We start from the raw sequence: 57,035 nt of genomic DNA on the forward strand, positions 1-57,035 counted from the left end.
CGAGGCCCCCGCGACCCGCAGGGTCGAGGGGGCCTCGGCCCGTTCCCGGCCCGGCTCAGGCCAGGGTCAGCGACGCCTGGACGGGCAGGTGGTCGCTCGGGAACTGGCCGTCCACGGAGAACGTGCTGACCGACGCCCGGTGCGTGGTCACCCCCGGCGTGGTCAGTATCCAGTCGATGCGGTCGCCGTCCGGGACCAGCGGCCGGTAGCCGTGGAAGGTGGCGTACTGCTCGCTCCGCTCCGCCGCCGCGTCCCAGGTGTCGACGAGTCCCGCCTCCATCAGCGTGTCGTAGACCGGGTTCCCGTGGGCCGCGACGTTGAAGTCGCCGGTCACGACGAGGGGCAGGGTGCGGTCGAGCCCGGCCGTCCGCCGCACGATCAGCGCCGCCGCACGGGCGCGGGCGTACTGGCTCTCGTTGTCCAGGTGGGTGTTCAGTACGTAGAACTCCCGCCCGCCGTCGCGCAGATCGCGGAAGCGGACCCAGGTCACCATGCGGATGTACCCGGCCCCCCAGGTGTTCGAGCCGATCAGGGCGGGGGTGTCGGACAGCCAGAAGTGGTCGTACTCGACCGGGTCGAGCCTGCGGGTGTCGTAGAAGACCGCCATGAACTCGTCGCGGCTGCCGCCCGCACGGCCCGTTCCTATCCAGTCGTGGTGCGGGAGGTCGGCGGCTATGTCCCGCACCTGCCCGTGGAGCCCTTCCTGGGTGCCGATCACATGGGGGTGCTCGCGGCGCAGCAGTTCGCGCACGACGGGCCGGCGGACGGCCCAGCTGTGCGGCTCCGCGGTGCTCGCGAAGCGAAGGTTGAACGACATGACGTCCAGGCCGCGCCGGCGGTCCGGGGCGGACGTCCTGGGAAGCGCCGTACCGGTCGCGGGGAAGGCCAGCGCGGCGGCGAGCGCCGTCTGCAGTCCGAGGCGGCGCGTGACGGGACCGCGGCGGCGACGGGGCACGGCATGCTCCTTCCGGGGCGGACGCCGGGGCGCGTCGTGGGCATCGCAGTATCGAATCTTGGCGTGCCCATGTCCACAACTCCGGGTGATCCCGGAGGACTTCGAGGGGGAGAAGGGGAACGTATCCCGGGGCGGCGCGGGAAGGGAAGGGGTGTTGACCGGCGGGAAGGTCCGTGGATAACTTCGTTCAACAGATTGTTGATTCCATGAAGCGGAAAACAGGAGGGTCTGCATGGGTCAGGGCCAGCAGGAGACGGTGGCGACGAGCCTGGCGGGCGCCGTCAGCGAGGAGATCAGCGCCTCACTCGCCCCGGTCGACGCCGAGCTGGAGCGCCGCTACCCCGGAGACCCCGGCACCCGCCAGCCCGTCCACACCGTGTACGTCCCCGGAGACGTCTTCGCCGCCGACACCGTCCGCTCCTGGGGCGACCGCGCGCTCGCCGCTCTCGACGAGCACGCACCCGACGCCGAGGCCCTCGCCGCCGTCCTCGGCCTCCCCGACGACCTCGCCGGGCCGGTCCACGACCGCGTACGCGCCAAGCTGGAGCGCGAGCCCGTCGAAGACCTGCGCGTCGACTTCGAGGACGGCTACGGCCCGCGCCCCGACGCCGAGGAGGACGAGGCGGCCGCCCGCGCCGCACGGCTGGTCTCCCGCGCGTACGAGGACGGCACGGCGGCCCCTTACACGGGCATCCGCATGAAGTGCATGGAGGCGCCGGTGCGCGACCGGGGCATCCGCACCCTCGACATCTTCCTCACCGGACTCATGGAGGCGGGCGGCCTGCCCGACGGGCTGGTGCTCACGCTGCCGAAGGTGACGTACGCGGAACAGGTCGGCGCGATGGCGCGGCTCCTCCAGGAGTTCGAGAAGGCGCGCGGCCTGGAGAGGGGGCGCATCGGCTTCGAGATCCAGATCGAGACCAGCCAGTCCATCCTCGCCGCCGACGGCACGGCCACCGTCGCCCGCATGATCCAGGCCTCCGAGGGCCGCGCCACCGGACTCCACTACGGCACCTTCGACTACAGCGCCTGCCTCGGCGTCTCGGCCGCCCACCAGTCGAGCGACCACCCGGCCGCCGACCACGCCAAGGCGGTGATGCAGGTCGCGGCCGCCGGCACCGGTGTACGCGTCTGCGACGGCTCCACCAACGTCCTGCCGGTCGGCCCCACCGAGAACGTGCACGCCGCCTGGCGGCTGCACTACGGCCTCACCCGGCGTGCTCTCGCCCGCGCCTACTACCAGGGCTGGGACATGCACCCCGGTCACCTCCCCACGCGCTACGCGGCCGTGTTCGCCTTCTACCGCGAGGGCTTCGAGCAGGCCGCGGCACGCCTCGCCGCGTACGCGAACCGCGCGGGCGGCGACGTGATGGACGAGCCCGCCACCGCCAAGGCCCTCAGCGGGTATCTGCTGCGCGGCCTGGACTGCGGCGCCCTCGACGTGGCCGAGGTCGCCCGGCTGTCCGGTCTGACCCGCGCCGACCTGGAGGTCTTCGCGGCCCCGCGGCGGGCCGACCTGACGGTCTCGGGCGGATAGCGGCGCCTTGGCGGCCCGGACGGCCACCACCGGCGGCGTCGGCGGCGACGCGGGTGCGGTGCGCGCGGCGAGGGCGGTCAGCGCGAGCGCCCTCGGCGAACCGCGCCCCGGGCGTCGCGTGAGGCGCCTGCTCAGGGGCCGGTCACCGGCCGGCGGGCCGGCCGTCGGCACGTCGGGCAGCGGGTCCGGTGCGTCGGGCCCGTTGCGCCGCCGAACGTCCCGCTCCGGGGGTACGGGCGCCTCCCGAGCGGTGACGTGCCGCCCTCCACCGCTCGCCCCGGCCCGCCTCGGCGTGATCCGCGTCAGGGTGACGGCGACGGCGGGGCGCCGTCGTCCGGAGCCGCGGTCCACCGTCCCTCCGTGTCCTTCTCCAGCCCGGAGACCGTCGTCCAGCCCTCCTGCGCGAGCACCCGCGTGCCCGCCGCGCACAGCCGCAGGTCTCCGCGTGCCCGCTCGCTGAACTCCTCGGGCGTCGTACCGAACAGCTCCCTCAACCTGGCCGACGCGGCGAGGAGTTCGCCGATCACCGCGCGCTCTCCCGGGTGCGGGCGCGGCGTGCCCGTGCCGTCGTGGAGGACGCCGCGCCGGTTCACGTACAGATGCACGCCGTCGACGCGCTCGCCCGAATCCGTCTCCACCCGGAATCCCGCGTCGGGCAGCGGAAGGCGGTCGAACGACCCGGCGGGCGCCGTGACCCCCTCGCTCGCGTCCATCGCGGCGAGCTGCACCCGGTCCAGCCAGGTGACGAACAGCTCCCGGGTGTGCCCGGGCGCCCGGAACGGCGACGCGGACATGTACCCCATGGCACTGACGTGCGCGGAGACCCCGACGTCCAGGCCCGTCACCCGCGTCCTCACCAGCGGGATCGGCGACGACACCTCGTACTCCCGCATCTTGTGCCGGAGTTGCGCCGGGCAGGCGTTGGAGCCGACCGCGAGGACCGGGACGCGGTCCTCGAAGGTGTGCCGGCTCAGCGGCAGCCAGAGGTCGCCGTCCAGCAGGCCCGACTCGGCGGGCCAGATCCCGGGGTAGCTCAGCGGACTGTCGCGCGGCGCCACGGCGAGCCCCAGGGCCTCCAGGGTGCGGCCGGCGTGCGGGCCCGGTGACGTCACGGCTCAGTCCGCGGGCGGCAGTTCGCCCGAGCCGCGGGTGATCAGGCGTGTCGGGAGCTCGATGCGTTCCGGCAGGGCCAGGGCGCCGTCGAGGCGGCGGAACAGGCGCTCCGCGGCGGTGCGGCCGAGTTGCGCCGCGTCCTGCGCGACGACCGTGACACCGGGCTGCAGGAGGTCGGCGAGCTCGATGTCGTCGAAGCCCACGAGGGCCACGGGGCGGGAGTGCTCCGCGAGCACGCGGACGACCGTGACCGTCACACGGTTGTTGCCCGCGAAGATCGCCGTGACGGGGGAGGGTCCCGTCAGCATGGTCTCGGCGGCGCGGCGGACCCGCTCGGGGACGGTGACGCCCAGGGACATCCAGTCGTCCTCGACCGGGATTCCGGCGTCGTCCATGGCGGCACGGTAGCCGCGCAGCCGCTCCGCCGCGGTGTGGATGCGCGGCATGTCCCCGATGAACCCGATCCGGCGGTGGCCGTGCGCGATCAGATGGGCGACACCGTCGCGGGCGCCCCCGAAGCTGTCGGACAGCACGACGTCCGCGTCGATCCGGCCGGCGGGACGGTCCACGAAGACGGTGGCGACGCCCGCCTTTATCTCGGGCTCCAGATAGCGGTGGTCGTCACCGGCCGGGATGATGACCAGCCCGTCGACCCGGCGCGCGCACAGCGCGAGCGCCAGTTCCTGCTCGCGGTCCGGGTCCTCGGCGCTGGAGCCGTTGATGAGCAGCGCGCCGTGGGCGCGCGCCACCTCCTCCACCGCCCGGCTGAGCGGACCGTAGAAGGGGTCCGCGAGGTCCTCCAGGACCAGGCCGACACTCGCCGTACGGCCCTTGCGCAGGACCCGCGCGCTGTCGTTGCGCCGGAAGCCCAGCGCCTCGATGGCCTCCTGTACGCGGCGCTCGGTGTCCGGTGTCACCCCCGACTCGCCGTTGACCACCCGCGACACCGTCTTCAGACCGACCCCCGCACGCGCGGCGACGTCCTTCATCGTGGGACGGTTGCCGTAGCGGCTCTCGGTTCGACGGGCGGTCTCGGCCACGATGCGCTTTCCTGTCCTGTAGTCCATACGGGCTGCGTAGGTCCCGAGAATGCACGGTAAGGGGTCGGATCGGGATGTGGCGTCGAGCATAGAGCCTGGACAACGTTGTCAGATGCGGGAGAGACTGTTCATCGCATTCTCCGGCCTGTCCTCCCTCGCCGCGAGAGCGGACTGCCCACGTCTCATGGTCCAAACGGGAGAACTGACACTGATGCACACCGACCTCGTGGCCGCGCTCGACATCGGCGGCACCAAGATCGCCGGAGCGCTGGTGGACGGCCACGGCCGGATTCTGCTGCGGGCCCAGCGTCCGACCCCCGCGCAGGAGGACGGCGCCACCGTGATGCGCGCCGTGGAGGCCGTGCTCGGCGAGCTGACCGCGTCACCGCTGTGGAGCCGCGCCACGGCCGTCGGCATCGGCAGCGCGGGCCCGGTGGACGCCTCCACGGGCACGGTGAGCCCGGTGAACGTTCCCGGCTGGCGCGACTACCCCCTGGTCGAGGGGGTCCGCGCCGCCACGGGCGGACTGCCCGTCGAGCTGATCGGGGACGGCGTGGCGATCACCGCGGCCGAGCACTGGCAGGGCGCGGCCCGCGGTCACGACAACGCGCTCTGCATGGTCGTGTCCACGGGTGTGGGAGGCGGCCTGGTGCTCGGCGGGCGGCTGCACTCCGGGCCCACCGGCAACGCCGGGCACATCGGCCACATCAGCGTGGACCTCGACGGCGACCTCTGCCCCTGCGGCTCCCGCGGCTGCGTCGAGCGCATCGCGAGCGGACCGAACATCGCGCGCCGCGCCGCCGAGGGCGGGTGGCGGCCGGGTCCCGAGGGCGACGCCTCGGCGGCCGCCGTGGCCGAGGCCGCCCGCGCGGGCGATCCCGTCGCCGTGGCCTCGTTCGAACGCGCGGCCCAGGCGTTGGCGGCCGGCATCGCGGCGACCGCCACGCTCGTCGAGATCGACATCGCCGTGATCGGCGGGGGCGTGGGCAAGGCGGGCGACGTCCTGTTCACGCCGCTGCGCGCCGCCCTGCGCGACTACGCGACCCTGTCGTTCGTCCAGCGGCTCACCGTGACGCCCGCGCAGATGGGCACGGACGCGGGGCTGGTCGGTGCCGCGGCCGCCGCGCTCAGCCGCACGCCGAGCGCGTCGACCGCGGGCGTCGCGGGCTGAGTGCCCGAGCCCCCGGACCGTGCCACGGGCCGGGTGGGGCGGCCGGTGGGCCCCCTCACCGGCCGGGTCGGGCCGGGGTGGCTGGTGGGCCTGGTCACCGGTCGGATCGCAGGGTGGCTCGTGGGCCCGGGCTGTCGGTAGGGCCGGCAGGGTCACTTCTGGGCCCGGGCTGTCGGTCGGCTTCGTGGCTCGTGGGCGTGGCCACCGGTCGGGCCGGCGAGGGCGCTCGTGGGTCCGGACCCACGAGCGGGTCGGCTGAGCGGGTTCCGGGCCGGGGCTGAGCGGGCTGGCCGGGCTGAGCGTGTGATGGCCGGGCCGGGCCCGAGCGGGGGCCGGCGAGCGGCGGGCGGGGGCGTGCGAGGAGCGGCGCGGGTGCCCGCCGGTGCGACTTCCGCTCCCGCCGGGATCCGGCCGTGACTCCCGGGCCCGTCAGTAGTTGAACCGGGCATGAAGAAGCGCAGCATGCTCGCCATCGCGTCCCTCGCCGCCGGTTTCGTGGTGGCGGCCGTCACGCCGTCCCACTCCCTCGACGGCGACGTCCTCGGCGACCTCGACGTGCAGGACACCCTGAGCGCCGTCGACCACACGGTCGGCGACGGCGGCCCGGCGGCCCCGGACGACGCCGCCGCGGGCAGGTAGGCCCGACCCGTACCGCGTACCGACCCGACCACGGACCCGGCCCGTTCAGGGCCGGGTTTCGGCATATGCGGGCCCGTGGAACGCGGCCTCATCAGGGGCTGGTTTCCGTGGCAGGGTGGAGCGGGCAAGCCTCAGGGGGCCAACAGCAGAGGGGGAACCGTGATCGTCTGGATCAACGGTGCGTTCGGTGCGGGGAAGACGACGACCGCACGGGAACTGATCGACCTGATCCCGAACAGCACACTCTTCGACCCCGAGCTCATCGGCGCCGGGCTGACACGGCTGCTGCCCGCCAAGCGTCTCGCCGAGGTCGGCGACTTCCAGGACCTGCCCATCTGGCGACGGCTCGTGGTGGACACCGCGGCGGCGATGCTCGCCGAACTGGGCGGCGTCCTCGTGGTCCCCATGACGCTGCTGCGCCAGGACTACCGCGACGAGATCTTCGGCGGCCTCGCCTCCCGCAGGATCGCCGTCAGCCATGTTCTCCTCGCTCCGGCGGAAACGATCCTGCGCAAGCGAATAGCCGACCGTGAGATTCCGCCGGACGTCCCCGACGGGGAGATACGGGTCCGCCAGTGGGCCTACGACCACATCGAGCCCTACCGTGCCGCCCTCGCCGGCTGGCTCACCGCGGACGCCCACCTCGTCGACACCGGCGCGCTCACCCCGTACCAGACCGCCGTACGCGTCGCCGAGGCCGTCGGCAGCGGAGCCGTTCCCGTCTGCGACATCGTGCAGACCCCCGAGCCCACCTCGGAGACCGTCGCGGCCGGTGTCCTGCTCTTCGACGAGGAGGACCGCGTGCTGCTGGTCGACCCCACGTACAAGGCCGGCTGGGAGTTCCCCGGCGGAGTCGTCGAATCCGGTGAGGCCCCCGCGCGCGCGGGCGTGCGCGAGGTCGCCGAGGAGACCGGCATCGAGCTGGCCGAGGTACCCGGCCTGCTGGTCGTCGACTGGGAACCGCCCGCGCCCCCCGGCTACGGCGGACTGCGCCTCCTCTACGACGGCGGCCGCCTCGACAGCACCGAGGCCCGGCGACTGCTGCTGCCGGGCCCCGAACTGCGCGACTGGCGCTTCGTCACCGAGGCGGAGGCCGCCGGGCTGCTCCCGCCCGTCCGCTACGAACGCCTGCGCTGGGCGCTGCGCGCGCGGGAACGGGGAGCGGCCCTGTACCTGGAGGCGGGCGTACCGCAAGGACACTAGGCGTTCTGCGGCACTGTGCGACGCGCGGTGCCGGTGCCCCGCACGGGGCACCCAGGGACGCCGTCGCGCGGGAGCCCGGAACGCGCCGACCCGCCCGGACGCGCACGCCGGGCGGGTCCGTACGGCCTTGCGGGCCGGCTGCGTGGTCCGGCTGCGTGAGCCGGGTTCCGTACGCCGGGTTCCGACGTCAGGCTCCGTACGGCGGCCGGGGCGGTGCGACATCGTCCCGTCGCGCAGCGCCGCCTCGGCCGAACCTGCTCAGACCGCCGCGTAGTTGCGCAGGAACAGCGCCTCCGCGACGGCCAGCCGCTCCAGCTCCTCGGGCGACACGCTCTCGTTCACGGCGTGGATCTGCGCCTCCGGCTCGCTCAGCCCGATGAGCAGGATCTCCGCCTGCGGGTACAGGGACGCGAGCGTGTTGCACAGCGGGATGGACCCGCCCTGACCCGCGTACTGCATCTCGGCGCCGTCGTACGCCACGGCCATCGCGTCCGCCATCGCCGCGTACGCCGGGCTCGTGGTGTCCGCGCGGAACGCCTGGCCCTGGCCGATCTGCTCCGTGGTCACCCGCGCGCCCCACGGCGTGTGCGCCTCCACATGGGCCTGGAGGAGCTTGGTCGCCTGCGCGGCGTCCACGCCCGGCGGCACCCGCAGGCTGATCAGCGCGCGGGCCCCGGCCTGCACGGAGGGCGTGGCGCCGACCACCGGCGGGCAGTCGATGCCGAGCACGGTCACGGCCGGGCGCGCCCAGATGCGGTCGGCGACCGTGCCCGAGCCGATCAGGCCGACGCCGTCGAGCACCTTCGCGTCCTGGCGGAACCGGTCCTCGTCGTACTGGAGGCCGTCCCAGTGCTCCTCGCCCGTGAGGCCGTCCACGGTCGTGGAACCGTCCTCGGCGCGCAGCGAGTCGAGAACGCGGATCAGGGCGCCGAGCGCGTCGGGCGCGGCACCGCCGAACTGCCCCGAGTGCAGGTTCCCTTCGAGGGTGTCGACCCGGACGCGCAGCAGCGTCATGCCGCGCAGCGCGGTCGTGACCGTGGGCACCCCGACCCGGAAGTTGCCCGCGTCGCCGATGACGATGGTGTCGGCGGTGAGCAGTTCGGGGTGCTCCTCGGCATAGCGTTCGAGGCCGCCGGTGCCCTGCTCCTCCGAACCCTCCGCGATCACCTTGACGTTGACCGGGACCCCGCCGTCGGCCTTGAGCGCGCGCAGCGCCAGCAGATGCATGATCAGGCCGCCCTTGCAGTCGGCCGACCCGCGCCCGTACCAGCGGCCGTCCCGCTCGGTCAGCTCGAACGGCGGCGTGACCCAGCCCGCCTCGTCCAGCGGCGGCTGCACGTCGTAGTGGGCGTACAGCAGGACGGTCTTCGCGCCCGCCGGGCCCGGCAGGAAGCCGTAGACCGACTGCGTCCCGTCGGGGGTGTCGAGCAGCGCGACGTCCTGGAAGCCCTCGGCGCGCAGCGCGTCGGCCACCCAGCGGGCGGCACCCTCGCTCTCGCTCCGGGGGAACTGGTCGAAGTCCGCCACCGATTTGTAGGCCACCAGTTCGGTGAGCTCCTGCTTCGCCCGGGGCATCAGGGAGGCGACGGTCTCGGCGACCGGATTCGACGGCATGGGCACGCTCCTCGTGGGTGCGACGTTGTACGGCTGGTACGGGAGTGATGCGTGGCGCGTACGGGTGCGCGCGGTGCATACGCTGCCGATCCTCCCACAGCGGCCCACGCCGGACGTCGCCGTAGGATGCGTGGAGTACGTGCGGCAGGCGGCTGGATCGGAGCAGCAGACCATCGTGAGCAGCGAGAACCTTTCGGACGACGCACAGCAGGTATGGGACGTCGTCGTGGTCGGAGCGGGGCCCGCGGGAGCCTCGGCCGCCTACGCGGCAGCGGTCGCGGGGCGCACCGTCCTGTTGCTGGAGAAAGCGGAGTTGCCCCGCTACAAGACATGCGGCGGCGGCATCATCGGACCGACCCGGGACGCGCTGCCGCCCGGCTTCGAACTGCCGTTCCAGGATCGGGTGCACGCGGTCACGTTCTCGCTCGAGGGCCGGTTCGCCCGCACCCGCCGTTCCCGCCAGATGCTCTTCGGGCTCATCAACCGGCCCGAGTTCGACCAGCAGCTCGTCGAGCACGCGCAGAAGGCGGGCGCCGATCTGCGTACCGGCGTCACGGTCTCCCGAGTGGAGCAGCACGGCTCGGCCGTCCCGGACCGGCGCACGGTGGCGGTCGTCCTGCAGGACGGCGAGACGGTACTGGCGCGTGCCGTGGTGGGCGCGGACGGTTCGGCCAGCCGCATAGGAGCACACGTCGGGGTGAAGCTCGACCAGGTCGACCTCGGGCTCGAGGTCGAGATCCCCGTCCCCGAGACGGTGGCCGAGGACTGGAAGGGGCGGGTCCTCATCGACTGGGGCCCGCTGCCGGGCAGTTACGGCTGGGTGTTCCCGAAGGGCGACACGCTCACCGTCGGGGTCATCTCGGCGCGGGGCGAAGGAGCCGCCACCAAGCGGTACTTGGAGGACTTCGTCGCCCGCGTCGGGCTCGCGGGCTTCGAGCCGAGCGTCTCCTCGGGGCACCTGACCCGCTGCCGCGCCGACGACTCGCCGCTGTCGCGCGGGCGGGTCCTGGTGTGCGGGGACGCGGCGGGGCTCCTGGAGCCGTGGACGCGTGAGGGCATCTCCTTCGCGCTGCGCTCGGGACGGCTCGCGGGGGAGTGGGCGGTACGGATCGCGGAGTCGCACGACGCGGTGGACGCCCGGCGGCAGGCCCTGAACTACGCGTTCGCCATCAAGGCCGGGCTCGGGGTCGAGATGAGCGTCGGCAAGCGGATGCTGGCCGCGTTCGAACGGCGTCCCGGTGTGTTCCACGCGGCGCTCACCGGCTTCCGTCCCGCCTGGAAGGCGTTCGCCGGCATCACCCGCGGTTCCACCTCGCTGGGCGAGTTCGTCCGTACGCATCCGGTGGCCGGGCGCGCGCTGACGGGCCTCGACCGGTAGCGCGCAGCGGTCCACGGTCCACCGGCGGGGGTTCGCCGGGTCGGGGGCGGTTGTCGCCGGCCCGGTGTCTCGGGGTGCCGGGCCGCGCCGGTGGTCGACACCGGGTGTCGCTGCCGGGTGCCGGGTGCCGGGTGCCGGGTGCCGCGGGCTCGGTGCCGGTGGCTGAGTGCCGAGTGCCGAGTGCCAGGTGTCGGAGGCTCGGTGCCGGGCGCCGGGCGCCGGCGTCCGGAGCTGCGGGGTGACGCGGCGGCCGTGCGGTGACGGACCCGTGGGTCAGCTCTCGACGGTGATCCGGAACACCGGGTGGTCGGGAGCGATGCGCCGGAGTTCCTCGTCCGACGAGTCGGGGCCGACCCCGTTGAAGAACACGCCGACCTCGGCCTTCCAGCGCTTGAGGTAGGCGCGCAGCAGCGGCACCTTGTCGTCGTCGGCGACCTCGGTCGCCGTGAACGCGTCCACCTTCTTGCCGAGCCGCAGCTCGCCACCGCCCGCCGCCCGCATGTTGTGCGTCCACTGGACGTGGCCGCGCGGGGCCACGAGGTACTGCTCGCCGTCGACGGTCAGCAGGTTCACGGGCGTGGTGCGCCACTCGCCGCTCTTGCGTCCGCGCACAGCCAGCACCCGGGAACCCCAGACGCTCAGGCCGCGCCGGGTGGTCCACGCCACGGTGCGGTTGAGGACGTTGACGGTGAACCAGCCGGGCTTGCGGACGTGGGTGGACGCGGTCATGGTGACTTCCTCCTGAGACGGAAAGTGTGAGCACTGCTCTCGCTTGAGAGCAGTGTGTACGAGATCGGTGATCCAAAGCAAGAGCGGTGCTCTCTTTTCTGTGCAGCGCTCTCCTTTTCGGTCGGCGCCCTCTTTCGAGTGCACTGCTCTTGTTTGTGTGCACTGCTCTGAAACCGTGCGAGACTGGCACGCATGAGTACCGTTCGAGGAGCCCGTGCCCGCGCCCGGATCGAGGTCACCGCGGCCATCAAGGACGAGGCGCGCAGACAGCTCGCGGTGGACGGCGCGTCCAAGCTCTCCCTGCGGGCCGTGGCCCGGGAACTCGGCATGGTGTCCTCCGCCCTGTACCGCTACTTCCCCAGCCGTGACGATCTGCTCACCGCACTCATCATCGACGCCTACGACTCGCTCGGCGCGAGCGCCGAGGAGGCGCACGCAAAGGTGTCCGGAGACGGACCTGTCCGGCGCTGGGTCGCGGTCTGCGAGGCGGCACGCGTGTGGGCGCTGGCCCATCCGCACGAGTACGCCCTGATCTACGGCTCGCCCGTGCCCGGGTACACCGCGCCGGACACCACCGTCCCGGCCGCCTCCCGGGTCGCCCTGCTCCTGATCGCGATCGTGCGCGAAGCCCATCGGGGCGCCGGTGTCGCGCTCACCCCGCTCCCCGCCGAACTGCGGCCCGAGGCGCGGCGGATGGCCGACGACCTCGCTCTCGACCTGCCCCCTGAGGTGGTCACGGCGCTCGTCGCTGCCTGGGCGCAGTTGTTCGGGCTGATCGGCTTCGAGGTGTTCGGGCAGTTCCACCGTGTGGTGGAGGACCGTGAGGCGTTCTTCCGGCACGCGGCCGCGAGGCTCGGCCATGAGGTGGGACTCGTGTTCCCCGGCGGGGCCGACGCGGGAGGCACGTCCACGAGCGGGGGCGGGGCCGCGCCCGTCACCACCGCCTCGGACCGTGATGCGCCCCGGCGGGGTGCGCCCCAGAGCCGTGCGCCCCGGCGCGGTGCCGCCGACCGCGACGCGCGTTCCTGACGGGAGTGCGAGGCAGCGCCCCCCCCCCGCGAACCCACGGCAGGCGCGAACCCATGGCACCCCCCCGCGAACCCGCGGGCGCCGAACGGGCGCGGCGGCCCGTGCGTGACCTCGGCGGATACTCCGCCGGGAGTACGGGCGATGCCCGCGCCCGGCTGACGCCGACGGCAGCCCGCGGCGTCTAGCGTGGCGGGCATGGAAGAGCGGCGCGCGGGACGGTGCGGCGGACCGCCGTGGGGACGGGGCCGTCCGCGGCCGTTCTGCGGGGGCGGAACCCCTTGGTGGAACCGCCAGGACGGCGGGGAGGGCGGCGGGGAGGGCGACCGCGGCCCCCGGCTGCCGTGGCGGTCCACGCTGCTGCTCACCGTGTTCGTCGTCGCCGGGAGCGGCTTCGCCGGGCACGAGCAGCCCGACCGCGTCCCGCTGGACTCCCTCGGCAGGTCGCTGCTCGTCGTCGGCTGCCTCCTGCTCCTGTGGCGGCAGCGCCACCCGGTCGTCGTTGCCGCCGGTACGACGGCCGTGACCCTCGCCTACTTCGCGGCCGGGTACCCCTACGGCCCCGTGTTCCTGGTGGTCGCGCTCGCCTGCTTCAGCGCGGTGGTCGCGGGCCGTCGCCGTGTGGCCTGGGCCGCGCTCGGCACGCTGTGGGCGGCGCATCTCCTGGCGGGGCACTGGCTGTACCGGTGGCTGCCGCCCGAGGGGGACTCCGCGTCCTCGTGGGGCGAGGAGATCGCGGTCGGCGCCTGGGTGGTGGCTATCCTCGCGGTCTCCGAGGTCGTCCGGGTGCGCCGCGAGCAGTGGGACCGCGACCGGGCCGAACGCCGGCAGGCCGCCGGGCGCCGCGCGGACGAGGAGCGGCTGCGCATCGCCCGCGAGCTGCACGACGTCCTTGCGCACAGCATCTCGGTCATCAACGTCCAGGCGGGCGTGGGGCTGGCGCTGCTCGACTCGGACCCGGAGCAGGCGCGTACCGCGCTCACCACGATCAAGGCGGCGAGCAAGGAGGCGCTCGGGGAGGTGCGGCAGGTGCTCGACACGCTCCGGGCGCCCGGAGCGGCGCCGCGCGCCCCCGCGCCGGGCCTCGACCGGCTTCCCGAACTCGTCGAGCAGGCCGCTGCCGCCGGACTCACGGTCGCCGTCGAGTCCCGGGGCGGACGGCGGAGCCTGCCGCCCGGCGCCGATCTCGCGGCCTTCCGCATCGTCCAGGAGGCCCTGACCAACGTCGTACGGCACTCCGGGTCGAGGCACGCGCGCGTGCGGGTCGAGCACGCGGCGGACGAACTGCGGCTGCTCGTCGACGACGACGGCCCGGCGACGGGCGCGGCGGCCGGCGGCAGCGGCAACGGGCTGGCCGGGATGCGGGAGCGGGCCGCCGCGCTCGGTGGCACGATCGATGCCGGGCCGCGCGAGGACGGCGGTTTCCGGGTGCGGGCCGTCCTACCGCTCACGAACACGCCCGGGGAGCCGTCGTACGGGGTCCCGGGGCCGAAGGAGGAACGGTGATCCGCGTACTGCTCGCCGACGACCAGTCACTGGTCCGGGCAGGCTTCAGGGCGCTCCTCGACGCGCAGTCCGACATCGAGGTGGTGGGGGAGGCGGCGGACGGCGAGGAGGCGGCGCGGGCGGTGCGCTCCCAGCGGCCCGACGTCGTCCTGATGGACATCCGCATGCCGGTGCTGGACGGTCTCGCGGCGACCCGCCGGATCACCGGCGACCCTGACCTCGGGGAGGTCAGGGTCGTCATGCTGACCACGTTCGAGTTGGACGAGTACGTCTTCGAGGCCATCCGTTCCGGGGCGTCCGGCTTCCTGGTCAAGGACACCGAACCGGAGGAACTCCTGCGTGCCGTGCGGGCGGTGGTGGACGGGGACGCCCTGCTCTCGCCGGGCGTGACCCGTCGGCTGATCGCCGAGTTCGCGGCCCGGTCCAAGGAGCCCGCGGCCGTGGGCGTGCTCGCCGAACTCACCGAGCGGGAACGGGAGGTGATGGCCCTGGTCGGCATGGGACTCTCCAACGACGAGATCGCCCGGCGGCTGGTCGTCAGCCCGCTCACCGCGAAGACCCACGTCAGCCGGACCATGGTGAAGCTGGGTGCCCGGGACCGGGCCCAACTGGTCGTGCTCGCCTACGAGTCGGGGCTCGTACGGCCGGGCTGGCTGGGCTGACCCCGGCGCGCCCGCACCCGCACCCCGCACCCGCACCCCGCACCCCGCACCCCGCACACACGCCAGCGCGCGGACGTTTCCAGGGGGCGGGTGCCGCGGGGTGCGCCCGGCGGGGCAGGGAGCCCGCCGGGCGCGTACGCGGTGGAGCCGGGAGGTCAGTCGCGGACCGCCACCCGCTCCTTCTCCAGCCGCCCGCCGTCCGGAAGCTCGCCCTCCGACCGGCCGTTCGACGCCGCTCCGTTCTCCACCGCAGGGTCCTCGGAGGAGGCGACCAGGACCGTGGACCGCGGGGGCCGTCGGGTGCGCAGCCCGGTGGCCGTGACGACCAGGCCGACGAGGGCGACCGCGGTGACGACGACCAGACCGGGGCGGTAGCTGTCGAGGACCGCCTGCGGGGACGACCCGCCGGAGGAGTTGGCCGCCACGACGGCCGTCACGATCGCGAGGAAGACCGCTCCGCCCACCTGTACCGAGGTGTTGAGCAGGCCGGAGACCATGCCCTGCTCGTGGTCGTCGACGCCGTTGGTGGCCTGGATGTTGAGCGAGGGGAAGACCAGCGCGCAGGCCGCGCCGATCAGCAGCATGGACGGCAGGATCACCGCCGCGTACACCGGGTCGAGGTCGACCCGGAGGAACAGCGCGTAGCCGACGACCATCAGCGCGAAGCCCGTGACGAGGAGCCGCGGTGTGCCGAACCGGTCGACGATGGCCCCCATCCGGGTCGCCGACAGGGCGACGAGCGCGCCGGCGGGCAGGAACGCGAGCGCGGTGTGCAGGGCCGACCAGCCGAGCAGGGACTGCATGTAGAGCGTGACGAGGAACTGGAAGCCCACGTACGAGCCGAAGAACGTCATCGCGCCGAGCTGGGCCCGGATCTGGCTGCCGGAGCGCAGTACGCCCAGCCTGATCAGCGGGCTCGGGCTGCGGCGCTCGACGACCACGAACACGGTGAGCAGGACGGCGACGGCGAGGAACGACAGCAGTGTGCGGGCCGTCGTCCAGCCGACCTCCGGTGCCTCCACGACGGTGAGGACGAGCAGGAGCATCGAGGCCGTGCCGATGATGGCGCCGGGGACGTCGTAGCCGCGGTGCGACCGGTCGCGCTCGCTGCGCGGGATGAGCCTGAGGCCGGCGACCAGGGCGGCGACGGCGATGGGGGCGGGCAGCAGCATGGTCAGCCGCCAGCTCGCCTCGGTGAGCAGACCGGACAGTACGAGCCCCATGGAGAAGCCGGTGGCGGCGCAGGTGGTGTAGATCGACAGGGCGCGGTTGCGCAGGGGGCCCTCGGGGAACGTCGTCGTGATGATCGACAGGCCCGCGGGGGCGGTGAACGCGGCGCTCAGGCCCTTGATGAACCGGCTGGCGATCAGCAGGGGGCCGGAGTCGACGAGGCCGCCCAGCAGTGAGGCGAGCGCGAAGACACCCAGGGCGACGAGGAAGACCTGGCGGCGGCCGAGGAGGTCCGCGGTGCGGCCGCCGAGGAGCAACAGGCCGCCGTAGCGGCAAGTGACTTCGAGGTGCTCGACGTGCTCGCCGCGCTCCCCTTGGACGCGCCGCCCGACGCCACCGTGTACCGCGTCCAGGAGATCGCCGAACGGGTGCACCTGAGCCAGAGCGCGCTGTCCCGCCTGATCGGCCGCCTGGAGAAGGACGGCCTCGTGGAGCGCTGCATGTGCCCGGAGGACCGGCGGGGAGTGCGCGTCTCCCTCACGGCCCTGGGCCGCGAACTGCACGCGGAGGTACTGCCGTTGCAGCGGGCCGTGCTCGGCCGGATGCTGGCGGGCGGCTCCGGGGCCTGACCGCTCCGCGTCCGGCCCGGAACCGCGGCGGCCCGCCGGCGGCTCAGCTCCAGGTGACCGCGGAGTTCTCCCGCCACAGGGCGACGAGCGACGCGTCCCCCGACACGTGCGGGACCGGGCGGCGGTTCCACAGCGCGAAGTAGAGTTCCGCCGCAGTCCCCGCGAACTCGCCGTCCGCCGCGCCCACTTCGCCCCGCTCCACCTCCGGCGGCCGCTCCGACAGGCGTACGGTCCACGTGGTCCCGGTGTCGGAGGCCCGGACCCTCAGCACGCGCGGGACATCGGTGCGCACCCGGCTCCTGGCGCGCCCGTGCAGGTTCAGCAGCAGTTCCTCGATCCCGTCGACGGCGAAGTCCGCGTCGGGCGGGCCCGGTCGGCCGCCGCGCGCCGACTCCGCGTCGGCGCGGTGCACGGTCGTCTCGTGGGCCTGCCGCCGCGCCCAGAAGGCCAGCGGCGACGGGGCGGGCAGAAAGGTCCAGCACCGGACGTCGGACGGGGCTGCGGTGAGGACCTCCACGAGGCGGCCGTGCCCGGCACGGAACCAGGCCGACAGTTCCGCGCCGTCCAGTGCGGGAAGGCCGCCGTCGGGACGGTACGACGTGTGCCCCTCGGCGACGAACGCCGTCGCCCAGCGGTGCACCATGCCCGTGTGCCGCAGCAGGTCCCGCACCTGCCATCCGGGGCAGGTGGGCACCTTCGCGTCGGGTCCCGCCGCGTCCGCGGCCTCCGCCAGCGACCGGCCCTCCCGGTCCAGCACTCGAATCAGCTCGGCAGTCTCCATGGGGCGAGTCTGCCGGACCGGGCGCGATCAGGCGTCGGAGTCCGGGTCGAAGCTCGCGAAGTACGCGGCGGCCATGTCCTCGTCGGCGTGCCCCTGGGCGGCGGCGCGGGCGAACCGTTCCGCGCTCGCCGCGGCCACGTCGAGCCGGACGCCGTGCTGTTCGCCCGCCTCGACGATCAGCCGGGCGTCCTTCTCGGCGGTGGACACGGAGAACGAGGCGGGAGACAGCCCGCCGTCCAGCACGAGCCCCGCCTTCGCGTGCAGATAGCCCATGTCGAGGGGGCCGCCGGCGATGGCGTCGAAGAAGCTCCGCGGCTCCACACCGAGGGCCTTGGCCAGGGCCAGTACCTCACCGGTCGCGGTCGTGGCGGCGAGGACCCAGCTGTTGGCCACGAGCTTGAGCCGGGTGGCGCTGCCCGCGGCCGCGTCCTCCCCCGTCCACACCGTACGGGCGCCGACCGCGTCGAACACCGGGGTCACGGCGTCCCGTCCCTCGCTCGGACCGGCGGCGAGGACGAGCAACTGCCCCGCCTCGGCGGGCTGTCGGGTTCCCAGGACGGGTGCGTCGAAGAGGACGAGCCCCTTCTCCCTTGCGAACGAGGCCAGTTCGACGAGCGCCGCGACTCCGGCGGTCGTCGACTGCACCCACGCGGCGCCGGGGCGCAGCGCGGGGGCCGCCTCGGCCATCACGTCCCGTACGGTCCCGCCGTCGTACAGGACGGTCAGGACGACATCGGCGCCCTCGACCGCCTCGGCGGGGGTGTCCGCGACACGCGCGCCGTCCGCGGCGAGCGGCTCGGCCTTGGCGCGGGTGCGGTTCCAGACCCGGACGGTGTGCCCGGCGCGCGCGATGTTGCGGGCCATCGCGGCGCCCATGATCCCGGTGCCCAGGACACCCACGGTGAGCTTGTCGGTCATGACGTCAACTTTCCTGTCCATGCGCTGATCCGTACGGTGCGCTGGGTACCACTGTGCCCGTACGCCCGGAGCCGCGTGGTGCTCCGGGCGCCGTGTCGTCGTGACGCCCGGGATCGGCGGCGTGCCCCGGGAACCGTGCCCTGACGGCGCGGCGGCGGAATCCCGCCGCCGCGCACCCGCGCCGCCCACCGGGGCGCGAACTCGCCCTCCCGCGCTAGCTCTTCGCGTACGGCGGCGCTGCCGCTGGCTCCGGCGCGGCAGGGGCGGGCGCGCTCTCGCTGAGGCCGTACCGCCCGTGGAACGCACGCAGGAGGCGGGGCGCGTACCAGGCCGAGCGGCCGAGCAGGCGCATCGCGGCCGGTACGAGGACGCCGCGCACGGCGACGGCGTCGATCAGGATGGCCAGTCCGCTGCCCAGGCCGAACATCTGCATGAAGCTCAACTCGGCGGTTCCGAAGGCGAAGAAGCTGACCGCGAGCAGGCAGGCTGCCGCGCTGACGATGCGTCCGGTGTGGCCGAGACCGTCGACCACGGCGGACTCGTTGTCCGCGCCCGAGTCGTGGAGCTCCTTGATCCGGCTGGTGACGAACACCTCGTAGTCCATCGAGAGACCGAACGCGATGCAGAACATCAGCACGGTCATCGACACCTCCATGGGCTGCGCGGTGAAGCCCAGCACGGAGGACAGATGACCGTCCTGGAAGATCCAGGTCATGACACCGAGGGTCGCTCCCAGGCTGATCATGTTGAGGACCAGCGCGCGCAGCGGCTGCACGACACTGCCCGTGAACAGGAACAGCAGCAGGAACGTCGTGAGGGCGACCAGCGCGACCGCGAGCGGCAGCCGTTCGGCGATCGAGTCCTTGGAGTCGACCAGCACCGCGCCGGTTCCGCCCACGAGCGGGTCCGACCCCTCGGGCGCGCCGACGGCCCTCACCTCGTCGACCAGGCGCTGGGCCGCGTCCGACTTCGGCGCCAGGGAGCTGACCACGTTGATCCGCTGCGCGTCGGGCCTGGCGAGCGCGGCGGTGCCCGGACCGGTCGGCGCGGAGCGTCCGTCGGCGTATGTCCCGGCACCCGTCTCGACACGGACGACGCCTTCGAGGCCGGACAGTTCGACCGCGTACGACTCCAGCGGGTCCTCGCCCACGGGGCGGTCCAGGACGACATGGAGGGCCGCGTCGTCGGTGCCGGTGAAGTCCTCCCGGAGGACCGCCGCCACCTGGCGGCTCGTGGCCTGCTCGGGCAGTACGCGTTCGTCCGGCGTGCCGAAGGTGATCCCCAGCAGCGGGCTCGCCGCCAGCAGCAGCACGGCGAGCACCGGCAGCGCGGTGAGCGCGGGCCGCCGCATGACCGTGCGGGCCAGCCGTCCCCACAGCGGCTGCCGCGCGCCGGGAACCGCGGGCCCCACCCACGGCAGCCGCCCGCTGTTGACGCGATGGCCCAGTACGACGAAGAGCGCGGGCATCACGAACAGGGTGCCCACGGCCGCGATGGCGACGACACCGATCCCGGCATAGCCGAACGAGCGCAGGAAGTACTGCGGGAACACCAGCAGCGCCCCGAGCGCGGCGGCCACGGTCGCGGCGGAGAACGCGATCGTGCGGCCGGCCGTGCCGACGGTCCGCCGCACGGCGTCCTCCACGCCCGCCCCCGCCGCGAGTTGTTCCCTGAACCGGCTGACCATCAGCAGGGCGTAGTCGATGCCCAGGCCCAGGCCCAGCGCCGTCGTGAGGTTGATCGCGAAGACCGAGACGTCGGTGACGCTGCCGAGGACGAACAGCTCCGCGAAGGTGCCGACGATGGCGATGACCCCGACCACGAGCGGCAGCAGCGCCGCGACCACGCTGCCGAAGACGACCAGCAGCAGGACGAGGGTGAGCGGTACGGCGATGGTCTCGGCCAGGAGGAGGTCCTCGCCCGACTGCTTCCCCATCTCGCTCGTCACGGCCGCGCCGCCGCCCGCCCTGACTGTGAGCGCGCCCTCGTACGGTCCCGCGTAGGTGTCGATGACGGCCTTCGCGTTCTCGTCCCGCTCGGTGTCGTCACCCGTCACATGGGCGAGCACCAGCGCGGAGCGGCCGTCCTCGGCGCGCAGGGAGGAACTGTCCGTGTCCCAGTACGAGACCACGTTCTCCAGGTTCCGCTCCTTCCTGAGGTCGGCCGCCAGCGCGCGGCCCGCCTCCCGGGCCGCCGGGGCGTCGACGCGGCCCTCGGAGGCGCGTACCAGCAGGACCAGGTTCGTCTCCCCACCGAACTTCTCCTCGATGACCTTCGCGGCACGGCTGGATGAGGACGCCGGGTCGTCGTAGCCGCCGCCCAGCAGGGTGCCGAAGGCGCCGGCGCCCGCGACACCCATGAGGACCACGGCCGCGACGGCGACGGCGAGTACGAGCCGGGATCGGCGAATCGCCAGTTCGGCTATGCGTTCAAACACGAACGGTCTCCTTTGCGGCCCTGTGGACCTTGTACGGAAGGGGAGTTGGCCGGCCGGTGCCATGACGGGGGCGGTCCGGCGCCCCGCGGACGCGGTCCGTTCGGGACGGGCGCCCGGGGCGCATGCCCGGCCGCCACGACGGACGTTAGTGAGGCGCCGGAGTATTTGGCAGTGTCAGATTTTTCTGACAGTCCGCAACTTCCCTGAACACGGGACGAGTCGACGGCGTACCGTCGTCCCATGTCCGCCGACGAGCAGCCCGCCGCCCCGCCCACCCTGCGAGAGCGGCGCCGGGCCGCGGCGACGCGGGAGATCCTCGACGCAGCCGAACTCCACATCGCCGAACACGGTCCCGCCGCCCTGTCCATGCGTGCCGTCGCCCGCGGCCTGGGAATGACCGTGCAGGCGCTCTACCACTACTTTCCGAGCCGGGACGACCTCGTCACGGTGCTCATCGCCGAGGCGTACGACGCCCTGGCCCGGGCCGTACAGGTCGCCGTCGACTCCGCCGCGCCGGGCGACCCGGCCGTCGAGCGCGTGGTCCTCGCGACGGAGGGGTACCGCCGGTGGGCCATCACCCATCCCGAACGGTTCCAACTCCTGTACGGGACACCGCTGCGGTACTACGCGGCCCCCGTCGAGGGTCCGACGACCCTGGCGATGCGCCGGATGGGCGAGATCTTCGAGCGGGAGATCTTCGACGGGTTCACCGCGGAGCAACTCGCCGCGGCGCGGACACCCGGCCTGTCCGCGGCGCTGCTCGCACACTTCGGCGGACTGCCGCAGACCGGCGCGACGGCGCTGCCGCCGCCCGCGACCGCCCTCGTGATGAGCGCGTGGGGACACATGCACGGACTCGTCGTGCTGGAGGTGTTCGGCCACACCGCCTTCCTCGGGGACCACCAGGCCGAGATCTTCCGCATGGCGATGCGGAACCTCGTCGAGGACATCCGCGGCCGAATCCCCGCCCTCGCGCCGGGCGAGGACGGGGCGGGAGGACCGTCGTAGCGATACACCGATACACCGATACAGCGATACGGCGATACGGGCTGCCGGGCCGCGAGGATGCGCGGGCCGTGGTGCGGGGCCGCGGCGGCACGGGCCCATGGGGCACGGGCCTGCGGGTTGCGGGCCCACGGGCTCGTGGGGCTGCCGGGGCGTACGGGTGCGGCCCCGGCCCTCCCCGGAGTCAGGAGGGCGTCGGACCGGCCGGCACCCTCTCGTCCGCGGCCGGGGCGACATGGCGCCGAGGGCCCCGGGCGGCGACGTACGCGAACAGGACGGCCATGACGGCGACGCCCGCCCACATGGCCCGCTGCCAGCCGTCGACGAAGGACTCCTGGGCCGCGTGGACCAGTGTCCGCGCGTGCGCGCCCGCGCCGTCCGCCGCGTCGACCGCGTTGGCGACTCCTCCACGGGCCTCAACGGCCGCCTCGCGCGGGACGCCGTCCAGGCGGGAGCCGATCGCGTCGCGGTAACCGGCGGACACCAGCGCGCCGAGCAGGGCCACGCCGAGCGCGGTGCCGAACTCGCGTGTGACGTCGTTGAGCGCGGACGCGACGCCCTGGCGCTCCCGGGGCAGCGAGCCCGTGATGGCCTCGGTGGACGGGGTCATCGACAGGCCCATGCCGAGCCCCATGGCGAGCATGCCGGGCAGTACCGACGGATAGCCGCCGCCGACGGACACGAGCGCCGCCATGAGGGCAAGACCCGCGCCGGCCACCAGGATTCCCGCGGCCATGGTCGCCCTGGGGCCCACGCGCGCGACGAGCAGGGGAGCGAGCGCGGAAGCAGCCATCATCAGGACCGCCATGGGCATCAGCGCCAGCGTCGAGAGCAGCCCCGACCAGCCCAGTACGGCCTGGAGGAACGGGAAGAGGACCACGAAGATGCCCGCCTGGACGCCGAAGACCACCAGAAGGGTGATCGAACCTCCGGCCAGGCCGCGTTCGCGGAACAGGCGCATGTCCAGCAGCGCGGCATCGCGCTCGCGCAACTCCCGGGCCACGAAGCCGACGCCCGCGAGGACTCCGCCGGCGAGGCAGAGCAGGGTCACGGGGTCCGTCCATCCCCGCACCGGTCCTTCCTGGAGGACGAGGACCAGCCCCACCACCGCGACGACGGACGTCAGCGCCCCCACGGTGTCGAACGGGTGCCCGGACGTCTCGCGGGAGTCGGGCACGTGGCGCACGGTCAGGGCGAGGGCGACGGCGACCAGTGCGACGGGCAGGACGAACAGCAGGCGCCAGCTCGCCACGTCGACGAGGGCCGCGGAGAGGAACATGCCGAGGACACCGCCGCCCCCGGCCACGGCGGTCCACACGCCGATCGCCCGGCCGCGCTCCGCCTCGGGGAACGTCGACGTGATGACGGCCAGGGTGATGGGCATGATCATGGCCGCGCCCACTCCGCCGAGCAGGCGCGCCGCGAGCATGACCTCGGCTGACGGGGCGAGTCCGGCCGCCGCCGCGGCCAGCCCGAAGACGGTCAGGCCGGTGAGCAGCACGGGCCTGCGGCCGACCCGGTCGCCGATCGCGCCGAGCGGCAGCAGGAGCGCGGCCAGGGCGAGTGTGTAGATGTTGATGATCCACAGGATCGTGCTCTGTGACGCGTCGAACGCGACGGCCAGGTCGGGCTGGGCCACGTTCAGTCCTGATACGGAGGCGATGACGGCCATGAGCGCGACGCAGACGGTGATCAGAATCCAGCGCCGACGGCGCGCGTCCGGTGGGCCCCCGCCGTCGGCGTCGCGCGGGTCGGTGGTCGCCTCGACGGGATCGGTCACCTGGAAGGGCTGGTTCGTACTCATGGTTCCTCTCGGGCGAACGGGAGAAGGCGCGTGCGGACGCCGGCGCGGGCCGGCGGACGGGGCGCGCCCGGACGGGGACGGGCTCGGGCCGCACCGGGGTGGACGGACCGCGGGGGTGGGAGGTGCGAAGCCCGTGAGGGCGCGGGCGGCCGGGCCCGGACGGAGTGGACGGGCCCTTCCGTCGAGCGCCGGGAGCCGGACGCCGGGCTCTGTGCCGACGGTAGGCCCGCCTTGCATCACGGGCATAGGATGTTGCGTATGACGCAAGACGAAGGCGAGCTGGACAGCCTGGTGCGCAAGCGGATCCGCGCGCTGAGGGTGGCGCAGGGCTGGTCGCTCGAAGAGCTGGCCGCCCGCGCCAAGGTCAGCCAGTCCACCCTCAGCCGTATCGAGAACGGCCGGCGGCGGCTGGCCCTGGACCAGCTGGTCATCCTCGCCCGCGCGCTCGACACGTCCCTCGACCAGCTCGTGGAGACCGCCACGGACGATGTCGTGTCCAGCCCGATGATCGACGCGGCCCATTCGCTGATGCGCTGGCCCGTCAAGGCCGATCCCGGGATGACCGTGGTGCGCCAGCGGATGACGGACCCGCCGCCGGACAACCTCGCGCGGATGCGCGCCCACCCGGGCCGCGAATGGCTCGTCGTGCTGTCCGGCACCGCGATCCTGTTGCTGGGCAACCGGCGCTTCAGGGTCGAGACGAACCAGGCCGCCGAGTTCCCCACGATGCTGCCGCACGCCATCGGCGCCGACGGCGGGCCGTGCGAGATCCTCGGCATCTTCGACCGCGACGCCCGCCGCGGTCACCAGCGGGGCGAGGACTCCGGACCGCCGGGCCGCCCTGCCGGGTGACCTGCGTATCTGCCGCGACCGGAGGCGTTCCTTGCGCTTTCGGCAGCGGAACGCGCGATCGTCTTGCGCATCGCGGGAGCGGAAGGGCCGCGCGTGCCCGGCCGACCTAGCGTGGGCGCATGACCCACCCCATCCCGCACACCGCACACCACGACCCGCACTCCGGCCACGGCACCGGTCACCTCCACGAGCACGGCCGAGGCGCCGGTCACGGCCGAGGCACCGGTCACGAGCACGGCCCTGGTCACGAGCACGGCCACGACCAGGCGGAGATCCTCGACCTGGACGCGGAGGTGCTCGCCGAGCACATCGCGTCCATCGTCCGGTGGCTGCCCGTCGAAGGCACCCCGCGGCACATCGTCGACCTGGGCTGCGGGACCGGCACCGGCACGCTCGCGCTCCTCGCCCGCTTCCCCGGGGCGCACGTCACCGCCGTCGACTCCTCGGCGGCGCACCTGGACCGTCTGACGGAGAAGGCGTCCGCGCGGGGAGTGGCCGATCGCGTGCGGACGGTCCAGGCCGACCTCGACACCGCGTGGCCCGACCTCGGCACACCGGAGCTCGTGTGGGCGTCCGCCTCCCTGCACCACATGACCGACCCCGGCCGCACCATGCGCCAGGTCCACGACGCGCTCGCGCCCGGCGGCCTGTTCGCCGTCGTCGAGTCGGCCGGACTCCCCCGCTTCCTGCCCGAGGACGCCCCGGAGGACGCCCCCGGCCTCCTGGAGCGCTGCCGCGTCGCCGGGGACGCCCGCCACGCCACCCGACTGCCGCATCGCGGCGACGACTGGGGCCCCGGGCTCGCCGCCGCCGGATTCACCGTCGAGGGCGAACGCGCGATCCACGTCGAGATCGGGAAGTCCGGCTCGCCCGCGGTCGGCCGCTACGCCCTGGAGACCTTGCGGCGTGTACGCGGCGGTGTCGCCGACGTGCTCCCACCCGCCGACCTCGCCGCACTGGACCGGCTCCTCGACCCCGGCAGCCCGCACTCCATCCTGCGCCGCGACGACCTCGCGGTGCGTACGGAACGCACCGTGTGGGCCGCCCGGCGCGGTGTCCGCGCGGCGGGCCCCGGTGGTGCGACCGGGTGACGCGGGGCGGCGGCCGGACCGCGTGGAGCGGCGTCCGATCGCTCCAACCACCGCGGAGGCGCAGGGCGTTGGAGCGACCGCCCGCTCCCGACGGCGCACTCCTGACAGCCCGGGGCGGCCTCGGAGGTGCGGGCGCTCGCGGCGGGGCCGCCTCCCGCCTGCCGGGACGCCCGGCCGCGGGCAGGAGTCCGCGCCCCGCGCCCGTGCCGCAGACCCCGGTCATATGCCCCGCCATGGGGCGTCCGTCCGGTCCCGGGACCGGACGGCTTCACATTTTGATGATCGTTGCTCTCTGGTGGCGGCCGGATCCGCGGTGTAGCGTTACTGCCAGATGTCGTGGTTCGCAGTACCTGCCCGCGCCCCGGTGTGGGCTTTTTTGCTGTGCAGTGCCTGGACCAGGGCGATCACCTCCGGGTCCGCGCGGTGCGGATCCGATATCGGACTGAGAGGCACCATCATGGCCAGCGGAACTGTCAAGTGGTTCAACGCCGAAAAGGGCTTCGGCTTCATCGAGCAGGACGGCGGCGGCCCCGACGTCTTCGCCCACTACTCCAACATCAACTCCAGCGGCTTCCGTGAGCTCCAGGAGGGCCAGAAGGTGACCTTCGACGTCACCCAGGGCCAGAAGGGCCCGCAGGCGGAGAACATCACCGCCGCCTGATCGGCCGACAAGGCAGGACCGCGCCCCCGGAGCTCCGCTCCGGGGGCGCGGCGCGTTCGGGGCCGGGAGCGTGGTGTGCTTCCGGCGCCTCCACGCGTTGCGGCTCCCGGCCGGCCTCGCGCGGTCAGCCCGAGCGGAGGTCCTCCAGAGTCGACCGCGTGTCGGTCTTCACCCACCGGGAGACGTCCTCGATGTCGGGCGGCGAGGTCGTCCCGTACGAGGTCGTGTAGACGCTCCAGCTCATCTGGTACGTCATCCAGCCGTCGCGCACGGCGAGGATCACGGCCCGGCTGCCGCTGGTCCCGGAGCCGGACGTGGTGTCCTCGGTCACGAGATAGGCCTCGTCGCCGAAGCCGGACACCTTCTCCACCTCGTAGTCGTCGTAGCGCTGGTTGTACTCGGACCACAGCGCGGTGAACTCCGCCGAGGGATCGGTCTCCTTGTGGAGATCCATCTGCACCGACAGATACGCGTCGGAGTACGCGGAACTGGTCGTCCTCTTCAGGGAGATGCTGCAGTAGCTCTGGTCGAGGGCCTTGTGCTTCAGGGAGTTGTGCGTGGGGGCGCTGTCCTTCTCGGCGTACTCGGTCCGCAGGGCCGTGTAGTCGACCGAGGAGCAGAGGTTGGCCCTGGCCCGGTACCCGCCGAGGTCCGGGTCGCCGCCGAGCGGGCCGAGCAGGTGGATTCCGCCGGCCCACAGCACGGACGCGGCCACCGCGCCGACCGCCGCCCACAGCACCGCGCGCCCCGCGCCGCCGCCTCCGGGCGGCGGGCTGAATCCCGGCGGCGGCGCGTACGGGTAGTGCTGCGCCGGAGGGTAGCCGGGAGGGGGCCCGTAGGCGTTCGCCTGCTGGGGGACCTGGTAAGGGTTGCCCGGCGCGGAATCGGGTCTCGGCGACTGCGCGGGGTACGCCTGGGACCCGCCCTCCGGTGTCGGCGTGTGCGCGGGTTCCGCCGCGGAGCCCGGCGGAGGGGACGGCTGTGCGTGGGCCTGCGCCGGGACGTCCTCGGGCCGATCCTGCATCCTGTGCTCCTTCTGCGAAGTCGTCGGGCGTGCGGTCGGGTTGCGGAGCGGACACCGGGTTCGGCGCTGTCCGCCCGCTGCCGGGCACCCTCGTGATCGGGGCGTTCCGGGGCGGAGGCGCCGGCGGGTGGCTCGGGTGGCACAGGTGCAACGGGCGGCCCGGGTCGCCGCGAGCCGTCGTCCGGTGGACGGAGGGCGGTGGGACCGGAGGCCGATCGGACGGCCGGGCGTCGTGAGCCGCCTCGGGGGCAGGGCGGCGGCCGGGACGGCGCGACTCGGTGAACGGGTCAACAGGTCGATTCTAGAACGGAGTTCGACGCACGTGACCTTGCCGCAGCGGCTGTTGCACAGTCGTCGAATCCGTCGGCCGACCGTCGTCCGCCGGGCCCTCGCGCCACGTCACACCGTGACGACCGTGACCCCTGCCTCCTCGAACCGCCGCACCACGTCCTCGCCCGCCGCCGAGTCGGTGACCAGCGTGTCGACGGAGGCCGTCGGGCAGATGCGGGCGAACGCGCGCTGGCCCAGCTTGCTGGAGTCGGCGGCGACGACCACGCGCTCGGAGCGCTCGCAGAGCAGCCTGTTGATGGCCGCCTCCGCCTCGTCCGTCGCGGCCGTGCCGTGCACCGCGTCGAACGCGACCACGCCGAGCACCGCGACGTCGAGGGTGATCTGGCCGAGCACGCCGTCCGCGAGGGGCCCGACGAGTTCGTACGACTGGGGGCGGGCCACCCCGCCGGTCAGCACGATCTTGAACTGGGGCCGCACCGCCAGCTCGTTGGCGATGTTCAGCGCGTTCGTGACGACGGTGAGGGCGGGCGAGCCGTCGGACAGGTCACCGCGCACGGCCAGGGCGCGGGCGACCTCCGTGGTCGTCGTGCCGCCCGTCAGGCCGACCGCCTGGCCGGGGGCGACGAGGTCGGCCACCGCCTTCGCGATCCGCTGCTTCTCCGAGGCGCGGCGGGCGGTCTTGTAGCGCAGCGGAAGCTCGTACGAGACGCTGTGCACCACCGCCCCGCCCCGGGTGCGGACCAGCATCTGCTGCTCTGCGAGCTGGTCGAAGTCGCGCCGGATCGTCGCTGCCGACACCGCCAGCTCTGCCGCAGCGTCCTCGACGTCGAGCCGGCCCCGCTCCACGAGCAGTTCCAGCAGCGCCTGCCAGCGCGCGTCGCGCGACATCCGCGGTCTCCGTCCGTCGTTCCTGGGAGGGCCGCCATGCGTGCCCGTACTCGTACTCATGGCCGTCACCGTGGCCGGTGCCCGGCCGTGCCGCGCGCCGGTCGTCGGCGGCCCGCGAGCGGCCGATCGCCGACCTCCGGTGACCCTAGCGCACGCCGCTCCCCGTCGAATGCTTGATTGTGCTCGAAAGTGCGCTATATCTTGCAGGAACAATCATCCCATCGGGGAGGCCGTGGCATGAGCCATGTCGAGAACGAGCTGAACAGTCAGCCCGAGTGCTGGACCAGGGCCGCCGAACAGGCCGTGGAGGAGGCGTCCGTCCTGCCCGCGCCCGGGGAGCGGGTCGCGATCGTGGGGTGCGGTACCTCGTGGTTCATGGCGCAGGCGGCCGCCGTGCTGCGGGAGCACGCGGGGCAGGGCGAGACGGACGCCTTCGCGGCCTCGGAGTTCCCGCACGGCCGCGCGTACGACCGGGTGGTGGCGCTCACCCGGTCGGGCACCACCACCGAGGTCCTCGATCTGCTGGGCGCGTTGAAGGGGCGTACGCGCACGGTCGCGGTCACCGCCGACCCCCGAACTCCCGTGATGGAGGCGGCCGACGACGTCGTCGTCCTCGACCACGCCGACGAACGGTCCGTCGTGCAGACCCGGTTCGCGACCACGGCGCTCACCCTGCTGCGGGCCCATCTGGGGCTGCACGGCGACCGGGTGGTGGACGACGCCCGAACCGCCCTCGCCCTGCCGCTGCCCGATGGGCTGGCCGACTGCGGGCAGTTCACCTTCCTGGGGCGGGGCTGGAGCGTGGGACTCGCGAACGAGGCCGCGCTCAAGATGCGGGAGGCCTCTCTCGCCTGGACCGAGGCCTACCCGGCCATGGAGTACCGGCACGGCCCGATCAGCGTCACCACCGCGGGCACCGCGACCTGGATGTTCGGCGAAGCGCCGCGAGGCCTCGCCGAACAGGTGCGTGCCACCGGGGGGTTGTGGGTGGAGGGCGCACTCGACCCGCTCGCCGAACTCGTGCGCGCCCAGCGGCTCGCCGTCGCCGTCGCCGCCGCCCGCGGTCTCGACCCCGACCGGCCGAGGCACCTCACCCGCTCCGTCGTCCTCACCGCGTCCTGACGCCGCCCCGCCCCCCAAGGGAGAGCCCGTGCCCCTCGTAGCAGCAGGCGGCCTGGTGGCCGGGGCCGCCGCGGCCCGCACCGCCGTCGCCGCGTTCAACGTCATCACGCTGGAACACGTCGAGGCCGTCGTCGCCGGAGCGGAGAGCGCGGGCGCGCCCGTGATCCTCCAGGTCAGCGAGAACGCGGTCAGGTTCCGCTGCGGGCGGCTGCTGCCGCTGGCCCGTGCCGCGTCCGCCGCCGCGGAACAGGCCTCCGTGCCGGTCGCCCTGCATCTGGACCATGTCCAGAGCGACGAACTCCTGAGGCAGGCCCCCGGAGCGGGATTCAGCTCCGTCATGTACGACGCCGCCCACCTCCCGTACGCCGAGAACCTCGCCGCCACCCGGGCCGCCGCGGACTGGGCGCACGCTCAAGGGCTCTGGATCGAGGCCGAGTTGGGCGAGGTGGGTGGCAAGGCGGGCCGGCCGCCGCTGGACGCGCACGCCGCGGGGGCCCGTACCGATCCGGGCCGGGCGCGGGCCTTCGTGGCCGACTCGGGGGTGGACGCGCTGGCCGTGGCCGTCGGCAGCAGCCACGCGATGACCACCCGCACCGCCACCCTCGACCACGACCTGCTCAAACGCCTCGCCGCGGCCGTCGACGTGCCCCTGGTGCTGCACGGCTCGTCCGGTGTCCCGGACGCCGGGCTGAGGTCCGCCGTGGCGGGCGGCATCACCAAGGTGAACGTCGGCACCGCGCTGAACATCGCGATGACCGGCGCGATCAGGGAGCACCTCACCGCCCGTCCGGAGGCGGTCGACTCGCGCTCGTACCTGTCCGTGGGGCGGGCGGCGATGGTGGAGACCGTGGCACGGCTCATCGAGGTGCTCGGCACGGCCGGCTGACCCGCCCCGGGCCGGGCCTCGACGGCCGCCCGGCAGCCGCCGGGAAACGGGGCCACGGGTCCGCCGGACCGGGCCGGACCGACTACGTCCTGACCGCCTTCAGGACGACGAACTTCGCGTCGCTCGCGACGAGTTCACTGTTGCCGAACAGGCGCCGCAGCTTCACGTGGTAGCCGAGGTGGCGGTTGCCGACCACCCACAGCTCGCCGCCGGGGCGCAGCGCCCGGCGGGCCCCGGTGAACATCCGCCAGGCCGTCGCGTCGGTCGTCGCCTGGTGCGAGTGGAACGGCGGATTGTTGAGGACCAGGTCGACGCTCCCGTCGGGCACGCCGTCGAGGCCGTCCCCGACCCGGAACTCCGCCTTGCCGTACTCGACCGGGCCGTCCGTGGCCGCCCGGTAGGTCGCCTCCGCCGAGGCCACCGCCTGGTACGACTCGTCCACGAACAGCAGCTCGGCCTCGGGGCGCGCCAGCGCCACGGCCGTGCCGACCACGCCGTTGCCGCAGCCCAGGTCCACGACCCGGCCGCCCCCGCCCTCGTACGGCAGGTGCTGGAGGAAGAAGCGCGTGCCGATGTCGAGACGTTCGGCGCAGAACACGCCCGCGTGGTTGACCACGGGACGACCCGATACGGGGCCGACTCCGTCGGGCAGGGTGTAGCGGTGCGGCCAGGGGTTCGCCGGCGGGACCACCCGCGCGTCCGGGGTGCAGAAGACGAGCCGCGCCTTCTTCTCGGCGAGCGAGGTCCGGGTCGGGCCGAGGATCCGCTCGAACAGCTTCAGCGTCGAGGTGTGGATCTCCTTGGCCATGCCGGTGCCGACGACGAGCGTCCCCTCGTGCACGGCGGGGGCCAGCCGCAGCAGCTGGTCCTCCAGGAGCGCGAGGCTCTTCGGCACCCGCACGAGGAGCACGTCGACGCGGGCCGGCGGCGGGTCCTGGGTGGTGAGCAGCCGTGCGGAGTCGGGCTCGGCGCCGTTGCGCGCCAGGTTCGCGCGGGTCGCCTCGCGCGCCAGGAACGAGTCGGTGATCTGCACCGGCCGGTGGTCCCGCAGGGCGGTGGTCAGCGCACCCCAGCGGTCGCCGACCACGACGACCGTGCCGTCGAGCGCGTCGCCCCGGTCCGCGAGATGCCTCAGCAGGTACTCGTCGGAGGCGTCCCACGCGCGGAGCTGGTCACGGGAGCCCTCGGGGAAGCGGGCCAGCGCCAGCTCGGCCGAAGGGGTCGTCATACGGTCGGTCATCGTGGGTCCAGGCTAGCCGAGGCGCAGCTCAGGGGGTTGCCGCGGACCGCCGGGTGCGTGCGCGAGGATGGGTGAATGGACGCAGAGCTGTTCCCGCGCGCCCGTACGGAGGTGGCGCCGGGCGCCGTGCACCTGCCGGACTGGCTGTCTCCCGGGCGGCAGCGGGACCTCCTCGACGCCTGCCGCGACTGGGCCCGCCCGCCCGCGGGCCTGCGCACGGTCCGCACCCCCGGCGGCGGCACGATGACGGCACGGCAGGTGTGCCTCGGTCTGCACTGGTACCCGTACGGATACGCGCGCACCGCCGTCGACGGCGACGGGGCACCCGTGAAGGAGTTCCCCGCGTGGCTGGACGAGCTCGCGCGTGCCGCGGTCGCCGACGCACTAGAAGAGGGCCGCCCCGGAGGCGGGCGCGGGGGAGGACCGGAGGACGCGTACGACATCGCGCTGATCAACTTCTACGACGTGGACGCCCGTATGGGCATGCACCGCGACAGCGACGAGCGCTCCGACGCGCCCGTGGTGTCGCTCAGCCTCGGCGACACCTGCGTCTTCCGGTTCGGCAACACCGCGTCGCGGGGCCGCCCTTGGACGGACGTCGAACTGCGCAGCGGCGACCTGTTCGTCTTCGGCGGTCCGGCCCGCCTCGCGTACCACGGTGTGCCGCGCGTCCTCGCGGGCACGGCTCCGCCGGAGCTGGGACTCTCCGGCCGGCTGAACATCACCTTGCGGGTGAGTGGACTGCGGACGGACGGGCGCGGCCCGTCCGGGGAACCGGGCCGGTCGCCGCGCGACCGGATCATGGGAGACTCGCCCTCATGAGCGGCGAAGCGGCCCCCGGAGCGGCGGGAGAAGGAACGACCAGGACACGGCTGGACCGGGGGCGGGGTGCGCTCGGCCCCGCGCTGGAACTGGTGCACACCGGTCGCGCGCCGACGCGTGCCGTCCTCACCGCGGAACTCGGGGTCACCCGCGCCACGGCGGGAGCGGTCGCCGCGGAGCTCGAAGCACTCGGGCTGATCCGTGTCGACGCCCGGCCCGGTGCGGCCGCCGGCTCCCAGGGGCGGCCCTCGCACCGCCTCGAACTCGCGGAGGACGGGCCCGTCGCCCTCGCCGCCCAGGTGCACGCCGACGGTTTCCGCGCGGCCCTGGTCGGGCTCGGCGGCCGGATCGTCGCGACGGCACCGGGGCGCGAGACGGTGGACGCCGACCCGGCCAAGGTGCTCGGCTCGGTCGTCGACGCTGGCGCCGAACTGCTGCGGGAGACCGGCCGCCGTTGCGTGGGCGCCGGACTCGCCGTGCCGTCCGCCGTCGCCGAACCCGAGGGCACGGCCCTGAACCCGCTGCACCTGGCCTGGCCCGCGGGGGCGCCCGTACGGAAGATCTTCGCGGAGCGCGTCCGCGCGGCGGGCATCACGGGACCGGCGTTCGCCGCCAACGACGTCAACCTGGCGGCGCTCGCGGAACACCGGCACGGCGCGGGGCGCGGCGCCCGGGACCTGCTGTGCGTGGCCACCGGGCACCGGGGCGTCGGTGGCGCGCTGGTGCTCGACGGGCGGTTGCACACGGGCAGTTCGGGCCTCGCGCTCGAGGTGGGGCACCTGACGGTGAACCCGGAGGGGCGCCCCTGCCACTGCGGCAGCCGGGGCTGCCTCGACGTCGAGGCCGACCCCCTGGCGTTCCTGACCGCCGCCGGCCGCGATCCGGGGCCGGTGGTCTCGCTGCTCCAGCAGGCCAACGACCTGATCCGCAACCAGTTCGCCGACCCGATAGTCCGTACGGCGACCCGGGCGCTGATCGACCGACTGGGGCAGGGGCTCGCCGGGCTGGTCAACATCCTCAACCCCGACCGCATCATCCTGGGCGGGCTGCACCGCACACTGCTCGACGCCGACCCGGAGCGGCTGCGCGCCGTCGTCGCCGACCGCAGCCTGTGGGGGCAGAGCGGCGGCGTTCCGATCCTCGCCTGCACGCTGGACCACAACAGCCTGGTCGGGGCGGCCGAGTTGGCCTGGCAGCCGGTGCTTGACGACCCGATCGCGGCGCTCGCCCGCACCTGAGCCGTCGGGGTCCGGGCCGCCCGGACCCGAGCCGTCGCGTGCTTCCCGGGGGCCGTCCCGGACGGCTCACCACTGCCGTCCCCTCGGCAGGCGGTCCCTTTCCGGAGAGTTCAGGTGCAGCACCTGGAAGACGTCCCCAGCCGCCTGCGGGCCGTCCCGGTCCCACAGGGAGAAGTGCACGACCTCCCAGCGCAGGGGATCGACGACGGCCGCCGCGCAGACCACGCCGTCCAGGCGGGACAGGCGCCCGGTCTCCGCCGCCGCTGCCACCGCCACGCCGGACAGCGGGACACCCTCGGGGACGGCCCGCCGTTCGCGCACCGCTGCCCGGGCATCGCGGCCGTCGGCGCCCCCGTCCTCGTACGCCAGAACCGTCCAGTGCCGTACCCGGGGCCGGCCGAAGTCGTCGACGAGCCCCTGGAATCCGGCGCCCCAAAGGAAGGAGTTCATGCCACGGGGCGTGTTCCACAGGTAGAACGGCGCGTACTGGTTGACCGGTGAGCCGGAGACACCGCGCTCACGCACCAGGTACGCCTTCAGGCCGAGGCCGCCGAAGTCGTCGAGCAGCGGGCCCCTGCCGCTGACCCGGGACCGGATGACGTCCATGTCGTAGTCGGCGGGCAGGGTGATCTCGTACTGCATGGCGTGCATCGGTGCCCCTCCAGGGACGTCAGTCGGCCGTGCGGGCGGGCACTGCGGTCGCGGAGCGCGCGGTCTCCTCGGAGGCCGCCCGGCCGCCGGGGGCCGAAGGGCGCCCGGGAGCCGGGGAGTTCGCTGGAGCCGCGGCGTGCGCCGAGGCGCGAAGCAGGGACAGCAGGCCGCGTACTCCCGTGTCGAAGGCCGCGGTCGATCCGGACGCGCGCGCCAGCACGTAGCCGCCCTGGACGGTCGCGACGATCGTCGCCGCGATCTCCTCCCCGTCGAGCCCGGGCGCGAACGAGCCGCCCTCCCGGCCCTCTTCGACGAGTCCGGCGAGCCTCTCCCGCAGCCAGTCCAGTGTCTCGTCGACCGGTGCGCGCAGCTCGTCGCTCGCGACGATCTCCGGGTCCATGGTGAGCCGCCCGATCGGACAGCCCCGCAGTACGTCGCGCTCACGGCGGAGATACGCCTCGACACGCTCGTACGGGGTGCCGGGTCCGTCGAGGACGGCCCCGGCCGAGTCGCGCATCTCCTGCGCGGTGCGGCGGACGGCGGCGAGCGCCAGCTCGGGCTTGCCCGCGAAGTGGTGGTACATGCTGCCCTGGCCCGCGCCCGACAACTGCTGGATCGCCCGCGGGCTCGTGCCCACGTAACCGCGCTCCCACAGCAGCCCGCGCGTGGCCTCGATCAGTCGCTCCCGCGTGCTCATCCCGTCACTGTACATACCAGTAGGTACAGAATCGAGGGCGCCTGTGCATATCAGTAGGTACAGCAGCGGATCTCCTCTCGCACCGGCTCGTCCTGCACCCGGGAGCAGGCTGCCGGGGCCCGCGTACTCCCCAGGAGGTACGCCCGGTGCCGCTGGCCGTACGACGACCCGGGCACCCTCCCGGCGCGAGCCTCGAAGCATCACCGGAACACTCCGGAACAGCCATCCGAGGAGATGACTTCAGATGCAGACCCTGGCGCACTGGGACGGCGGGCCCGGCCCGTGGATCCTCTTCCTCCCGCTGATCTGGGCGGCCGTCGTGATCGGCGTCCTGACGGTTCTGCGCCGGACCGTGTGGCGCGGCGGCCGCGCCGCCCGGCCGTCCGCCGACCGAGTCCGCCCGGGCGGCGACTCGCCGATCGCGATCCTCGGCAGGCGCTTCGCCGCCGGCGAGATCGACGAGGACGAGTACTGGCGCCGCCTCTCCGTCCTGGACGAGCAGTTCGGCACCACGGGCCCGGCGGGCGGCGGCTTCGGCGGCACGGGCAGGGGCGGTGCGGCATGAGCACGACGACCGTCACCACGAGCACCGGCACCGCGGCGCGGGTCGCCGACGCGGTCAAGGTGTACGGCTCGGGCGACACCGCCGTCCGGGCCCTGGACGGGGTGAGCGTCACCTTCCCGGCCGGGCGCTTCACCGCGATCATGGGGCCGTCGGGCTCCGGCAAGTCCACCCTGATGCACTGCGCGGCCGGCCTGGACACGCTCACGTCCGGCGCCGCCTTCATCGGCGACACCGAACTGGGCCGCCTCGACGACCGCCGCCTCACGCTGCTGCGCCGCGACCGCGTCGGATTCGTCTTCCAGGCGTTCAACCTGGTCCCGACGCTCACGGTCGCCGAGAACATCACCCTTCCCATGGATCTCGCGGGCCGCAGGGCCGACGCCGCCTCGGCCGAGTGGACCGACGCGCTCGTCGACATCGTCGGGCTGCGCGACCGCCTCCACCACCTGCCCGCCGAACTCTCCGGCGGGCAGCAGCAGCGCGTGGCGGTGGCCCGGGCCTTCGCAGGCCGCCCCGACGTCGTCTTCGCCGACGAACCGACCGGCAACCTCGACTCGCGCTCCGGCGAGGAGGTCCTCGGCCTCCTCGGCCGGGCCGTGCGCCGGATGGACCGCACCGTCGTCATGGTCACCCACGACCCGGTCGCCGCCGCGCACGCCGACGAGGTCGTCTTCCTCGCCGACGGGCGCCTCGTCGACCGCATGGAATCCCCCACGGCGGAGCGGGTCCTGGACCGGATGAAGGCCTTCGACGGCAAGGGGGCGCCGTCGTGAACGCCGCCGTGCGGATCAGCGTCTCCTCGCTGCGCGCCCACAAACGCCGCTTCGCCGGTACGTTCCTCGCGGTGCTGCTCGGCGTCGCCTTCCTGGCCGGCACGCTCGTCATGGGCGACACACTGCGCGCGAGCTTCGACACCATGTTCGGGAACGCGGCCGGCGGCACCGACGCCGTCGTACGCAGCGCCGCGACCATCACCGCCCCGGGCGAGGGCCAGGGCGTGCGGCGGCCCGTCGACACCGCGCTCGTGGCCGCAGTCGAAAGGACGCCCGGTGTCGCGGCCGCGGTGCCCGACATCCAGGGCGCCGGGCAACTCGTCGGCGCGAACGGCGAGCCCGTCGGCGGCCAGGGCCCGCCCACCCTCGCGGGCAACTGGATCGACGACCCGGAACTCAACGCGTACCGGCTCGCCGAGGGCCGCGCCCCCGCCAGGTCCGGCGAGGTCGTCGTCAACCGCGGCGCCGCCGAGCGCGGCGGTCTGGAGATCGGCGACACCACGGTCCTGCGGACCCCCGACCCGGTCGACGTGACGATCGTCGGCCTCGCGACCTTCGGGGGAGAGGACGGCATGGCCCAGGTGACCTTCACCGGGATGACCCGGCAGGACGCCGAGAGGTACCTGACCGCGAGGCCCGGCGAGGCCGCCGGCATCCTCGTACGGGCCGGTCCCGGCACCGGCGCGCGGGAACTCGTGGACGCCCTGGAACCCGTACTGCCCAAGGGAGTCGAGGCCATCACCGGGCAGGAGCTGGCCGAGGAGAACACCGACATGGTCTCCGGTCGCTTCCTGACCCTGTTCACCACCTTCCTGCTGGTGTTCTCCGGCGTGGCGCTGCTGGTCGCCACCTTCTCCATCCACAACACCTTCGCGATCGTCGTCGCCCAGCGCACCCGCGAGAACGCCCTGCTGAGGGTGCTCGGCGCCGGACGCGGGCAGGTGACAGCCTCGACCCTCGCCGAAGCGGCCGTCGTCGCCGTGACCGCGTCCGCCGCCGGACTCGCCGGCGGCATCGGCATCGCCGCCGGGCTCCAGGCGCTCTTCCCCGCCATCGGATTCCCCTTCCCGGACGGCGGACTCGTGGTCGGCCGGCAGTCCCTGCTGCTGCCCCTCGCGGTCGGCGTCGTGGTCTGCCTCGGCTCCGCCCTGCTGCCCGCCGTACGGGCGGGGCGCACCGCACCTCTCGCGGCGCTGCGCGAGACGGCCGTGGACCGGTCGGGAGCGTCCAGGTCCCGGGCCGTCGCCGGGGCCGTGCTCGGCGCGACGGCCCTCGCGGTCACCCTGACCGGAGTCCTCGCGAGCCCGTCCCTGTGGCTCGCCGGCGGCGGGGCCCTGCTGGCGCTCGCGGCCTTCGTGGTCCTCGGCCCGGTCGCGTCGACGACCGCGGTGCGGCTGCTCGGAAGCCCGCTCGCGCGGCTGCGGGGCGTGACCGGGGGACTCGCCCGGCGCAACGCCCTGCGCAGCCCCCGGCGGACCGCCGCGACCGCGAGCGCGCTGATGATCGGGGTCGCCGTCGTGTCGCTGTTCACGGTCTTCGGCGCCTCCCTGAAGGCCACGATGGACCAGACGGTGTCGCGCTCCTTCGCGGGCGACGTCGCCGTGAGCACGCCCTCGTTCGGAGCCGGCGGCAGCGGGCTCAGCCCCCGGCTCGCCCCGGCGCTCGACGCGCTGCCCGAGGTGGACACCGCGGTCGGGCTCGGCAGGGGGGTCGCCGAGGTCGAGGGGGAGGGCCGCGCCCTCACGGTCACCGATCCGGTCGCCCTGGCACGGACCTTCGACCTCGGAGCGGTACGCGGCTCACTGGACGACCTGGGCGCCGACGGCATCGCCGTCACCGAGAAGGAGGCCGGGAAGCGGGGCCTCCGGACCGGCGACACCGCCCGGCTCGCCTTCACCGACGGGGACAGGGAGACCTTCACGGTCCGCGCGGTCTACGGGCGTTCCGAACTGGCGGGCGACTACGTCATCACCCGGGAGGCCTGGGCGCCGCACCGCACGCAGGACTCCGACACGCTCGTCGCCGTCACCTTCGCCGACGGGGTGGACCCGGCCGACGGCAAGGCGGCGGTCGAGCGTGCCGCGGCGGCGTACGGCGGCCCCGACGTGCAGACCCGCGACGAGTACGCCCGCTCCTCGGCGGGCGGCATAGACATGATGCTCACACTGGTCTACGCACTGCTCGCGCTCGCGGTGCTCATCGCGCTGCTCGGCATCGCCAACACGTTGACACTGGCCGTGCACGAACGCACGCGTGAACTCGGCCTGTTGCGGGCCGTGGGACAGACACGGGCGCAACTGCGCGCCATGGTCCGCTGGGAGTCGGTGCTCGTCGCCGCGTTCGGCACGGCGGGCGGGCTCGCACTCGGCGGCTTCCTCGGCTGGGTGCTCGTCGAGGCGTCGGACGGGGCGTCCGACAGCGCCTTCGCGTTCGCGCTGCCGCCGGTCCGGCTCGCGGTGGTGGCGCTGGTGGGTCTGGCGGCCGGCGCCCTCGCCGGGCTGCGCCCGGCCCGCCGGGCCGCACGCCTCGACGTGCTGCGGGCCATCGCCACCGAGTAGCGGCGCGGGCCGACCCGGGTGGGCGGGCGCGGGTGTGCCTGAACGGGTGGCGGTACGCCGCTTCCCTGCCGTGCCCGGCCGACGGCACGGCTTCCTCGCCGCGGGGCGCGGGCGCGGGCGGGGTGCGGCATGTGGTGCCGTCCGGCTCGGCGCAGGGCGCGGCGCCTTGCCGCCGGACGCGGGCGACGGGGAGTGTCGCCGGGTGCCGGGTGCCGGGTGCCGGGTGCCGGGTGCCGGGTGCCGGGTGCCGGGTGCCGTCGGGGCCCGGTTGCCGGTGGTTCGTTCGCTGTGTCACCCAACTGGGCGGGAAGCAGCGCTTCTTGGCCTCGCGCGCGGCCGATCGGGATGCGCCGCCCGGTCGGGTGCGGGTGCGGGTGCCGGTCCCGGTGGCCGGGTGGTTGTGGTGGCGGGGTCACGCAACTGGTCCGACGCCAAGGAGCCCTGGCTGCCGGACACGATCGGTGGAGCGGGGTCGCAAGTACGGGTCCCGGTGCCGGTGTGGTTGCCGGTTCACGCAACTGGCCCCAGGGCATCGCGACTTCGCGTCCGGGCGCGGCCGTCCGCGCGGTCTTCCCGGCGCCCGCGCCGCGTGCCGGTGCCGGCGTGGCCGTCGTCCGCCCGACCCGGCCGGGCGGCACGGCGTCCGTGCCGCGCGCGCCCCGGGGACCGGGCCGTCCCTCGGCCCGTGGAAGCGGGCGAAGGCGGCCTCTGTCACCGCCCGGTCAGCCGGCAACGGCCGACCGGGCGGGAGCGTGCGCGGCCCGGAGCGCGTCGGCCGCGTGCTCCACCTCCGCGAAGTCGAGGGCGGGGCCGGGCGACTCCACCGCCACCCCGAACGAGGGGCGGGCGAGCAGGGTCGCCGTGGGGGAGGGCGCCGGCAGTGTGAACCACACGACCTTCCCGGACTCGCCGTCCGGGCGCACACCCCAGCTCTCGCTCACGGCGGCGACCATCGCTAGACCGCGTCCGCAGGTCGCGGAGGGGTCGGCATCCCGGACTTCGGGAAGGCGGGGGTCGTGGTCGTGCACCGAGACCATCAGGCGGTCGAGCATCAGCTCGATCTCCACGATGCACTGCTTGTCGGGACTGGCGTGCCGGTGGACGTTGGACAGAAGCTCTGTCACGCCGAGGGCGGCCCGGTCTATCAGGGGATCCAGATGCCAGTAGCGCAATTGCGCAGATACGATTCTGCGGACCTGGCCGATCCGCGACGGCAGGGCTTGGAGCTCCACCGTGCAATGCCTGTTCGGCTGGCTGATCACGGCTGCGACTCCCCGAATTGAGGTCCGGAAGAAGACGGAGTACGGATCCAGCGGGCGGCTGCGTGGGGCGACCGCCTGCTGCGTGGTGCCGGCGGGCTGGTTCGCAGCGTTATCGCCGGTAAACCCAGAGTGACGTGACAACAGCGTGACTCAGGGTCCGCGGTCACGCAACTCGCGGCACTCTCAGCGCTCGCGTCCCGCCGCCCTGCGGACGGCCTCGATGAACCTCCGGGCCGCGGGTGGACCCGGTTGCCCCGGGGCCGGGTCGTGATCGCCCAGGGTGAGCAGGTACCGGGTGCCGTTGACGTCCGCCTGGGCCCGGTCGTCCTGGCCGAACCAGGGCTTCGACGCCCGGACGGCCCGGACCGGCGCGCTGTCGATCTCGCTGCCGTAGCTGGTGAGCAGCTCCAGCCTGCCTCCGCTGATCCGGACCTGTCCGGCCCGGGTGAGCGAGCGCAGTCCCTTGCCGATCCGCACGCCCGTGGCCTCGAACTCCGGCTCCGCCATGTGTCCAGCCCCCTTGTGCGCTCCGCCGATGCCTTCACGTGCTCCCGCGGGGCCCCGATCCCGACGGGTGCTCTGCCCGGACCCGTGCCCCGTTCGGTGCAGTCTGCCCGCACCCGACGTCGAGCACCAGTACGCACGGCGGCCTCGTGGAGACTGTCCGGCGCACTCGCGCGAACGCGCCCCCCGCTTCCCGCCAGACGGTGTGCCAGGGGTTCCTTTGAGGTGCTCAAAGGAGTGTTTATGCAGGTGAGAAGCGTGCGGAAGGTGTTTATGATCGGGGCGTCCGACCGTGTGAGCCGTCGGCCGCAACCCGAAGGAGCCCCGCCGTGACCACCCCACAGCAGGCCCGCCCCCACGAGCCGATGGCCACACTCGACGTCGACCACAGCGACGCGGAGTACCGCACCTGGCTCAAAGAGGCCGTGCGCAAGGTCCAGGCCGACGCGAACCGGTCCGCCGACACCCACCTCCTGCGCTTCCCGCTGCCCGAGCAGTGGGGGATCGACCTGTACCTGAAGGACGAGTCCACCCATCCCACCGGCAGCCTCAAGCACCGGCTGGCCCGCTCGCTGTTCCTGTACGGCCTGTGCAACGGCTGGATCCGCCGCGGCCGCCCGGTCATCGAGGCGTCCAGCGGCTCCACGGCCGTCTCCGAGGCGTACTTCGCGAAGCTGATCGGTGTGCCGTTCATCGCCGTGATGCCCCGCACGACCAGCGCCGAGAAGTGCCGCCTCATCGAATTCCACGGCGGACAGTGCCACTTCGTCGACGACCCGCGCCGGATGTACGAGGAGGCGGCTGCTCTCGCGGCCGGGACCGGCGGGCACTACATGGACCAGTTCACGTACGCGGAGCGTGCGACCGACTGGCGGGGCAACAACAACATCGCCGAATCGATCTATCGGCAACTGGAGTTGGAGCGCTACCCCGAACCCGCCTGGATCGTCGCGACGGCGGGCACCGGCGGCACGTCGGCCACCATCGCGCGCTATGTGCACTACATGCAGTTCAACACCCGTATCTGCGTGGCGGATCCGGAGAACTCGTGCTTCTTCGAAGGCTGGACCACCGGCGACGCGGAGGTGACGACCGACTGCGGCTCGCGCATCGAGGGCATCGGCAGACCGCGCATGGAGCCGAGCTTCGTGCCGGGTGCCGTCGACCGGATGATGAAGGTGCCCGACGCGGCGAGTGTGGCCGCAGTGCGGGCCCTGGAGCGGGCCATCGGGCGCAAGGCGGGCGGTTCGACCGGTACCGGTCTGTGGAGCGCCCTGAAGATCGTCGCCGAGATGGTGACGGTCGGCCGGACGGGCAGTGTCGTCACCCTGCTGTGCGACCACGGCGACCGCTACCTGGACAAGTACTACTCGGACGCGTGGCTGGCCGACCAGGGGCTGGACATCGAGCCGTACGCGGCGGCTGTCGACACCTTGCTGGCCACGGGGGTCTGGCCGGACTGAGCGGCTCGCCCCGCCCCGCCGCCCGCGACGCGAGCCCGAGGCCAGGACCCGCAGCCCGGACCCGCAGCCCGGGCCGCAGCCCGAGGCTCAAGTCGGATGCCCGGCCCGGGAGTCAGGAGTACCGGGCCGCAGTCCCGCAGGGTTCGCGGCTTCCGGCTTCCCGGCTTCCCGGCTTCACGCGCGCGTCGACGCCAGGCGTCGGTCCAGCGCCGTGACCGCCCCGCGGAACGCCCGGCCGAGCCCGCGTCGGCCCAGCCGCGCGAGGAGCCGGAACGCCGCCGTCCCGTCGGCGGCCATGGTCCAGCGCACGCGGGTGCCCGTGCCGTCGGGCGTCAGCCGCCACTCCTCGACGAGGGCGCGTACGCCGGGGGTGTTCATGGTGTCCACGCGGTAGGTGTAGACGCGGGAGGGCTCGGCGGCGAGGACCGTCTCCCGGATCCGCACCCCGCCCCTGAGCCCGACCTGACGGCCGGCCCCGGCGTCGGTCGACCGTGCGGAGGTCACCGCGGGGAACCACTCGGGCCACTCGGACACGTCCACGGCCAGTGCGCGGTAGACGGCCTCGGGGGAGGCGGACAGGCTTCTCTCGAAGACCAGGCGAACCGGTGAGGCCTCGACGAAGTCCGGCCCCTCCGGGCGCAGTCGGCGACTCATGCGGCAACCCCCTCGCGGGGAGGACGCGGACGCCGCCCGGCGGCGCACCGGCCGACGGGGCGCCGTCACCCCGCGCGGGCACCCCGCCGGATGTCTGCCCCGCGTCCACCCCCGTCACTCACCCGCGCGAGGAACCCCTGCCGGATCCGTACGGCATCCGGCATCCGGCCGCCGCGTCGCGTCAGGCGTCCGCGTCGTACTCGGGGTCGCCCGCCACGACCAGGCGCCGCAGGTGCTCCGAGACCTCGGAGCGCGCCACGCCGGGCAGCCCGGCGTCCGTGACCAGGGTGTCGACCTGCTCCAGGGCCGCGAACGAACTCAGGCCCACCGTGCCCCACTTGGTGTGGTCGGCGACCACGACGACCCGTCGCGCGGACTGTACGAGGCGCCGGTTGGTCTCGGCCTCCGCCAGGTTCGGCGTCGACAGGCCGGCCTCCACCGATATGCCGTGCACACCCAGGAACAGCAGGTCGAAGTGGAGTGCCTCGATCGCCTGGTCCGCGACCGGACCCACCAACGAGTCGGAGGGGGTGCGCACTCCGCCGGTCAGGACGACCGTGGCCGCGCCCTGGCGCTGCCCCGAGGTGCGCTGGGCCGCGTGGAACACGTCGGCGACGCGCACCGAGTTGGTGACCACCGTCAGGTCCGGCACGTCGAGCAGGCGGTGGGCGAGCGCGTAGGTCGTCGTGCCGCCGGACAGCGCGATCGCCGTGCCCGGCGCGACGAGCGCCGCGGCGGCGCGTGCGATGTCCTCCTTGGCGGACAGCTCCAGACCGGACTTGGCCTCGAACCCGGGCTCGTGGGTGCTCGCCTCGACCACCGGGACGGCCCCGCCGTGCACCTTCTCCACCACGCCCTGCCGGGCGAGCGCGTCGAGGTCGCGGCGGACCGTCATGTCGGACACGCCGAGTTTCCGGGTGAGTTCATTGACGCGGACGCCGCCGCGCCGTCGGACCTCGTCGAGGATGAGGGCGCGGCGCTGCTCCGCGAGGAGGTTCTGATTCTCACTCACGTCCGCTCCGCTTCCTTTCGGCCCGCCCTGCCCGACATGTTCCCGAACCCCCTCCGACAAGGACATTCTCCTCACCTCCGGTGCCAAGGGTGTCTCATCCTCGCACGACCCACCGCAGGTCGCGCCACTGCCTGTACCGGTGCGCACACGTCACGCTGTCAACTCCGTCAGCCTCCGTGACACGGATCGGGGAGATTCCGTGACCAGGCGTGCGCACAGGGGCGGAATGGGGCGATCCTTGTACCTGAACATGACATGTGCCGCACGGGCATCACGGGGGACACGGAACAGTGGAGCGTCCACGGGGGCTTGCCCCCAGCAACGAACAGAGCGGCCCGGGGCTCGGGCCCGCACCGGCCGACAACGCACTCGAACTCCTGGTCCACGGCGTCGGAGGGACGACGCCCGAGGACATGCTCGACGATCCGCGCACCGTGCGGATCACCGGGGACGACACCGCCGCCGTCTTCCGGCGGGCCGACGACGTGGAGGCCGAGCGGGAGGCCGCGGAGGAAGCCGCGCAGGGACGGACCGGGCGACGCGGGGGCCGGCCGGTCCCCGAGGCGTACGTCTGGTGCAACCTCACCTCCGGCAACGGCTCACGGGCCCTGTGGCTGCTGCTCCTCCCGTTCATGGTGGTCAACCTCGCCCACTGGATGCGGCCCACGGTGCGCGACAACCGCATCCGCACGGTCCGTCTCTACGGCCTGCTCGTGCGCCTCGTCGGACTCAGCCTCACGGTGCTGCTCGTCGCCGCCGCCTGCGAGGTGGCCCTCGACCTGGTGGCCTGGCAGTGCGCGGGCACGCGCGCGTGCGCCGAGGACCACAGCTGGCTCGGCTTCCTGTCCCCGGACGGCTCCGGCGGCGCGTGGTGGAGCCAGCCCGGCCGCCGCCTCGCGCTGGCCTCGCTGCTGCCCGCCGCGCTCACCTTCCTCCTCTGGTACCTCTCGCACCGCACCTGGAGCGCGTACGAGTCGCAGCGGCCGCCCTCGGGCCAGGACGGCGCCGAGGAGGAGAACGACCGCTCCGGGCTCGGCCGTCCCGGATTCTGGTACGGGCGCAGGCTGGTGGCGCGGCTGCGCGCCGCGCACACCGCCGCCGGACTGCTGACCGTCGCCGCCGCTGCCGGCGGCGCGGCCGCCCGCCACGACGCCGGGGCCGGCGGCCCCGGAGCGCTGGACGCGATCGGACGGCTGGTCACGGCGGCGCTCGTGGTGGGAGCGGCCGTCGTCCTGTGGGTGGTCTGCCGCAGGGGCCGCACCGAGAACCGCCTGGACCGGCACCTGGACACGGCCCTGGTGCGATGGCTGCCGGCCGGTTCGCTCGTCGTGCTCGGCCTCACCCTCGTGTACGCCGCGTGGTCGCGCCCCGAGTGGCGCTCGGAGCACCGGCTGCCGGGCGACACGACGTTCGGCGGGCTCGTGCTGGTCCAGGGGCTGCTCGTGGTCGCCCTCTGCGTGGTGGCCCGGCTGCTGCACCGCGCCCACCCCGACCCGCGCGCCGCCATGCGGGGCCTGGCAGGGCCGGCGGTCGCCATGCTGGGCTGCTCCCTCGGCGGAGTGATGTCCGCAGGCGTGGGGCAGCGCATGGCGGACTGGCTGGACGGCACCGGCGGGTCGATCCCGGGCCCGCCCGTCCTGCTGACCTGGCAGGCCTCCGTCATCCCACCGCTGCTCCTCGTGCTGCTCGCGCTGGTCGGCCGCCTCGCGTGGCGCACGGTGCGGCTGCGCCGGGCCGAGATCGGCGCGGTGGAACTGGCCTACCGGGGCGAGGCCGAGGACGCCGGCCGCACCCGCCGCATCGCGAACACGCGGGCCATGGCCTCCCTGACCGACCGTGCGCCCCTGATCATCGGTGTGATCTCCGCGGTGACGCTCCTCCTGGGCGCCCTGGCCCTGGTGGGCGCCACGGCCACCGGCAGGACACCGGACCGGGCCGCGCACGGGACGTACGCCGTCGTGCAGGGGGTCGCCGCGAGTTCGCAGGCGCTCGGGTCCTGGCTGATCGGCGTCGGCTTCATACTGTTCGTCACCTGGGGGCGCCGCGCCTACAAGGACCCGGCCGCCCGGCGCACCATCGGCATCCTGTGGGACGTCGGCACGTTCTGGCCGCGCGCGGCCCACCCGTTCGCGCCCCCCTGCTACGCGGAGCGCGCCGTGCCCGACCTGACGTGGCGCATCGCCACCTGGGTCCGGGCCACCGGGGGCCGCCTCGTCATCTCCGGCCATTCCCAGGGCAGCGTGCTCGCCGCCGCGGCGGCCTGGCAGCTCAAGCCGTCGGTACGCAAGCGGGTCGCGCTGCTGACCTACGGTTCCCCGCTGGAGCGGCTCTACGGGCGCTGGTTCCCGGCCCACTTCGGCCCTGCGGCGCTCAGCGGACTGCACAGGGACGTCGACTGCTGGCGCAACCTGTACCGGGCGACCGACCCCATCGGCGGACCCGTACGGCTGCGCGGCGACTGCGGCCCGGAGGTCGACCGCGAGGCGCTGCTGGACCCGCTCGCCCACGGGCGCACCGCGGAGCACCCGTTGCCCGCCCCGATCCTCGGACACTCCGACTACCGGGCGGACCCCGTGTTCGCGGAGGAACGCGAACGGCTGCTCGCGCGGCTCAGCCCCGAACTGCCGGGCCCGCGACCGGAGTGCGGTCCCGGCGAGCCCCGCGGGTCGTTGCCGGAGCAGTCCACGGCGTGACCCTCCGGACAGCCGCGCAAGGTCCTCGGCGCGGTCGGGCAGGTGCTGCCCGAGGCGGCTTCCGCAGGGCCTTCAGGGCAGTTCGGGGAGGTCCTCGGGGAACAGCAGGGTGAGGTCGTCCTTGCTCGGCTCGGCGAGTTGGGCGACCCGACCCGCGTGCCGCTCCACCATGGCCTCGAAGGTCTGGCGCGCCGTGCGGCCGTTGCCGAACGCGGGACCCCTCGGGATCGCCGTGAAGTACGTCAGCAGGGCGTCGGCGCTGCCCTTCCCGAGCCGGTACTCGTGCTCCTCGGCCTGCTGCTCCACGATCCGCAGCAGTTCCTCGGAGCCGTAGTCGCCGAAGGTGATGGTCCGTGAGAAACGCGACGCCACACCGGGGTTGACCGACAGGAAGCGGTCCATCTCGGCGGTGTACCCCGCGACGATCACCACCACGGCCTCGCGGTGGTCCTCCATCAGCTTGACGAGCGTGTCGATGGCCTCCCGGCCGAAGTCCCGCCCGGAGTCCTCGGGCGAGAGCGCGTACGCCTCGTCGATGAACAGGACCCCGCCGCGCGCCCGGTCGAAGGCCTCCTGGGTGCGGATGGCCGTCGAGCCGATGTGCTCGCCGACCAGGTCGACGCGGGACACCTCGACGAGATGGCCCTTCTCCAGGACGCCGAGCGAGGCCAGGATCTCGCCGTACAGCCGGGCGACCGTCGTCTTGCCCGTGCCGGGGGAGCCGGTGAAGACGAGGTGACGGCGCGCGGAGGCGGCCTTGAGGCCGGCCTGCTGGCGGCGGCGGCCCACCTCGATCATGTCGGTGAGCGCCCGCACCTCGCGCTTGACGCTGTCGAGGCCCACCAGCGCGTCCAGTTCGCCGAGGACCGCCTGCGAGGAGCGCGAGGGCTCCTCGGGCTCCGGGACCGCCACGGGCCGGGCCGGCTCGGTGGAGCGCTGGCCGGGGATCGATCCCAGCAGGCCGTTGGTCCCGCCCGCGGTCTGCACGACGGGCTCCGGCACGGGGGCCCGCACTCCGGCGCTCTCGTCGCTCGTGCAGTCCTCGACCACCGGTCCGGTGCCCGAGCCGGGGTCGCCCGCGTCCGCGAACTCGAACCCACCGCGCGAACAGCGTTCCGTACGGCACTTCTTGAGGGTCGTACGGCAGCCGTCGAGCACGTGGAAGCCGTACCCGCCGCTGTCCGTCACACGGCAGCCGTGGAAGCTGCCCCGGCCGCCGGCGGACACGTAGAAGCCGGCCTCGGCCGGCGAGGCGACCGTGCACCGCTCGATGGTGGGGTCGGCGCCCTTGGTGACGATCACGCCCGTCTGGGTGCCGTCGACCGTGCAGTTGGAGAGGGTTCCGCCGCTGCCGTGGTCGCGGAACCAGGCGCCCGTCGCGGCGTCCCGGATCCGGCAGTCGTCGAGCTGGGCGGTGGCTCCGTCGCTCACCGACACGGCCGTGTTGCGGACTTGGGAGATGTCGCTGTCGACGACGTCGGCGCGGGAGCCGCGGTCGAGGACGAACAGGGCGTCCGGCACGTCGTGCACCCGGCACGAGTCGAGCACCACGGTCGCGCCGTCGCTGACCCACACCGCGGGGTAGTCGCCCGTGCTGTCGTGGATCTCGCACTGGTTGGCGTCCACGCGCGTGCCCGGGTCCCACACGGACAGGCCGTTGCGCCCGAACTGCCGCACGGTGGAACGGGTCATGGTGAGGACGGAGCGGGAACGCAGGTCCACCGCGTTCTCCGGGATGTCGTGGATACGGCAGTCGGCGAGCGTGAGCACGGCGTCCGTGTCGAGCGTGACACCGTCGGCGGTCGTGCGGTGCACGTCGCAGTCGGTGAGATGGGCCGTGGCCCGCGCGGTGACCTGCACGCCGCTGCCCCGGACCTCGTACACCTCGCAGCCCACGGCCTCCAGTGCGGACTGCTCACCGGTCACCGACAGGCCGGCGCCCGAGGTGTGGTGCACCCGGCAGCGCTCGAGGCGCGGATGCGCGCCCCCGCGGACCGAGACGCCCGACTGCCCGGCCGCGACGACCTCGCACTCCTCGAACACCCCGCCCCCGCCGTCCAGTACGAGGATGCCGACGCCGGCCGGGTTGTCCACGGTGCAGCGCCGAACCGTCGGGCGCGCGCCCCCGCGCACCTCGATGCCTGCCGCGGAGCGCGTGACGATCCGGACGTCCAGCAGCTCCGGAGTGCCCTCCTCGACGAGCAGCGCGGGGGCGGCCGAGTCCTGGCCCTCCACGAGCAGGTCCTGGACGACCGCCGAGGCGCGCACGGTGAGCGGCACTCCGTCGACGGGCGCGATGCGCACGGAACCCGGGGAGCCCTCCGGGCCGCGCAGCGTCACCGCCCGCTGGACCACGAGGTTCTCCCGGTAGGTGCCGGCGGCGACGGTGAGGACGTCGCCGTCCGCCGCGGCCTCCAGGGCGGCGGCGAGCGATGCGTACTCACCCGTGCGGCGCCGCCACCGCGAGGTACCGGTGTGCGTCACCTGGACCGTGCCCTGTGCCATGGCGCTGTCGTGCCCCCACCTCGTCGTACACGGGTCATGAGAGGCCGTGTTCCCGGCTTCCGGGCGCGTAGGCCCGGCTCACGAGCAACGGGAACAGCCTCTCACGACGGCGCCGAACACTTCGGCCGGTCCACCGTAGCGTGCGCGGGGCCGGCCGGTTGACCGGAGCGAGCAGGCCGTCAGCTGCCGGTGCCCGTCCTGCCCCAGTCCGGCCCGGCCTGGGACCAGGCGCGGTCCCAACCGTCGTACCTGCGGCGCACCATGCGCCACACGACCAGGCGCCGGGAGCCCTCGATGAGCCCCGCGCACAGGGCGGCCGTGCCGAACCCCGCGAGGGCGGCGTGCGCCGAAGCGGCGGCCGGGTCCAGGGGTTCGCCGACCACACGGCCGTGCCCGTCGGTCCACAGCGTGAAACGGTCGCCGCGCTGCGGGGAGTTGAGGGCCGCCATGACCGTGCCGCGGCGCGCGGTGCCGTCCGGCGCCGTCCAGAGGGCGAGCACCCGGCTGTGGGAGTCGCGTCCCGACGCCGTCTCGGGGTCGGGGTCGAGCGGGGTGCGGTCGGCCTTCCTGACGACGGTCGCGTACAGGGGGTGGCGGTCCTCGCGCTGCTCGCGGGCGGACCGCTGGAGGGCGTCATGGGCGCGGCCCCCGACCAGGGTCCCGGCGAGGGGCGCCGCGACGAGGATCAGCAGGAGGGCCGCCAGCGCCAGCCACGCCTCGGCGAGGTCGGTCGCCCGCCGCAGCGGGTTGTCGCGCCAGTGCCGGAGTCCCCAGATGGCCCGCACGGTCCCGCACCCCCTTCCGCACCCTTCCGGTTCTGTGATGGCCCAGCCGGGGGCCGTTCACTCGCCGAGCCGCGGAAGAGAGAGCGACATCACCCCTCGTACCCGTGTCCCACACACGGCCACGGCCTGTCCCGTACGGCTTCGCCGGACGGGTGCGGCGCCGGTGTCAGCGGGCGCGGACCTGTTCGAGGACCGTGACGGGATCGCCCACGCGGATCGTGCCGCCGGACTCAGGGACGAGATTCTGCCCGAAGATCAGCTTGTCGCCGAAACGGCGGTGGCGGGCGAGGGTGCGCAGCGGCTCCCGGCCCCGTTCCGCGGTGCGCTGGTCGGTGGTCGTCACGACGCAGCGGCCGCACATCTTGGCGACCCGGAAGGTGACGTCCCCGACGGCGATCCGCGACCAGTCGTCCTCGGCCCACGCGGTGCCGCCGTCGACCACCACGTTCGGTCGGAAGCGGTTCATGGGGAGCGGTCCCTCATCCGGGCGGTCGCCGTCGGCGATCAGGTCGTTGAGGGCGTCGAGCGACGCGAGCGTGGTGATCAGCAGGGGGTAGCCGTCGGCGAAGCTCACGGTCTCGCCCGGGCGGGCGAACGCCGGGTCGACGGGGCGCTGGCCGGCGGGGTCGGCGAGATGCACGAGGCGCACCCCGACGTTGAGGTAGTCGCTGAACCAGGTGTGCGCGGCGGGGTCGGCGGGGACCGCCTCCACCTTGTCGTTCCAGATCTCGACCGTCGTCGTCGCGGTCGGCGCGGGCACGGGTACGGTCAGCGGCTCGCGGCCGGGCGCGGACAGCAGAAGGCCGCCACCGGGCAACGGCTCGGCGGCGGCCAGCGCCATCCGCGGCTGCGGGCGCTGGGTGACGGCCTTGTCGGTTCCGTCGATCAGCACCCAGCGCCGGTCACCCGCGAGACCCCATGGCTCCACGACGGCCTCGCCCGGGGCGTACCCCGCGGCCGCCTTCAGCGGGTAGACGTGGATCGAGTGCAGCGACTGCTTCGGCATGAGGCCATCCTGCCAGCGGGCACGGACGACCTCGGCCGGGTTCCGTCAGTAGCCGCGGTACTGCTGGTTGTTGTACGGGTCCTGGTACGGCGCGGGCGCGGGGCGGGGCGCCGCGGGGCGCATGGCCTCGTAACCGGTGCCGCCGTTCATCGGGCGCTGCGGCTGCGGGGCCTGGGGCCCGGGGTAGCCGCGCGGCGCGCCGGCCTGCTGCGGGATGTACGGAGCGGCCTGCTGGAGCGGTGCGGGCTGCTGGGCCTGCGGGTAGCCGTACGAGGTGTTCTGGTACGAGGGACCGGCAGGCAGTGCGGGAAGTGCCGACGGGAGGGCGGGGAGGTTGCTGCTGCCCGTGTCGTACGCCGCGGGGACCCGGATCGGGGCGATCTGCGGGGTACCCCGCTCGGCCACGAGGGAGTCGTAGATCGGGGTGTCCGGGAAGGAGGCGGAGTAGTAACCGCCGCCATAGGTGGAGCGGGGGGAGGTCATGGCACATAAGTTAAGCCCACGATGTGCTGGTTGGGGAGACCGATAAGAGGGTTGTTTTCCGTGTCGGCGGTGTCCCGAGATCACTAATCCGAGCGAAATTGGCGAAAAAGGGCGACGGGCGGGCTTGCGATCGTGTAAAGGCCGAGTTCCGAGTGGGTTACCGCCGGTTGGACGGTGATCTCCGGGGCCCGGTCATGGGCCTGCGGCGCCCGGGCCATTAGGTTGGCGCGCAAAGAACCGAAACATCCGACGATGCGCGGTCCTGCGCGGAGACACTCGATGGGGGCGGACATGTCCATGCCTAAAGGATCGAACGTGCCGGTGCCTACGGCCGGGCTGCGGGTCGAGCTGGGGTGGGGGACCGGGCCGGGCGTGCCGGACACGGACGCCTCGGCCCTGCTGCTGGCGTCCGGGAAGGTCCGCTCCGACGCGGACTTCGTCTTCTACAACCAGCCCTCGCACTCCTCGGGCGCGGTGCGCCACGAGGGCAAGCAGAACGCCGGCGGCCGGGTGACCGACACGCTCTCGGTCGACCTCGCGCGCGTGGAGCCCGAGATCGAGACCGTGGTGCTCGCCGCGTCCTCGGACGGCGGCGCGTTCGGGCAGGTGCCCGGGCTGTACATCAGGGTCCTGGACGGCCAGGGCGCGGAGATCGCGCGCTTCGACAGCACCGGCGCGAGCGTCGAGACGGCCTTCGTGCTCGGCGAGTTCTACCGCCGCCAGGGCGCCTGGAAGTTCCGCGCCGTCGGACAGGGCTACAGCAGCGGCCTCGCGGGGCTGGCCACGGACTTCGGGATCACGGTCGACGAACCGCAGCAGGCCGCGCCGCCCGCCCCCGCGGCGCCCGTGGCACCGCCGGTCACCGTCGCCCCGCCGGTGGCCCCGCCCGCCCCGCCGGCTCCCCCCGCCCCGCCCTCGACCCCCGTACGCCTCACCAAGGTCACGCTCACCAAGGAAGCGCCGTCCGTCTCGCTGACCAAGCAGGGCGGCACGTCCGGCGTGATGCGCGTGAACCTGAACTGGCAGGTGCGCAAGCAGTTCTCCGGGTGGCAGAGCAAGCTGGGCCGGGCCATCGCGATGCACTCGGACCTAGACCTCGACCTGTGCGCCCTGTACGAGCTGGTCGACGGGAGCAAGGGCGTCGTCCAGGCGCTGGGCAACGCCTTCGGCGCACTGCACCAGCCGCCGTTCATCCACCTCGACGGCGACGACCGCACCGGCGCCGTGTCGAGCGGCGAGAACCTCAGCATCAACCTCGACCACACCCAGTACTTCCGCCGCATCCTCATCTTCGTGACGATCTACGAGGGCGCGCGGTCGTTCGCGGACCTGGACGCCACGGTCACCCTCCAGCCCCTCAACGGCGCTCCCGTCGACTTCTCCCTCGGCGAGTGCACCGTCCCGTCCACGGTGTGCGCCCTCGCCCTCATCACCAACACCGGCAACGACCTGGTCGTGCAGCGCGAGGCCCGCTTCCTCGTCCCCGAGCGCGGGGTCAGTCCTCAGCGCACGGTCGACTACACCTACGGCTGGGGCATGAACTGGACTCCCGGCAGGAAGTGACGGCGGCTCCCACCCGTCCGTCCCGGGGCGCCCCGACCGGAATCGGGTCGCGGCGCCCCGGGCGCCTTCGGGGCGGGGAGCGTGTCGCGCCCGGCCGTCAGGACGTCTCCGCCGGACCCGGCTCGGGCGCCGCGTCCGGCCGGGCGTAGGTCCGGCCCTTCCATGCCGCGCCGCGCCCCCTGTAGTGCTGCACCGCGGAATCCACCGTCATCAGGAGATAGAGGAACGCGGTGAGGGGGAGCAGCGGCGCGAGCAGTGGCGGCTGCCGGTAGTGGCGCAGCATCGGCAGGTACGTCGCCGTCATCAGCAGCCACGCGAGGCCGCCCGCCGTCGCCGCGGCGGCGTCGCCCCCCAGCAGGCCGGCGCAGAACGCGACGGGCGGCACCAGGTAGACCACGGTGAGTCCGGCCACCGTTCCCGCCAGCAGGGCGGGGCTGTGCCGGAGCTGGGCGTAGGCGCTGCGCGAGACCATCCGCCACAGGTCGCGCAGCCGCGGGTACGGGCGCACGCTGTCGACGCGTTCGGCCAGGCCCAGCCAGATGTGCCCGCCCGAGCCCTTGACCGCCCTCGCGAGGGCCACGTCGTCGATGACGGCCTGCCGGATCGAGTCCGGGATGCGGGCCCGCTCCGCCGCGTCGGCGCGCAGCAGGACGCATCCGCCGGCCGCCGCCGCGGTCGCCGACCCCCGCACGGCGATCCGCCGGAACGGGTAGAGCTGGGCGAAGAAGTAGACGAAGGCCGGCACCACGAGCCGCTCCCACACGCTCTCCACCCGCAGCCGGGCCATCTGGGAGACGAGGTCGTAGTCCCCGGTACGGGCCGCGGCCACCAGCTCCCGCAGACTGTCCGGCGCGTGCGCGATGTCGGCGTCGGTGAGCAGCAGGAACTCGGGCGCACGCGCGCGTGCCAGGCCGATCCCGTGGCGTACCGCCCAGAGCTTGCCCGTCCAGCCCGCGGGCGGCTCCCCGGGCGAGTCCACGGTGAGCGGCAGCCCGCCGTGGCGGCGCGCCAGCTCGCGGGCCAGGTCACCGGTGCCGTCGGAACTGCCGTCGTCGACGAGGAAGACCTCGGCCCGGCCCGGGTAGTCCTGCGCGAGGAGGGAGGGGAGGCTCTCGGCCAGGACGGCCGCCTCGTCGCGCGCGGGGACCACCACGCAGACGGACGGCCAGACGTCCGGATCCCGGCGCGGTGGCAGCCGCACGTCCGTGCGCCAGAAGAAGCCCTGGCCTAGGAGCAGCCACAGCCAGGCGGCCAGTGATCCGACAGCGGTCCACGCGAGGGCGCTCACCCGTCGAAGTCTGCCCCACCGCCGGGGCCCGGTGAGGCGGATCGTCTATGGTGACCGGGTGAAGATCGCGCTCATGGACTCCGGCATCGGACTGCTCGCGGCGGCCGCCGCGGTACGTCGTCTACGGCCCGACGCGGAGCTCGTTCTCTCCTCGGACCCCGGCAGCATGCCGTGGGGACCCCGTACTCCGCAGGACGTCACCGCGCGCGCCCTCGCCGTCGCGGAGGCCGCCGCGGCCCACCGGCCGGACGCCCTGATCGTCGCCTGCAACACCGCCTCCGTGCACGCGCTGCCGGCCCTGCGTGACCGCCTGGAGCCCGGTGTGCCCGTCATCGGTACCGTCCCGGCGATCAAGCCGGCGGCGGCCGGCGGCGGGCCCGTCGCCATCTGGGCCACTCCGGCCACCACCGGCAGCCCGTACCAGCGCGGTCTCATCCGTGAGTTCGCCGGCGGCGTGGACGTCACCGAGGTGCCCTGCCCCGGCCTCGCCGACGCCGTCGAGCACGCGGACCGGGCCGCGGTCGACGCGGCGATCGCGGCCGCCGCGGAGCGCACCCCCGACGGCGTGAGGGCCGTCGTCCTCGGATGCACGCACTACGAGCTGGTCGCCGAGCGCATCCGCGCCGCCGTCCAGCGGCCCGGTGCCGTGCCGCCCCTGGTGCTGCACGGATCGGCAGGCGCCGTGGCCGCGCAGGCGCTGCGCCGCATCGGACAGGGACCCGCCCCGGACGCCCCCGCGCACGGCGGCCTCACCGTGCTGCTCTCCGGCCGCGAGGGCGCGCTGCCCGCGACCGCGCTCACCTATGACGAGGGCACCCTGCTCCAGGCGGTCGGCTCCGCGCGCTGAGCCCGATCGGCGGGGCGCTGCCACGCCGTCCACCGCGTCGCGCCCCCCGCGTCCGCCCGCAGCGGGTCGCCGGCCTCCGCGCGTCGCCCGGCGGACGCGTCTCGTCCACCCGGAGCAGTCACGGTGCGCGACCCGGTGCCGACGGAGTGGAACCTGAGTACGCTCTAGCCATGAGGGAGCACCCCCAAGGCCCAGAGGGCGCCGTCGAGGCCCCGCATGCCGAGGTCTGGCACGGTCGTGCCTCAAGTCGTGTGCAGTGGCTGCTGGCGTGCACCGGCGCCGCGTGCCTTGCCCTGGGCATCGAGCTGGCCGTCGACTCGGCGTGGACGTCGGGCGAGGCCGCGCTCGTCATGGCCGTGGTCGGCTGCATCGCCGCCGGTCTCCTGGTCCTGTTCGGGACGCTCGCCTTCGTCCATGTCGCCGTCAGGGTGGACGACGACTGCCTGGAGGTGCGCTGCGGCCACATGGGCCTTCCGCGCCGCCGCATCCCCCTGTCGAACATCACGGGCGCCGACTTCGCCCCGTGGGTCACCCCGCGCCAATGGGGCGGCTGGGGCTACCGCTGGCTCCCCGACAAGGGCACGGCCGTGGTGGTCCGGCGCGGCGAGGGGCTGATCCTGCGCCTCGGCGACGGCCACACGTTCACGGTCACGGTGGACAACGCCGAGGCGGCCGTGCTGGTCATCCGCCGCAGGCTGAAGGCCGCCACCCCGGGCCCGGCCCACTGATTCCGTCCTCCTGCCGGGGGCGGGACGCCGGCCGAGCACCGGCACCGCACGCCGAATGAGGGTCGGGCACACCGGGCTCGGGCCTCCCGCGCACCGCCGCCGGGGCACCCACGCTGGGCGGGTCCGGCACCCGGGCCGCAGGCTCACCGGACGGGGGCCCGCGCACCCGCCGTCGTGCTCCGCGCCGGTTCGTCCGGCAGCGGGCGGGCCGTGGCCAGACCCGCCAGCAGACCCGCGCCCGCCGTCACCGTCGTGAAGCTGAGCGCGTTCCCCACCGCCGCGATCGCGGCGAGCGCCGTCAGCGCGGCTCCCGCGGTGAGCACCACGGGAGTGGGCCGCGGCGAGCGCCACAGCGCGTAGAGGATCCAGCAGAACACCCCGGCGAGCAGGATGACGCCGACCAGTCCCTGCTCGACCGCCTGCTGGAAGGGCGCCGAGTGGGGTTTGCCGTCCAGCAGCGGCGACCGGGTGACGGTCGGGCTCAGCTCGGCGAAGCGTCCCGGGCCCACCCCGAGCCCCGGTTCCCGGCGGGCCAGGTCGAGCGCGTCGTGCCACAACTGCACACGTTGCTGGGTGAGCTGCCCCTCGAGGGACGTGGTCAGACCGTCCGGCAGCGCGTTCTCGGCCACCGCCCAGGTCCCCCCGGTCACCAGGGCCGCGGCCAGGGCGAGGCCGCCGAGTGCCGGGGTGCGGCGCCGCACGCGGTGGGCGGCCAGGGAGCACAGCAGCACCGCGAGGCAGGCCGCGAACCCCGCCGTCGATCCCAGTACCGCAGCGGCCACGGCGACACCGACCGCCGCCGCACGCAGTGCGAGCCGCAGCGCCCTCGGACGCGCGGCCCAGGCGGCGCAGCACGCGGCCCCCGCCGAGAGGGTCAGCAGAGCGGCGGTGGCGCCCGTCTGCCCGAGGGGCGAGGCCACCTGGGACGCGGCGCCGGTGTGCGGGGCCGCCACCGCCAGGCCGAGGGCCGCGAGCGCGCCCGCGCACGGGGCGGCGACCGGAAGCAGGACTCCGCAGATGCGTCCCGAGGCGTAGCCGGCGGCCACGGCGAGGACCGCGAGAAGCACGCCCTCGGGCCGTCCGCCCTGTGCGCCGGCGGTGATCAGGGACCAGGCGGCGCAGGCTCCGAGCACGGCGGCTCCGGCCCCGTCCGCCAGGCCGCGTCTGTCGTGTCCCGACGCCTGACCGGCTGCTGACGCCATCCCCGTGGACCCCACCCCGCCGCCCCCCGACCTGTGACGGGCCCCGACCGCCCGACCGGACAGGCCCGTTCGTCAGAGGCTCGGGCACACCGTAACGGGTGATGCGCCGGTTTGTGCACGAGTTGCGCAGAAACGATGCGGCGGGGGAGCGGGACGGGCGGCCCGGGCGGCGAGGGCCTCGCTGTCGGTGCCGCCGTCACGCGCCGTACACTCCGGGAGTGACCGCCACAGCAACCTCCGTAGACGAGCCGGATCAGCTCGAACCGCAGGCCCGGCCCCTGTCGCGCGGGGCGCGGCTGGCACGCGGGCTCGTCCCGGCCGCCGCCGCGGCACTCTCCGGTGTGCTGCTCTACGTGAGCTTCCC

47 protein-coding genes and 4 pseudogenes (1 of these 51 running past the window's edge) are annotated in these 57,035 nt (G+C 74.0%); 26 read left to right on the forward strand and 25 right to left on the reverse strand.

Annotation, left to right across the window (positions count from 1 at the left end):
• Positions 1–55 precede the first annotated feature (55 nt).
• Positions 56–955 (reverse strand): endonuclease/exonuclease/phosphatase family protein, encoded by a 900-nt coding sequence (locus tag IE265_RS13310; protein ID WP_229916168.1) that lies wholly within the window; start codon positions 953–955, stop codon positions 56–58.
• Positions 956–1,187: 232 nt separating this feature from the next.
• Here IE265_RS13310 and IE265_RS13315 point away from each other — a divergent pair, with 232 nt between their 5' ends.
• Entirely contained in the window at positions 1,188–2,492 is a 1,305-nt protein-coding gene (locus IE265_RS13315; RefSeq protein WP_190035724.1) for a DUF6986 family protein, read from the forward strand.
• Positions 2,493–2,794: 302 nt separating this feature from the next.
• Here the strand turns inward: IE265_RS13315 and IE265_RS13320 are convergent, their stop codons facing one another.
• Together IE265_RS13320 and IE265_RS13325 are read right to left on the reverse strand one after the other, a co-directional pair.
• Positions 2,795–3,604 carry a hypothetical protein gene (locus IE265_RS13320; protein WP_190035725.1) on the reverse strand — a complete coding sequence of 270 codons (810 nt, stop codon included), beginning with the start codon at positions 3,602–3,604 and terminating at the stop codon, positions 2,795–2,797.
• Between the two features lie 3 nt (positions 3,605–3,607).
• Positions 3,608–4,672 carry a LacI family DNA-binding transcriptional regulator gene (locus IE265_RS13325; protein ID WP_190035726.1) on the reverse strand — a complete coding sequence of 355 codons (1,065 nt, stop codon included), beginning with the start codon at positions 4,670–4,672 and terminating at the stop codon, positions 3,608–3,610.
• A 184-nt stretch (positions 4,673–4,856) separates the two neighbouring features.
• Between IE265_RS13325 and IE265_RS13330 the strand changes: the two genes are divergently transcribed.
• The 3 genes from IE265_RS13330 (at position 4,857) to IE265_RS13340 (ending at position 7,658) form a co-directional block, all read left to right on the forward strand.
• Positions 4,857–5,816, forward strand: coding sequence for an ROK family protein (locus IE265_RS13330; protein WP_190035960.1), 960 nt, complete (start codon positions 4,857–4,859; stop codon positions 5,814–5,816).
• Positions 5,817–6,263: 447 nt separating this feature from the next.
• Entirely contained in the window at positions 6,264–6,455 is a 192-nt protein-coding gene (locus IE265_RS13335; RefSeq protein ID WP_190035727.1) for a hypothetical protein, read from the forward strand.
• 159 nt (positions 6,456–6,614) lie between these two features.
• Complete coding sequence (locus IE265_RS13340) at positions 6,615–7,658, forward strand: NUDIX hydrolase (protein ID WP_190035728.1); 1,044 nt, start codon at positions 6,615–6,617, stop codon at positions 7,656–7,658.
• Positions 7,659–7,916: 258 nt separating this feature from the next.
• On the opposite strand, the gene IE265_RS13345 is transcribed toward IE265_RS13340, so the two are convergent.
• Positions 7,917–9,272 (reverse strand): dipeptidase, encoded by a 1,356-nt coding sequence (locus IE265_RS13345; protein WP_190035729.1) that lies wholly within the window; start codon positions 9,270–9,272, stop codon positions 7,917–7,919.
• Between the two features lie 175 nt (positions 9,273–9,447).
• Between IE265_RS13345 and IE265_RS13350 the strand changes: the two genes are divergently transcribed.
• A complete protein-coding gene (locus IE265_RS13350) occupies positions 9,448–10,650 on the forward strand; it encodes a geranylgeranyl reductase family protein (protein ID WP_190035961.1) in 1,203 nt (400 codons plus the stop codon).
• A gap of 273 nt (positions 10,651–10,923) precedes the next feature.
• Here the strand turns inward: IE265_RS13350 and IE265_RS13355 are convergent, their stop codons facing one another.
• Positions 10,924–11,379 (reverse strand): nitroreductase family deazaflavin-dependent oxidoreductase, encoded by a 456-nt coding sequence (locus tag IE265_RS13355; protein ID WP_190035730.1) that lies wholly within the window; start codon positions 11,377–11,379, stop codon positions 10,924–10,926.
• A gap of 192 nt (positions 11,380–11,571) precedes the next feature.
• Between IE265_RS13355 and IE265_RS13360 the strand changes: the two are divergent.
• The 3 genes and pseudogenes from IE265_RS13360 to IE265_RS13370 form a co-directional block, all read left to right on the forward strand.
• A pseudogene (locus IE265_RS13360) lies at positions 11,572–12,261 on the forward strand (TetR/AcrR family transcriptional regulator); the annotation flags it as partial.
• A gap of 342 nt (positions 12,262–12,603) precedes the next feature.
• Positions 12,604–13,911, forward strand: a complete 1,308-nt coding sequence (locus tag IE265_RS13365) for a sensor histidine kinase (RefSeq protein WP_190035732.1) — start codon at positions 12,604–12,606, stop codon at positions 13,909–13,911.
• The gene (locus IE265_RS13370; RefSeq protein WP_190035733.1) at positions 13,908–14,573 is read left to right on the forward strand and encodes a response regulator transcription factor; all 666 of its coding nucleotides are present in this window, start codon (positions 13,908–13,910) and stop codon (positions 14,571–14,573) included. Before IE265_RS13365 ends, IE265_RS13370 begins: the two co-directional genes overlap by 4 nt.
• 155 nt (positions 14,574–14,728) lie before the next feature.
• Here the strand turns inward: IE265_RS13370 and IE265_RS13375 are convergent.
• A pseudogene (locus tag IE265_RS13375) lies at positions 14,729–16,072 on the reverse strand (MFS transporter); the annotation flags it as partial.
• Between IE265_RS13375 and IE265_RS13380 the strand changes: the two are divergent.
• Positions 16,070–16,372, forward strand: a pseudogene (locus IE265_RS13380) (MarR family transcriptional regulator); the annotation flags it as partial. The pseudogenes IE265_RS13375 and IE265_RS13380 sit on opposite strands and share 3 nt — an antisense overlap.
• Before the next feature lie 43 nt (positions 16,373–16,415).
• Here the strand turns inward: IE265_RS13380 and IE265_RS13385 are convergent.
• The 3 genes from IE265_RS13385 to IE265_RS13395 all read right to left on the reverse strand — a co-directional run bounded on the left by IE265_RS13385 (position 16,416) and on the right by IE265_RS13395 (position 20,508).
• Positions 16,416–17,153 (reverse strand): maleylpyruvate isomerase family mycothiol-dependent enzyme, encoded by a 738-nt coding sequence (locus IE265_RS13385; protein WP_190035734.1) that lies wholly within the window; start codon positions 17,151–17,153, stop codon positions 16,416–16,418.
• A 27-nt stretch (positions 17,154–17,180) separates the two neighbouring features.
• Positions 17,181–18,092, reverse strand: coding sequence for an NAD(P)-dependent oxidoreductase (locus tag IE265_RS13390; protein ID WP_268255790.1), 912 nt, complete (start codon positions 18,090–18,092; stop codon positions 17,181–17,183).
• 193 nt (positions 18,093–18,285) lie between these two features.
• Entirely contained in the window at positions 18,286–20,508 is a 2,223-nt protein-coding gene (locus IE265_RS13395; RefSeq protein ID WP_190035735.1) for an MMPL family transporter, read from the reverse strand.
• Between the two features lie 240 nt (positions 20,509–20,748).
• Here IE265_RS13395 and IE265_RS13400 point away from each other — a divergent pair, with 240 nt between their 5' ends.
• The gene (locus tag IE265_RS13400) at positions 20,749–21,516 is read left to right on the forward strand and encodes a TetR/AcrR family transcriptional regulator (protein ID WP_190035736.1); all 768 of its coding nucleotides are present in this window, start codon (positions 20,749–20,751) and stop codon (positions 21,514–21,516) included.
• A gap of 181 nt (positions 21,517–21,697) precedes the next feature.
• Here IE265_RS13400 and IE265_RS13405 read toward each other — a convergent pair whose 3' ends face one another.
• Positions 21,698–23,317 (reverse strand): MFS transporter, encoded by a 1,620-nt coding sequence (locus tag IE265_RS13405; protein WP_190035737.1) that lies wholly within the window; start codon positions 23,315–23,317, stop codon positions 21,698–21,700.
• 258 nt (positions 23,318–23,575) lie between these two features.
• Here IE265_RS13405 and IE265_RS13410 point away from each other — a divergent pair, with 258 nt between their 5' ends.
• The 3 genes from IE265_RS13410 (at position 23,576) to IE265_RS13420 (ending at position 25,921) form a co-directional block, all read left to right on the forward strand.
• On the forward strand, positions 23,576–24,169 hold the full coding sequence (locus tag IE265_RS13410) for a helix-turn-helix domain-containing protein (RefSeq protein WP_190035738.1): 594 nt from the start codon (positions 23,576–23,578) through the stop codon (positions 24,167–24,169).
• 119 nt (positions 24,170–24,288) lie between these two features.
• On the forward strand, positions 24,289–25,260 hold the full coding sequence (locus IE265_RS13415; RefSeq protein ID WP_190035739.1) for a class I SAM-dependent methyltransferase: 972 nt from the start codon (positions 24,289–24,291) through the stop codon (positions 25,258–25,260).
• A gap of 457 nt (positions 25,261–25,717) precedes the next feature.
• Positions 25,718–25,921, forward strand: coding sequence for a cold-shock protein (locus IE265_RS13420; RefSeq protein ID WP_190035740.1), 204 nt, complete (start codon positions 25,718–25,720; stop codon positions 25,919–25,921).
• Between the two features lie 124 nt (positions 25,922–26,045).
• Here the strand turns inward: IE265_RS13420 and IE265_RS13425 are convergent, their stop codons facing one another.
• Complete coding sequence (locus tag IE265_RS13425) at positions 26,046–26,945, reverse strand: hypothetical protein (protein ID WP_190035741.1); 900 nt, start codon at positions 26,943–26,945, stop codon at positions 26,046–26,048.
• A 399-nt stretch (positions 26,946–27,344) separates the two neighbouring features.
• Positions 27,345–28,124 carry a DeoR/GlpR family DNA-binding transcription regulator gene (locus IE265_RS13430; RefSeq protein WP_190035742.1) on the reverse strand — a complete coding sequence of 260 codons (780 nt, stop codon included), beginning with the start codon at positions 28,122–28,124 and terminating at the stop codon, positions 27,345–27,347.
• A 237-nt stretch (positions 28,125–28,361) separates the two neighbouring features.
• On the opposite strand from IE265_RS13430, the gene IE265_RS13435 reads away from it, so the two are divergent.
• Positions 28,362–29,246, forward strand: coding sequence for an SIS domain-containing protein (locus IE265_RS13435; RefSeq protein ID WP_190035743.1), 885 nt, complete (start codon positions 28,362–28,364; stop codon positions 29,244–29,246).
• A 28-nt stretch (positions 29,247–29,274) separates the two neighbouring features.
• Positions 29,275–30,132: a class II fructose-bisphosphate aldolase gene (locus tag IE265_RS13440; RefSeq protein WP_190035744.1), complete on the forward strand. Its 858-nt coding sequence runs from the start codon at positions 29,275–29,277 to the stop codon at positions 30,130–30,132.
• Between the two features lie 82 nt (positions 30,133–30,214).
• On the opposite strand, the gene IE265_RS13445 is transcribed toward IE265_RS13440, so the two are convergent.
• Positions 30,215–31,372, reverse strand: a complete 1,158-nt coding sequence (locus IE265_RS13445; RefSeq protein WP_190035745.1) for a methyltransferase — start codon at positions 31,370–31,372, stop codon at positions 30,215–30,217.
• A 75-nt stretch (positions 31,373–31,447) separates the two neighbouring features.
• On the opposite strand from IE265_RS13445, the gene IE265_RS13450 reads away from it, so the two are divergent.
• Both IE265_RS13450 and IE265_RS13455 read left to right on the forward strand, forming a co-directional pair.
• Positions 31,448–32,194 carry an alpha-ketoglutarate-dependent dioxygenase AlkB family protein gene (locus tag IE265_RS13450; protein ID WP_190035746.1) on the forward strand — a complete coding sequence of 249 codons (747 nt, stop codon included), beginning with the start codon at positions 31,448–31,450 and terminating at the stop codon, positions 32,192–32,194.
• A complete protein-coding gene (locus tag IE265_RS13455; RefSeq protein ID WP_190035747.1) occupies positions 32,191–33,432 on the forward strand; it encodes an ROK family protein in 1,242 nt (413 codons plus the stop codon). The genes IE265_RS13450 and IE265_RS13455 overlap by 4 nt, the downstream gene beginning before the upstream one ends.
• Positions 33,433–33,498: 66 nt before the next feature.
• Here IE265_RS13455 and IE265_RS13460 read toward each other — a convergent pair whose 3' ends face one another.
• Together IE265_RS13460 and IE265_RS13465 are read right to left on the reverse strand one after the other, a co-directional pair.
• Positions 33,499–34,083: a DUF4865 family protein gene (locus IE265_RS13460; protein ID WP_190035748.1), complete on the reverse strand. Its 585-nt coding sequence runs from the start codon at positions 34,081–34,083 to the stop codon at positions 33,499–33,501.
• Positions 34,084–34,234: 151 nt separating this feature from the next.
• A pseudogene (locus IE265_RS13465) lies at positions 34,235–34,795 on the reverse strand (TetR/AcrR family transcriptional regulator); the annotation flags it as partial.
• A gap of 229 nt (positions 34,796–35,024) precedes the next feature.
• Here IE265_RS13465 and IE265_RS13470 point away from each other — a divergent pair.
• The 3 genes from IE265_RS13470 to IE265_RS13480 are packed head-to-tail and all read left to right on the forward strand — an operon-like array spanning position 35,025 to position 38,676.
• Positions 35,025–35,345, forward strand: coding sequence for an SHOCT domain-containing protein (locus tag IE265_RS13470; protein WP_190035750.1), 321 nt, complete (start codon positions 35,025–35,027; stop codon positions 35,343–35,345).
• Positions 35,342–36,118: an ABC transporter ATP-binding protein gene (locus tag IE265_RS13475; RefSeq protein WP_190035751.1), complete on the forward strand. Its 777-nt coding sequence runs from the start codon at positions 35,342–35,344 to the stop codon at positions 36,116–36,118. Before IE265_RS13470 ends, IE265_RS13475 begins: the two co-directional genes overlap by 4 nt.
• The gene (locus IE265_RS13480) at positions 36,115–38,676 is read left to right on the forward strand and encodes an ABC transporter permease (RefSeq protein ID WP_190035752.1); all 2,562 of its coding nucleotides are present in this window, start codon (positions 36,115–36,117) and stop codon (positions 38,674–38,676) included. Before IE265_RS13475 ends, IE265_RS13480 begins: the two co-directional genes overlap by 4 nt.
• 722 nt (positions 38,677–39,398) lie before the next feature.
• Here the strand turns inward: IE265_RS13480 and IE265_RS13485 are convergent.
• A complete protein-coding gene (locus IE265_RS13485) occupies positions 39,399–39,938 on the reverse strand; it encodes an ATP-binding protein (RefSeq protein WP_190035753.1) in 540 nt (179 codons plus the stop codon).
• Positions 39,939–40,121: 183 nt separating this feature from the next.
• Positions 40,122–40,445, reverse strand: a complete 324-nt coding sequence (locus tag IE265_RS13490; RefSeq protein WP_190035754.1) for a hypothetical protein — start codon at positions 40,443–40,445, stop codon at positions 40,122–40,124.
• A gap of 362 nt (positions 40,446–40,807) precedes the next feature.
• On the opposite strand from IE265_RS13490, the gene cds1 reads away from it, so the two are divergent.
• On the forward strand, positions 40,808–41,905 hold the full coding sequence (gene cds1, locus IE265_RS13495) for an L-cysteine desulfhydrase Cds1 (protein WP_190035964.1): 1,098 nt from the start codon (positions 40,808–40,810) through the stop codon (positions 41,903–41,905).
• Between the two features lie 174 nt (positions 41,906–42,079).
• Here cds1 and IE265_RS13500 read toward each other — a convergent pair whose 3' ends face one another.
• Complete coding sequence (locus IE265_RS13500; RefSeq protein ID WP_190035755.1) at positions 42,080–42,559, reverse strand: SRPBCC family protein; 480 nt, start codon at positions 42,557–42,559, stop codon at positions 42,080–42,082.
• Between the two features lie 181 nt (positions 42,560–42,740).
• On the reverse strand, positions 42,741–43,571 hold the full coding sequence (locus IE265_RS13505) for a DeoR/GlpR family DNA-binding transcription regulator (protein WP_190035756.1): 831 nt from the start codon (positions 43,569–43,571) through the stop codon (positions 42,741–42,743).
• A gap of 290 nt (positions 43,572–43,861) precedes the next feature.
• Here IE265_RS13505 and IE265_RS13510 point away from each other — a divergent pair, with 290 nt between their 5' ends.
• Positions 43,862–46,264, forward strand: coding sequence for an alpha/beta hydrolase family protein (locus tag IE265_RS13510; protein ID WP_373302945.1), 2,403 nt, complete (start codon positions 43,862–43,864; stop codon positions 46,262–46,264).
• Positions 46,265–46,336: 72 nt separating this feature from the next.
• On the opposite strand, the gene IE265_RS13515 is transcribed toward IE265_RS13510, so the two are convergent.
• From IE265_RS13515 to IE265_RS13530, 4 genes are all read right to left on the reverse strand, one after another.
• Positions 46,337–48,769, reverse strand: a complete 2,433-nt coding sequence (locus IE265_RS13515) for a right-handed parallel beta-helix repeat-containing protein (protein ID WP_190035757.1) — start codon at positions 48,767–48,769, stop codon at positions 46,337–46,339.
• Between the two features lie 179 nt (positions 48,770–48,948).
• Complete coding sequence (locus tag IE265_RS13520; RefSeq protein ID WP_190035758.1) at positions 48,949–49,554, reverse strand: Rv1733c family protein; 606 nt, start codon at positions 49,552–49,554, stop codon at positions 48,949–48,951.
• Between the two features lie 166 nt (positions 49,555–49,720).
• Positions 49,721–50,560, reverse strand: coding sequence for an MOSC domain-containing protein (locus IE265_RS13525; RefSeq protein ID WP_190035759.1), 840 nt, complete (start codon positions 50,558–50,560; stop codon positions 49,721–49,723).
• A gap of 45 nt (positions 50,561–50,605) precedes the next feature.
• On the reverse strand, positions 50,606–51,043 hold the full coding sequence (locus tag IE265_RS13530) for a DUF6643 family protein (RefSeq protein ID WP_190035760.1): 438 nt from the start codon (positions 51,041–51,043) through the stop codon (positions 50,606–50,608).
• 279 nt (positions 51,044–51,322) lie between these two features.
• On the opposite strand from IE265_RS13530, the gene IE265_RS13535 reads away from it, so the two are divergent.
• A complete protein-coding gene (locus tag IE265_RS13535; protein ID WP_190035761.1) occupies positions 51,323–52,606 on the forward strand; it encodes a TerD family protein in 1,284 nt (427 codons plus the stop codon).
• A gap of 97 nt (positions 52,607–52,703) precedes the next feature.
• Here the strand turns inward: IE265_RS13535 and IE265_RS13540 are convergent, their stop codons facing one another.
• A complete protein-coding gene (locus tag IE265_RS13540; protein ID WP_190035762.1) occupies positions 52,704–53,894 on the reverse strand; it encodes a glycosyltransferase in 1,191 nt (396 codons plus the stop codon).
• Between the two features lie 58 nt (positions 53,895–53,952).
• Here IE265_RS13540 and IE265_RS13545 point away from each other — a divergent pair, with 58 nt between their 5' ends.
• Together IE265_RS13545 and IE265_RS13550 are read left to right on the forward strand one after the other, a co-directional pair.
• A complete protein-coding gene (locus IE265_RS13545; protein WP_190035763.1) occupies positions 53,953–54,741 on the forward strand; it encodes a glutamate racemase in 789 nt (262 codons plus the stop codon).
• Between the two features lie 170 nt (positions 54,742–54,911).
• On the forward strand, positions 54,912–55,469 hold the full coding sequence (locus IE265_RS13550; protein WP_190035764.1) for a hypothetical protein: 558 nt from the start codon (positions 54,912–54,914) through the stop codon (positions 55,467–55,469).
• A 143-nt stretch (positions 55,470–55,612) separates the two neighbouring features.
• On the opposite strand, the gene IE265_RS13555 is transcribed toward IE265_RS13550, so the two are convergent.
• Positions 55,613–56,671, reverse strand: coding sequence for an O-antigen ligase family protein (locus IE265_RS13555; RefSeq protein WP_190035765.1), 1,059 nt, complete (start codon positions 56,669–56,671; stop codon positions 55,613–55,615).
• A 218-nt stretch (positions 56,672–56,889) separates the two neighbouring features.
• On the opposite strand from IE265_RS13555, the gene lnt reads away from it, so the two are divergent.
• Positions 56,890–57,035, forward strand: partial view of an apolipoprotein N-acyltransferase gene (lnt, locus tag IE265_RS13560; RefSeq protein WP_190035766.1) — the 5' portion only. The gene runs 1,468 nt beyond the window's last position; only the first 146 of its 1,614 coding nucleotides appear in the window; it begins with the start codon at positions 56,890–56,892; its stop codon lies off the right edge, out of view.

This window comes from Streptomyces fructofermentans (assembly GCF_014651055.1).
GTDB classification, from domain to species: domain Bacteria; phylum Actinomycetota; class Actinomycetes; order Streptomycetales; family Streptomycetaceae; genus Streptomyces; species Streptomyces fructofermentans.

Coding starts and splice junctions, on each gene's coding strand:
- IE265_RS13315 (WP_190035724.1), top strand. CDS start 1,188: ATGGGTCAGGGCCAGCAGGAGACGGTGGCGACGAGCCTGGCGGGCGCC.
- IE265_RS13325 (WP_190035726.1), bottom strand. CDS start 4,672: ATGGACTACAGGACAGGAAAGCGCATCGTGGCCGAGACCGCCCGTCGA.
- IE265_RS13330 (WP_190035960.1), top strand. CDS start 4,857: ATGCACACCGACCTCGTGGCCGCGCTCGACATCGGCGGCACCAAGATC.
- IE265_RS13335 (WP_190035727.1), top strand. CDS start 6,264: ATGAAGAAGCGCAGCATGCTCGCCATCGCGTCCCTCGCCGCCGGTTTC.
- IE265_RS13345 (WP_190035729.1), bottom strand. CDS start 9,272: ATGCCGTCGAATCCGGTCGCCGAGACCGTCGCCTCCCTGATGCCCCGG.
- IE265_RS13355 (WP_190035730.1), bottom strand. CDS start 11,379: ATGACCGCGTCCACCCACGTCCGCAAGCCCGGCTGGTTCACCGTCAAC.
- IE265_RS13365 (WP_190035732.1), top strand. CDS start 12,604: ATGGAAGAGCGGCGCGCGGGACGGTGCGGCGGACCGCCGTGGGGACGG.
- IE265_RS13385 (WP_190035734.1), bottom strand. CDS start 17,153: ATGGAGACTGCCGAGCTGATTCGAGTGCTGGACCGGGAGGGCCGGTCG.
- IE265_RS13390 (WP_268255790.1), bottom strand. CDS start 18,092: ATGGACAGGAAAGTTGACGTCATGACCGACAAGCTCACCGTGGGTGTC.
- IE265_RS13400 (WP_190035736.1), top strand. CDS start 20,749: ATGTCCGCCGACGAGCAGCCCGCCGCCCCGCCCACCCTGCGAGAGCGG.
- IE265_RS13405 (WP_190035737.1), bottom strand. CDS start 23,317: ATGAGTACGAACCAGCCCTTCCAGGTGACCGATCCCGTCGAGGCGACC.
- IE265_RS13410 (WP_190035738.1), top strand. CDS start 23,576: ATGACGCAAGACGAAGGCGAGCTGGACAGCCTGGTGCGCAAGCGGATC.
- IE265_RS13415 (WP_190035739.1), top strand. CDS start 24,289: ATGACCCACCCCATCCCGCACACCGCACACCACGACCCGCACTCCGGC.
- IE265_RS13420 (WP_190035740.1), top strand. CDS start 25,718: ATGGCCAGCGGAACTGTCAAGTGGTTCAACGCCGAAAAGGGCTTCGGC.
- IE265_RS13425 (WP_190035741.1), bottom strand. CDS start 26,945: ATGCAGGATCGGCCCGAGGACGTCCCGGCGCAGGCCCACGCACAGCCG.
- IE265_RS13430 (WP_190035742.1), bottom strand. CDS start 28,124: ATGTCGCGCGACGCGCGCTGGCAGGCGCTGCTGGAACTGCTCGTGGAG.
- IE265_RS13435 (WP_190035743.1), top strand. CDS start 28,362: ATGAGCCATGTCGAGAACGAGCTGAACAGTCAGCCCGAGTGCTGGACC.
- IE265_RS13445 (WP_190035745.1), bottom strand. CDS start 31,372: ATGACCGACCGTATGACGACCCCTTCGGCCGAGCTGGCGCTGGCCCGC.
- IE265_RS13450 (WP_190035746.1), top strand. CDS start 31,448: ATGGACGCAGAGCTGTTCCCGCGCGCCCGTACGGAGGTGGCGCCGGGC.
- IE265_RS13455 (WP_190035747.1), top strand. CDS start 32,191: ATGAGCGGCGAAGCGGCCCCCGGAGCGGCGGGAGAAGGAACGACCAGG.
- IE265_RS13460 (WP_190035748.1), bottom strand. CDS start 34,083: ATGCACGCCATGCAGTACGAGATCACCCTGCCCGCCGACTACGACATG.
- IE265_RS13470 (WP_190035750.1), top strand. CDS start 35,025: ATGCAGACCCTGGCGCACTGGGACGGCGGGCCCGGCCCGTGGATCCTC.
- IE265_RS13475 (WP_190035751.1), top strand. CDS start 35,342: ATGAGCACGACGACCGTCACCACGAGCACCGGCACCGCGGCGCGGGTC.
- IE265_RS13490 (WP_190035754.1), bottom strand. CDS start 40,445: ATGGCGGAGCCGGAGTTCGAGGCCACGGGCGTGCGGATCGGCAAGGGA.
- cds1 (WP_190035964.1), top strand. CDS start 40,808: ATGGCCACACTCGACGTCGACCACAGCGACGCGGAGTACCGCACCTGG.
- IE265_RS13500 (WP_190035755.1), bottom strand. CDS start 42,559: ATGAGTCGCCGACTGCGCCCGGAGGGGCCGGACTTCGTCGAGGCCTCA.
- IE265_RS13515 (WP_190035757.1), bottom strand. CDS start 48,769: ATGGCACAGGGCACGGTCCAGGTGACGCACACCGGTACCTCGCGGTGG.
- IE265_RS13525 (WP_190035759.1), bottom strand. CDS start 50,560: ATGCCGAAGCAGTCGCTGCACTCGATCCACGTCTACCCGCTGAAGGCG.
- IE265_RS13530 (WP_190035760.1), bottom strand. CDS start 51,043: ATGACCTCCCCCCGCTCCACCTATGGCGGCGGTTACTACTCCGCCTCC.
- IE265_RS13535 (WP_190035761.1), top strand. CDS start 51,323: ATGGGGGCGGACATGTCCATGCCTAAAGGATCGAACGTGCCGGTGCCT.
- IE265_RS13550 (WP_190035764.1), top strand. CDS start 54,912: ATGAGGGAGCACCCCCAAGGCCCAGAGGGCGCCGTCGAGGCCCCGCAT.
- IE265_RS13555 (WP_190035765.1), bottom strand. CDS start 56,671: ATGGCGTCAGCAGCCGGTCAGGCGTCGGGACACGACAGACGCGGCCTG.